The following is a 55,299-nucleotide window of genomic DNA, read 5'->3' as shown; positions in this document are numbered from 1 at the left end:
ATGCCTGCTTGGTCCAGGGCTTCACGGGTGGCTTCGACCAATTCCAGGGCGCCGGGGGTGTCGCTGTGCAGGCAGATGGAATCGAATTCGATAAACAGGTCTTCGCCTTCTACGGTGCGTACAAGACCCGTCTGACAAGCCCGTAGGACCCGCGCCGCGACGGTGGCAGGGTCGAGGGCGCGCACCGTGCGGGTGAACACGATGGAGCCGCTCAGGTCGTACTCGCGGTCGGCGTAGAACTCACGCACCACCGGCTGCCCCAGTTCCTTGGCTATGCGCCAGATCACCGAGTTCGGCATGCAGTACAGCAACAGTGTCGGCTCAATCAGTTGCAGGTTTTGCACCAACAATCGCGCGGCGTCTTCATCGCGGGCCAGGTGCATGTAGAGCGCGCCGTGGGGCTTGATGTGTTGCACGGGCACACCCTGGGCGCGTGCGATTTCACGCAGGGCGCCGAGCTGGTAGAGCATGTCGTCCACCAGTTCCTGGGCCGGCGCGTTGATATGGCGGCGACCGAAGCCCACCAGGTCGCGAAAGCCCGGATGGGCGCCGATGGCGACCCCCAGTTGCTTGGCGCGTGCGACGGTGCGGCGCATGGTGCCGGGGTCGCCGGCGTGGAAGCCGGTGGCGATATTGGCCGAGCTGATGTAGGCCATCAGCTCGGCATCGACGCCATCGCCGATCGTCCAGGGGCCGAAGCCTTCGCCCATGTCTGAATTGAAATCCACTGCCTGCATGAAAAGTCGCTCCGCCAAAGGTGATGCTGAAAAGTAGGCTGCGGCTTGACCCCTTGGGAAGATCTATTATCAGATGGCCTATCTTCTGAAAAACAGATATCGCCATGTCGCTGACCTTGCGCCAAATCCGCTACTTCGTCGCCACCGCCGAGATCGGTCAGATTTCCCAGGCGGCGATTCACCTGAACATCTCCCAATCGGCCGTGACCACGGCGATCAAGGAACTGGAGGCGATGCTCGGCGTGCAATTGTTTGTGCGTTCGGCCCAGGGCATGAACCTGACCGACGCCGGGCGGCATTTTCTCAACCGCGCCTATGTGATCGTGCGCAGTGTCGACGACGCGCTGAACAGCCCATTGCCCGACTACCGCGCCAGCGGCGTGCTAAGGGTCGCCGCCAGTTACACGGTGCTCGGTTACTTCCTGCCGCACCATCTGCAGCGCATGGAACACTGGCACCCGGACGTGACCATCGAGGTGTTCGAGCAGGAGCGCCAGGCCATCGAACACGGCCTGCTCGACGGCCAGTTCGACATGGCCGTGGTGCTCACCGCCAACCTCACCCACGCGGATATCGTGTCGGAAATCCTCTTCAACTCCGAACGCCGCCTGTGGCTGCCCAGCCATCACCCATTATGCGAACGCGGCGCCGTCAGCCTGGCGGACGTGGCCCGCGAGCCCTACATCCTGCTGACTGTCGACGAAGCCGAACACAGTGCCATGCGCTATTGGGAACAGGCCGGGCAAACGCCCAAGGTGCGGCTGCGCACCAGTTCGGTGGAAGCGGTGCGCAGCATGGTCGCCAATGGCAGCGGCGTGGCGATCCTGTCGGACCTGGTGCATCGGCCCTGGTCCCTGGAAGGCAAGCGCATCGAAACCCTGACCGTGACCGACCCGGTGACGCCCATGAGCGTCGGCCTGGCCTGGCACCGCGAGCGCGCATTTACCCCGGCGATGCAGGCGTTCCGGGACTACTTCCACGACGCCTTCCTGGCCCCGCAGCAGTTGTCGGCGCGGCGTTAGAGTTGGGCTTGCAGCGTCGCGGCCAACCAGTCCATGAACACCCGCACCCGCAGCGGTAAATGCCGCTGCCCGGCATAGAGCAGGGACACGTCCAACGGCGGCGCCGGGTATTCCGGCAAAACCGCCACCAGTTCGCCACTGGCCAACTGATCGCCGATGCCCAGGGCCGGCACCTGGATAATCCCGAAGCCGCCCAGGCAAGCCGACTTGTAGGCATCGGTGCTGTTGACCGTGACCCGCCCGGCCATGGGCAGGCGCTGCACCTTGTTGCCCAGCAGGTATTCGAACCCCGCCGAGCGCGAACCCAGCGGGCGCACGTAATGCACCAAGTGGTGGTCGGCCAGGTCGGCCAGCGTCCGCGGCACGCCATAGCGTTGCAGGTAGCCCGCGCTCACGCAGTTGATCATCGGCATGCTGCACAACAACCGGGCGACCACCGACTGGTCCGGCTGCGCACCGACGCGCAGCACGCAATCGAACCCCTCGGCCAGCAGGTCGACCTGACGGTCAGTGGCGCTGATTTCCAGCTCGATCAACGGGTGCGCGTCCATGAAATGCGGCAGGCGCGGCAGGATCAAATCCCGCGCCATCATGGTCGGCAGGTCCACCCGAATGCGTCCGGTCAGTTGTGTTTCGTCCTGGCGAAACAAGCCCTCCAGTTCCTCCATGTGCGCAAGCAAGTCCTTGCTGCGTTCATACAGCACGCGGCCGTCCTGGGTCGCCTGCACCTTGCGCGTGGTGCGCTGCAGCAGGCGCGCGCCGAGCAGTTCTTCCAGTGCCTGCACATGCTCGGACACCGTCGAACGCGGCAGGCCCAGGCTCTCGCCGGCGCCGGTGAAACTCGACAGTTCGGTGACGCGCACGAAGGTGCGCAGCAACTCCAGTTTGTTCATGGGATTGTTCGCTTTTTCCGGCCAGTGATTTCGCTTTACCGCTGTTTATCACGTTACAGGCGGACAAATACACTCATTCCCACGATCACCTCAGAGGACTGCACCATGACCCGCAAAATCGCACTGATCACCGGCGCCAGCCGCGGCTTGGGTAGAAGCGCTGCGTTGCGCCTGGCCGCACAAGGCGTGGATATCATCGGCACTTACCACAGCCAGGCGGATGAAGCCCAGGCAGTGGTCGAGCAGATCGAACAATGGGGCGGCCGCGCCGCCATGCTGAAACTGGATGTGAGCCAGAGCGCCACCTTCGACGCGTTCGTCGAAGCCGTCGGCGGCGTGCTCAAGCGTGTTTTCGCACGGGATGATTTCGACTTTCTGATCAACAACGCCGGTATCGGCATCCACGCCAGCTTTGCCGAGACCAGCGAAGCGCAGTTCGACCAACTGGTCGCGATTCAATTCAAAGGCCCGTTTTTCCTGACCCAGAAACTGCTGCCGCTGATCCGTGACGGTGGCCGCATCCTCAATATCTCCAGCGGCCTCGCCCGTTTCAGCCTGCCCGGCTATGCCGCGTATGCGGCGATGAAAGGCGCCATGGAAGTGCTGACCCGCTACCAGGCCAAAGAGCTCGGCGCGCGCGGTATCAGCGTCAATATCCTCGCGCCGGGCGCCATCGAAACCGACTTCGGCGGCGGTGCCGTGCGCGACAACGCCAACCTCAACGCGATGGTCGCCAATAACACCGCCCTGGGCCGCGCCGGGTTACCGGATGATATCGGCGGGGCCATTGCCAGCCTGCTGGCGGACGGTAGCCACTGGATCACCGGCCAGCGGATCGAGGCTTCGGGCGGCATGTTTCTGTAAGAGCTTTTCGCGCATCACGTCGTAGCCCCAGTGGTACACGTAGGTGTACGGCAGGAAAAACAGCAACACGCCGATATCGAGGATAAACGCCTGCAGCAGGCTGATGTTCAGCCACACGGCAATCAACGGCACGCACATCAGGACCAGCCCGCCTTCAAACAACAAGGCGTGCAACACCCGGGTCCAGCCGTTGTTGGCCAGTTGCAGGCGTGCCTTGAGGCGGTCGAACAGGCCGTTGAAAATCACGTTCCAGGTCAGCGCCATCAGGCTGATTGCCAGGGTAACCATGCCCATTTCCACGGCGGGTTTGTCCATGATCCACGCCAGCAACGGCGTGCAGATCAACAACGCCAGGGCCTCGAAACCGATGGCCTGGCACACACGTTCAGTAATCGACTTGGTAGGGTTCATGCCCCGGCTCCGTGAGTGACTGTGTTGCCATCATTGCGTTTTGTATCGATACTTCATAACCAATAACCATCGATAAAGGCGATAGTCATGGCCTCCCATGAAGTGCTCCAGGCCTTTGTTCAGGCCGCGACCCAAGGCTCGTTTTCTGCGGCGGCACGCAAGCTGGGCAAGAGCCAGTCCACCGTCAGCGCGGCGGTGGCGAGCCTGGAGATTGACCTCGATGTGCTGCTGTTCGACCGCAGCAGCCGCAAGCCGACGCTGACCGCCGCTGGCCATGTGCTGCTGCAACGCGCCGAGCAGGTGCTGGAGGCGAGCAGTCGGCTGGCGCTGGCGGCAACTCAGCTATCCCAGGGGTTGGAGGCGAAAGTGACGATTGCGATGTCTGACACCTACCAGTCGGAGCGCTTCGAACTCGCGCTCAAGGCCTTTGAGCAACGCTACCCCGACCTGGAACTGGAATGGCTGATCGCCGAGTGCGAAGACCTGATAGCCCTGGTGCAAAGTGGCCGGGCCCAGATTGCCCTGGTCGAGGCCCAGGAGGTTTACCCACCCGACCTGAGCCGTTCGCCAGTGGAAGAGCGCACGGAAATTGCCCTGTTCGTCGCGCCCACGCACCCTTTGGCCAGCCTGGAAAGCGTCAACCAACAGGTGTTGCAGCAACACCGTGAGCTGCGCCTGGCGAGCATCATCAACCCGAATGAAACCCGCCCCATGGGCCGCGTCTGGTCGGCGCCGAGTTTTCTGATGCTGATGGAAATGGCCCAGCTCGGTTTTGGCTGGGCCGCACTGCCGCGCTGGTTGGTGGAACGCTTTGGCAATGCCGGGCTGATTGAACTGAGCGTGCGCAGTTGGCCGCGCTCGGTGGCGGTGGATGCGCTGTGGTCGCGGCAATATCCGCCGGGGCCTGCGGGGAGTTGGTTGTTGGGGCAGATGCTCGATTGAGTTCGTCCAGAGCAGGCAGGGCTTGGTGGTCCCACTGTGGAAATGCGTTGGGCGCTAGATCGGGGTCAGGCTGGCCAGGCGGCGTGCGAGGAAGTGCTTTTCCGGGGTTTGCCGGGTCAGAGACAGGGCTTTTTCATACGCCAGCCGCGCCTCGTCCAGCCGCCCCAATTGTCGGCAGAATTCGCCACGCGCCGAATACGCCAGGTGATAGTCCAGCAATTCGCCCCGCGCCAGAATCGCCTCCACCTGTTGCAACCCGGCCAACGGCCCATCGCGCATGGCCAGCGCCACTGCGCGGTTCAGTTCGATCACGGGCGACGGCACGTCGCGGAGCAACACATCGTATAGCCCGACAATCTGCGGCCAGTCGGTGTGCTCGGCACTCGGCGCTTCGGCATGTACCGCCGCAATCGCCGCCTGCAAGCCATAGGGCCCAAAGCGCCGGGTCGTCAGCGCTTGCTCCACCAGTGCGCAGCCTTCGGCAATCAGGGATGCATCCCACAATGCTCGGTCCTGTTCGTCCAGGAGCACCAACTCGCCGCTGGCCGAGGTCCGCGCCGGGCGGCGCGACTCGTGCAGCAGCATCAACGCCAGCAAGCCCATGACTTCCGGCTCCGGCAGCAACTCCAGCAACAAACGGCCGAGGCGGATGGCTTCACGGGTCAGATCGTCGCGTGTGAGATCCGCGCCCATCGACGCCGAGTAGCCTTCGTTGAACACCAGGTAAATCACACGCAGCACGCTGTCGAGGCGCTCGGGCAATTCGACCAGCGACGGCACCTGATAGGGAATCTTCGCCTCGCGGATCTTGCCCTTGGCCCGCACGATCCGCTGGGCGATGGTGGCCGGCGGGACCAGAAAGGCGCGGGCGATTTCTTCGGTGGTCAGGTCGCAGATTTCACGCAGGGTCAACGGCACTTGGGCGTCAGCCGCCAGCGCCGGGTGGCAGCAGGTGAAGATCAGGCGCAGGCGGTCGTCTTCCACGTCTTCGTCGTCCCAATCGGCCGCTGCCAGCGCATCGGCCTGCGCCTGCAATAACGGGGTGAAACGGGCCTGGCGGCGCAGGCGATCGATGGCCTTGAAGCGCCCGGTCGAGACCAGCCACGCCCGTGGATTGCTCGGCACGCCGTCGTGCTCCCAGCGCTGCATGGCGACCAGGAACGCCTCGTGCAGCGCTTCCTCGGCCAGGTCGAAATCGCCGAGCAGGCGAATCAGCGTCGCCAGCACGCGCCGTGATTCGCGGCGGTAAATCGTCTCGATCGGAGGGGTCAATCGGGCAGATCCCGGGTCACCGGGCGATTGGGCGCGCCGCCCCCAGGTTTAATGGACCTTTCACATTCGGCAGGTTGAGTGTTCATGGGTAAACCTCCTGTTTATGGGTGTTTTGTGTTCAGAGATTCAATTGGCGCACGGGGCGTACTTCCACACTGCCGACCCGGGCCGCCGGAATGCCGCCGGCGACCTGGAGCGCTTCGTTCAAGTCCCGGGCTTCGATCAGGTAAAACCCCGCGAGCTGCTCCTTGGTTTCGGCAAACGGCCCGTCGGTGATCGACAGCTTGCCATTGCGCATACGCACAGTGGTGGCGGTGCTCACCGACTCCAGCGGCTCGGCGGCGAGCATGCGCCCGCTCTTTTGGACGGACTGCGCGTAGGCGAAACACTCCGGGTCGGCCGGGCTGTCCGGCGCGGTGTGCAACACCTGTTCGTTGCTGTAGATCAGGCACAGGTATTTCATGGCGTTCTCCGTTTTCGGACTACTGACTATAGTTCGCGGGGCTCAAGGTTTCAGGTCGAACAGCGCGACGCCGGTGGCCATGTCGAAGGGGGCCGACCAATGCTCATGCACCACCTTCCATTGGCCGTCGACACGCTGGTAACCGACGGTGACGCGCATCCAGCAGGTCTTGAGCACGCCGTCCGGGCCGGTGCCACCGCAGTGAGCCAGCCAATGGGCAAAGGCGCTGTTGTCGGCGGCGACGATATGCAACTCATGGAAGTCGAACACACCGGGGCCGGGGCAGACGTCCATGCACGCCTGCCAGTGCGCGCGGTAGGCCGCCTTGCCCTTGAACTGCAGGGCGCTAACCGCGTCGAACGCGATGATATCGTCGGCGTAAAAGCTGACAATCTTATCGATGTCCTTGGCGACGACGGCTTGTTTCCATTGTTTGATCAGGGTGTGGATTGCAGTGTTCATGGCGATACTCCTGGGGGGTGAAAATCTTCAGAGACACCCTTAGTCGAATGGCCCGCCGCCCGATCGACAGCGCGCTGAAAAAAAATCTCGCAGCGCGCAAACCCGATAGACTGCGCCCTTCTTTGCAGCCGTTCGGACGCCCCGATGCAAACCCGCCTTGTCGCCTACGAGGCGCTGAACGCTGTGCAAACACAGCAAGTCGGCGCGATCGAAGTTCACCCTGAGCAGTTGCCGTTTTGCGGCGACATGTATTGCGCACTCAACACCCTGCTGGTCAACCCCAGCCCCGGCATCAAAGGCTTTGCGCTGCTGGCCGACGATGTGCCCGTGGCCTTCCTCCTGCTCAAATGCCCGCCATGCCTGCCCCATTGGGCCGATGCCCACAGCGCCACGCTGCACGCGTTACAGGTGGATCGCAGCCAACAGGGCCGGGGATTTGGCAAAGCCTGCCTGCAGGCGCTACCCGCGGCGGCGCTTCAGGCCTGGCCGCAGATCAAGGCGCTGGAGTTGTCGGTGGACACGCTCAATGTCGCGGCGATGGGCTTGTACCTGGGGCTGGGCTGGGTGGATCGCGGGGAGGCATACAAGGGCCGGGGCGGGTATGAACGCCGTTTGAGTCGGGGCTTGGAGCCGCAGTAGATGTCACGTTGAGATGACAGCGACCAACGCTTGAGGGCACGCTGGATCATGAGCATTCCCGCGCAGGAAAAACGGCCGAAGAGTCGCCATCATCTTCGGCCGGCGCTTCAGGCCTTTGCTTCCACAGGCAGCCAGACCTCCACGGTGCCGAGGCCCTTTCTCACATCAAAATCCGCGCTGTACCGCTCAAAATCCACGCCGGCAACCTTGTACCCGGAATGCGGCAACCATTCGAACATGATCCGCTCGTAGGTCTGCGGCAACGCGTGTACCTCGCCGTAGTGCGCGAACACGGCATAGTGATGCGGCGGGATTTCGATGAACTCGAAATTGCTCGGCACATCACCCTTGGCGGGGACTTCAACCCCTGCGATGTAGTCGAACTCATCGTGTCTGGGGTTATGACAAACCCCGTAGGTAAAACCGCCCAAACGCTTTTTGATGTATTTGACGCTCTCGTCAAACACGCCCCACAACTTGGGAATATCCCCGGTGGTGGCCTTCGAATAATGCCCTTGCACCCCGGCGATCACCAGGGCCTTGCCCTCTTCCATGCGCGGCTCTAACGGTTGTTGCGTCTGCTGATCCATCTGAACAGTCTCCTTCTTATGAGAGAACAAACCCGTATTGAGTATAGGGGTATATCCGGATTGCACTGCATGTAGAAATTGTTCCTACGCATCTGGACAACTGGCCATCATCAACCGTATTGTCTGCCCCGCAGGCCACCGCAGTGGCCGACGTCGCTCGGACGGTTCCGGGCGCTTACGTACTTTCGAGGCAACAATGGCCGACCAAGGTTTGCCGCGCCGCTTTGCGCGCATAGATCGACTCCCCCCCTACGTTTTCAATATCACTGCCGAGCTGAAGATGGCTGCGCGTCGGCGCGGCGAAGACATCATCGACTTGAGCATGGGCAACCCTGACGGCCCGACCCCACCACATATCGTGGAAAAAATGGTCACCGTCGCCCAGCGTGAAGACACCCACGGTTACTCCACCTCCAAAGGCATTCCGCGCCTGCGCCGGGCGATTTCGCGCTGGTACAAGGACCGTTATGAAGTGGATATCGACCCCGAGTCGGAAGCCATCGTCACCATCGGTTCCAAGGAAGGCCTGGCGCACTTGATGCTGGCCACCCTGGACCAGGGCGACACCGTACTGGTGCCCAACCCGAGCTACCCGATTCATATCTACGGTGCCGTGATTGCCGGCGCCCAGGTGCGTTCGGTGCCGTTGATTCCGGGCGTGGACTTTTTTGCCGAGCTGGAACGGGCGATTCGCGGTTCGATTCCCAAGCCGAAGATGATGATCCTGGGGTTCCCGTCCAACCCGACCGCGCAGTGCGTGGAGCTGGATTTCTTCGAGCGGGTGATCGCCCTGGCCAAGCAGTACGACGTGCTGGTGGTGCATGACCTGGCCTACGCCGACATCGTCTACGACGGCTGGAAAGCCCCGTCGATCATGCAGGTGCCGGGCGCCAAGGACATTGCGGTGGAGTTTTTCACCCTGTCCAAGAGCTACAACATGGCCGGCTGGCGCATTGGTTTCATGGTGGGCAACGCAGAACTGGTCAACGCCCTGGCGCGGATCAAGAGCTACCACGACTACGGCACCTTCACCCCGCTGCAAGTGGCGGCGATTGCCGCGCTGGAAGGCGACCAACAGTGCGTGAAAGACATCGCCGAGCAGTACCGCCAGCGCCGCAATGTACTGGTCAAAGGCCTGCATGAGTTGGGCTGGATGGTGGAGAATCCCAAGGCGTCGATGTACGTCTGGGCGAAGATCCCCGAAGCGTATGCCGCCATGGGCTCGCTGGAGTTTGCCAAGAAGCTGCTGCTCGAAGCCAAGGTGTGCGTGTCGCCGGGGATTGGCTTTGGTGAATATGGCGACGACCATGTGCGCTTTGCACTGATCGAGAACCAGGACCGGATTCGCCAGGCGGTACGCGGGATTCGCGGGATGTTCCGCGCCGATGGCCTCTTACCAAAAACCGGCGTCTAACTCAGTCAAACATGTGGGAGGGGGCTTGCTCCCGATGGCAGGGTGTCAGTCACTGTATCGGGTGACTGAAACACCGCTATCGGGGGCAAGCCCCCTCCTACATTTGGATTGGGTTTGCACCCTTGCCTTACGGTGTGTCTGTCACACCACCAACGACAGCAACATGATGAAGATCAGCGCCACCACCGACAAGATGGTCTCCATCGCCGTCCAGGTCTTGAACGTCTCGGCCACGGTCATGTTGAAGTACTGCTTCACCAGCCAGAACCCCGCATCGTTGACGTGAGACAGGATCAACGAACCCGCCCCCGTCGCCAACACCAGTAGCTCGCGGTTAACCCCCGGAATCATGCCGACCACCGGCACCACGATGCCTGCGCCAGTGATGGTCGCGACTGTCGCCGAACCGGTCGCCACCCGAATCACCGCCGCCACCAGCCACGCCAGCAGGATCGGGTTGATCTGCGCGTTCACCGCCATATGGCCGATCACGTCGCCCACGCCGCTGGTCACCAGCATCTGTTTGAAACCACCACCGGCACCGATGATCAGGATGATCGCGGCGGTCGGCGCCAGGCTGGCGTCGAGCAACTTGAGGATCTGCTTGGAGTGGATGCCCTGGCGATGACCGAAGGTGTACAGCGACAGCAGCAACGCCAGCAGCAAGGCACTGATCGGGTGACCGATCATGTCCATCCAGTTGCGCACCACATGACCGTCGGCCAAGGCGATGTCGGCGAAGGTTTTCAGCAGCATCAGGAACACCGGCAGCAGCACGGTGATCAGGGTGATGCTGAAGCTCGGCAGCGTCTTGTGCTCCGACTCACGGGCCAGTTGGTCGACCAGTTCCTGGGACGGATTGCCCGGGATGTACTTGGCGATAAACGTACCGAAGATCGGGCCGGCGATGATGGCAGTCGGCAGCGCGACGATCAGGCCGTACAGAATGGTCTTGCCGATGTCCGCGCCAAACACGCCGATGGCCAGCAGCGGGCCCGGGTGCGGTGGCACCAGGCCATGGACCGCCGACAGGCCGGCGAGCAACGGGATGCCGATCTTGATCAGCGACACGCCGGTACGGCGCGCGACGATAAACACCAGCGGGATCAGCAACACAAAACCGATCTCGAAGAACAGCGGGATACCCACCAGGAACGCGGCGAACATCATCGCCCACTGGACCTTTTCCTTACCGAAGGCGCGGATCAGGGTCTGGGCGATCTGATCGGCACCGCCAGATTCGGCCATCATCTTGCCGAGCATCGTACCCAGCGCGAGGATAATGCCGACAAAGCCGAGCACCCCGCCGAAGCCGTCCTGGAAGGCCTTGATGATCTTGTCCACGGGCATGCCCGAGGTCAGGCCAAGGAAGCCGGCGGCGATGATCAACGCGATAAACGGGTGAACCTTGAACTTGGTGATCAAGAAGATCAGACCAATGATAGTGACCACTGCATCAAGCAGCAGGTAGGACTCGTGGGACATGCCAAACATGGGGGTCTCTCCTGTTTGTTGTTGTTATTAAAGCGGGTGTTGAATTTGTTGTCGGAGATAGCGCTATCTTTTCCGACACAAAAATTAATGAGCGGGTTCAAAACCGTGTTTGCACCACCACGCATGGGTTTGCTCGGCCAACGCCTCGACGCTGTCTTCACTGGCGTTGAGGGCCAGGGTCAGCGGCTCGCCGATGGGCGATTCAAGGGTGGCGAACTGGCTGTCGATCAGGCTTGCCGGCATGAAATGCCCGGGGCGATGGGACACGCGGTCGGCGGCGACTTCGCGGCTCAGTTCCAGAAACACAAAGCCCAGGCCCGGCGCGGCTTCGCGCAGGTGGTCGCGGTATTTCTTTTTCAATGCGGAACAGGTGAGGACCGGGTGTTCGCCGGCCTTGAGCGAACGGCGTAACTCATCGCACAGGATGTCGAGCCAGCCGGCGCGGTCGTTGTCGTCGAGGGGGTGGCCGGCGCTCATTTTTTCGATGTTCGCGGCGGGGTGAAAGCTGTCGCCTTCAATGGCGGTGGCACCGTTCAGGCGGCACACGGCCTCACTGACGCTGGTCTTGCCGCAGCCGGCGACACCCATGATGACCAGGGCGGTAACAGGTTGACTCATGAAACACCTCAGGACGCAGATAGCGCTACCTTTGCACGCTGTAAGGCTAGTGCAAAAACAGGCTTTTCCCGCGCCGTCTTGTCTTTTTTTATGGAGTGACGCGTGCATCCGCTCCAAGCATTTGAACTGGATCAGGCAACCCAGCATTCAAGCATTTGCAGCCGTTTGGAGACAGCGCTACCTTAGTGCCTCGATTTTTGTTTGGCAAGCCGCCTGATGACCTCCAAGAACGATAAAAATACACGCACCACGGGTCGCCCGACCCTCAATGAAGTCGCCCGCCTGGCCGGCGTCAGCCCGATTACCGCTTCCCGCGCCTTGCGTGGCATCAGCACCGTGGCCACCGAACTGGTGGAAAAAGTGCAACGGGCCGCCGCCGAGTTGAACTACGTGGTCAACCCCGCCGCCCGCGCCCTGGCCTCGGCCCAGAGCCATTCGGTGGTGGTGCTGGTGCCCTCGCTGTCCAACCTGTTGTTTATCGAAACCCTCGAAGCGATCCACCAGGTGCTGCGGCCCAAGGGCTTTGAAGTGCTGATCGGCAACTCCCACTATTCCCGCGACGAAGAAGAGACCTTGCTGCGCAACTACATGGCCTACCAGCCGCGGGGTTTGCTGCTGACCGGGTTCGATCGGACCGAAAGCGCGCGACGGATGGTCGAGGCCAGCAATGTGCCGTGCGTGTACATGATGGATCTGGACCCCAACGCTGGCGTGAACTGCGTGGGCTTTTCGCAGTTGGCGGCGGGTGAGACGGCAGCAGCACATTTGCTGTCCCGTGGGCGCAAGCGCCTGGCGTATATCGGCGCGCAACTGGACCAACGCACCTTGCTGCGCGGCGAAGGCTTCCGCCGTGCGTTGCAACAGGCCGGGCTGTACGACCCGGCGCTGGAACTGTTGACGCCACGCTCCTCCTCCGTGGGCCTGGGCGGCGAGTTGTTCTTGCAGTTGCTGGCGGCCCATCCGGATGTGGATGCGATCTTCTTCGGCAACGACGACCTGGCCCAGGGCGCGCTGCTCGAAGCCCTGCGTCACGGCATCAACGTCCCGGGGCGCGTAGCCGTGCTGGGTTTCAACGACCTGCCCGCCTCCTCCTTCATGGTGCCGCGCCTGAGCAGCATCAGCACGCCGCGCGAGGCCATCGGTCGGCGCGCGGCGGAGCATCTGCTGACGGTCATGGCGGGGAACAAGATCGCCAAGCCGGTGGTGGACATGGGGTTTGAGTTGCAGGTGCGGGAGAGCACGTAGGACGCGGCTGACATTGCGATGTTGCCCTGGCAATTCATCAGTTGAGGGAGCTGAGCGTATTGCCAGTGGGCAAAGCCATGGCCCCACACACATTTTTAACCGTGCCTGCTTGAAGGCATCGCCGTAATGTCCGACCCCTGCTAGATTGAGTGTTCTCCACTGCCAGAGAAGCACCATGGGACACTCACTGAAAATCTTGGGTCGCGCTTCGTCCATCAACGTGCGCAAAGTGCTCTGGACCTGCCAGGAACTGGGCATCGACTATGTGCGCGAAGACTGGGGCATCGGCTTCAAGCCGACCCAATCCGCCGAATTCCTTGCCCTGAACCCCAACGCCCAAGTGCCGGTGCTGATCGACGACCACGGTGTGCTGTGGGAGTCCAACACCATCTGTCGCTATCTGGTGAACCTCTACCAACGCCACGACCTGCTGCCTCTCGAGCCCGCCCCTCGCGCCCGGGTCGAGCAGTGGATGGACTGGCAAGCCACCGAACTCAACCCGTCCTGGGGTTATGCCTTCCAGGCCTTGGTGCGCAACAGCCCCGATCATCAGGACCCGCAACGCATCAAGGCAGGCGTGCAAGCCTGGCACGACAAGATGGGCCTGCTGGAACAACAATTGGCAAAAACCGGTGCCTACGTGGCCGGCGACGAATTCACCCTGGCTGACATCCTCATCGGCCTCTCGGTTCACCGCTGGCAGATGACGCCGATGGAGCGCCCGTCCTACCCGGCAGTTGCCGCGTATTACCAGCGCCTTGGCCAGCATGCCGGCTTTAAGACCTTCGCCCTCGACGGCCATGACTGATCACAAAGACAGCAGCGTGAAAGGACTCAACGCACAGCTCACAGGTGCCTGCGGCAGAATCGCAAGAGGTTTTTTCGAAACATCGAAAGACCGTCTGTCAGGAAAGTGCAGGGACCTGTCAGGTCTGACAGTAGCCCCGTTTCTCCTCTTCGCCTATTCATAAGCACACGCAATGTGCAACACATTGCCCCTTGAATATGGAGAAGCAATCATGGGTTCGGTACTGGGTAAAAACGATGCAATCTCTGGGGTAATAGCCGGATGGACGGTTCCCTTTAGCACAAACTTTGTAGCTCATTTGAATGGCGGGTCAGGCTTTAATTCAACAGTCGGGATCATGACCGATTTCGCCCTGCTTAAAATCAGCATTGACCAAAATATCAAGGAAGGCGAGACCTACGAGATTGGTGCAACGGCCAGTGAAGACCACAAGGTAAGGCTTGAATTTGACGACACGAGGTCAGGCGAACAGGGCACCTATTTGGCAACCAGCGGAAAATTCACCGTGTTGTACCTGCAAGGCCGCCTCCTGAAGGCGTCCTTTCACTTCAAGGCCAAAACGGCGGCACTTCACCATGCCCTGGAAATGGACTTCACGAGCGGGTCGTTCATCGTCGAGGACTTCAAACACGACTGAACGGCCCTGCCACCGGGAAGGTACTGCACAAGATGGCCTGTCGACGGCAACGTTTGGCCGGCGCCAGAACAATGTTTGCCGCTAGCGCCATGCCAGCCCCCCGTAAAACCGGGGCTGTGCACCCGGCACGCTATTTGCTCCAGCTGACGCATCGAACATTTGCATAGGTGCCCGATCATGCTGATTAACAACAACACTCAAGCCTTGTCGACCGTCGAAAAGCTCAAGCGCCCCGACATGGACCCCGCCAACGCCGCCGCCAGCACGCTGTACAGCGGTGCCCTGCAAACGGCGCAGCAAAGTGTGAGCGTACCCGCCGCGCAGACCCAACTGGACAAGGCCGCCGACCGCATCGACGAAGCCTTCGCCAAGACCCGCGTGCAGTTGCAGGCCTCAACGGCCGCCACCCCGGCGACCACGGATGTGCCCGCAGCCGGTTCTACCACGAGTGCCGCGCGCGCAGACTTCACCGATTACATGAGCAAAACCCCGGCCGAACGCATTCGCGAACAGTTGCTCAAGGAGCAGGGGTTGACCGAGGCGGAGGTGCAGACAATGCCGCAGGAAAAACAGGATGCAATCGCCAAGCAAGTGGCTGATCGTCTGAAGCAACAGCAAGAGCAGCAGGTAGCCGTGAAGACGGCAGAGCCACAAGCGCAATCGGTGAAAGAGACCTTGGCCGCGATCTAAGCGACCCGGCCAGCGGGGCCATTCGGTCGCGCAGTAACGCCGTGTGCCAGGACGTTGATTTCCCGGCACTGGGTGCCATCACGCTAGTTGGGCATCGACAGCTCAGAGCAGGTGTGTCCTGCTCTGTGCGGTAAGGCGGGAACATCTTGCAGATCGTAGGCTTCTACACGTTCAACTCAGTGACCGAACAGCCCTGTCTCGGATTTCTTGGCTTTCTTGTCAGCGCGTTTTTCATCGGCGGTCTTTGCCGGTTTCTTCTTCGCGGCTTTCTTTGAATCCATACCTTTGGCCATGATGCATGCTCCACTTACAGGGGATGTAACAATGGGTATACCACCTATTGCCGCACATTAGGCGCTTATAATCCCCGGCCCTGGATAACGCCTGCCTGAACACCATGCCCGAATTGCACATCGAACCGCTGGCAGAGCCCCTGTGGCCGCTGCTGAACAAGTTTTATCGCCACCACGATTCGCCGATGAAGGCACTCAAGGGCGGACGTCTGTGGGTGGCGCGGGACCGCGAGATAGTCGCCGGCTTATGCCTGACGCCGGTGGTGGGCGGGCAATGGCTGACCGGGGTGTTTGTCGACCCGGCCTATCGCGGTCAGGGGCTGGCGGCGCGCTTGATTCGTCAAGCGGTGGCCGATGGGGAGGGTACGGTCTGGCTGATGTGTCATCCGGACCTGGAAGGCTGGTATCAACGCATGGGGTTCACCCAGGATACCGTGCTGCCGCAGTCCCTCAGCGAACGGTTGGTGCGCTACAAGCGCAACAAGCCGATGATCGCGATGGGCATGGAACGCGCCTTGTAACCTCCCGTGGGAGCTGAGGTTGACGTTGCGTTGTGTCAGGAGGCTATTCGTCGGCCGTCGGGTCCATGTCGGGGAACATCACCTCGATGAACCCGAACTTGCTGAAATCGGTAATCCGCGACGGGTACAAGCGGCCGATCAGGTGATCGCACTCGTGCTGCACCACCCGCGCATGGAAGCCATCGGCAATGCGGATGATCGGTTCGCCCTTGGGGTCGAAACCTTCGTAGCGGATCTGCTGGTAACGGTCCACCGCGCCACGCAGGCCGGGCACGGACAGGCAGCCTTCGAAGCCCTCTTCCATGATCGGACTGAGCGGCGTGATCAGTGGGTTGATCAAAATCGTCTGTGGTACGGCCGGCGCATCCGGGTAGCGTTCGCTGCTCTCGAAACCAAAGATCACCAGTTGCAGGTCAACACCGATCTGCGGCGCGGCCAGGCCGACACCGCCGACGTGCTCCATGGTCTGGAACATGTCATCGATCAGTTGCCACAGTTCGGGGCTGTCGAACATTTCCGGTGGAACCGGCGGGGCGATACGCAGCAGGCGCTCATCGCCCATTTTCAGGATTTCACGGATCATCAATCAGACTTCATCGGGAGTGGGCTTGGAATGGTCTCGGCCAAGACCGGAGACGTGCTTTTTTTCACCGGCATGGGTGTTTTCATCGAATGTCTTTTCTCCCGGGTCCTTGCCTTCGGCCGACATGTGCTCGATCACGGCATTCATCTCCGCCCCCAGCAACAACACGGCGGCGGAAATATAGAAGTACAGGAGCAGAACAATGATCGCGCCGATGCTGCCATACATGGCGTTGTAGTCGGCGAAGGTTTTGACGTAGTAGCCAAAGCCCAGGGACGCGACGATCCACACCACCACCGCCAGCACCGAGCCTGGGGTGATGAAGCGGAATTTCTGCTGCACGTCAGGCATCACGTAATACATGAGGGCCACGGCGAACATCAGCAGGATCACAATCAGCGGCCAGCGCAGGATGGTCCACAGCGTGACCACGAATTCCTGCATGCCGATCTGCCCTGCCAGCCATTCCATGACCTGCGGGCCGAGCACCATCAGCGCGGCGGCGGCGAGCAACATGCCAGCGATGCCGACGGTGTAGAAAATCGACAGCGGGAAACGCTTCCAGATCGGCCGGCCTTCGATCACGTCGTAGGCGGCGTTCATCGCGCTCATCATCAGGCGCACGCCGGCCGACGCGGTCCACAGGGCAATCACGATACCCACCGAAAGCAGGCCGCCCTTGGACTGCTGCAACTGGTCGATCACCGGGTTGACCTGCTCGAGGGCCTGGGGCGGCAACACCAGTTCCGACTGCAGGCGCAGCCAGGTGAAGAAGTCCGGCAAATGCAGGAAACCGATCAACGCGATGAGAAACAGCAGGAACGGAAACAACGAAAACAGCATCTGGTAGGCCAGTGCCGAGGCGTAGGTGGACATCTCGTCGTTGACGAATTCCTTGACCGTGCGTACCAGCACCTGGTGCAGCTTGAGACCATCGAGTACCGGGAAAATCATAGCGTCTCCTTTCGCCGCAAAAAGTCAGGTTCGTGGGCGACTCAGGGGCCGTTTTCTACATCAAGGTAGCCTATTTGGCGACATTGAAACAATTTCGAAAGATTAACCGCTTCAGGTGACACAAAAACGGCCATCCGTGGATGGCCGTCGGGCTGGGTGAATCCAACCGGCGAATCAGGGTCACTTGATCGCTTTCTTCACCGCATCCTTGATATCACCCACGGCTTTCTGCACTTCGCCTTTCTTTTCCTGGACCACCCCTTCAGCGCGCAGCTTGTCGTTGCCGGTCACTTTGCCGACACCTTGCTTGATGTTGCCGACTGCTTCGTTGGCGACGCCTTTTACCTTATCCGATGTGCTGCTCATGGTATTTCTCCTGGAACAATCGAGGGGTTTTGGTCATTACCTAGAGATTGACCCAGGGCCGTTCGGCAGAGTTTCAATTATTTTTACGCGGGCATTTCATCGCCGACAGCAGGTTTGGCTTTATGTTTTGCGGCCAACCCACGAGAATGCCCGGCACATTCAGGCTACAACGCTGAATAACAGATCCCGTAGGAAGGTTATGAAACTCAATAAAGCACAGGCCATCGCCCGCAGAAACCAGGAACTGGGCGGTGCCGTACTCGGCGTCAACAACTGCCACTTCACCGACCTGGACCGCAAACGCAACATCTGGTGGTTCGACCTGCCGGTGGCGCGGATCGCGGTGGGCCAGTACGAGTGGATTCACTTGTTGCTGCACAACGCCGAGACTGACCAGTTGCTGCACCTGAAGGTGCCGACGGTGTTCCTGCGTGAAAAGCTCGAAGGCTTGGTAGTGCGCAATGCGGGCAAGCGCAAGCCAGAGATTACCCTGGAGCTGAGCGCGGACAAGGACTCGTTCCTCAAGGATGTACGCCCAGCCGGTGCAGGCGTCAGCTTCGCGCCATTCACCCTGTAGGAACGCCGTCAGAATGTGCGAGGGGGCTTGCTCCCGATGGCAGAGTGTCAGCCACTGCATCGAGTGACTGAACCACCGCTATCGGGAGCAAGCCCCCTCCCACATTTAGGCCTGGTTTACTTTTTCAGGCCCAGTTTCTTCAGTTCTTCATCACGCAATTCGCGACGCAGGATCTTGCCCACGTTGGTGGTCGGCAAGGCATCGCGGAATTCCACGGCCTTGGGCACCTTGTAGCCGGTGACGTTGGCACGCATATGCTCCATCACCTGGTCCTTGGTCAGGGTGGCGCCCGGCTTGACCACGATGAAGATCTTGATGTGCTCCCCGGACTTCTCGTCCGGCACACCAATGGCCGCGCACTGCAGCACGCCCGGCAGGGTCGCCAGCACGTCTTCGAGTTCGTTGGGATAGACGTTGAAACCGGAGACCAGAATCATGTCTTTTTTACGGTCGACAATCCGCATGTAGCCGTCCGGCTGGATGATCGCGATGTCACCGGTCTTCAACCAACCTTCGCTGTCGAGGATCTCGGCGGTGGCGTCTTCGCGCTGCCAGTAGCCCTTCATGACTTGCGGGCCTTTGACGCACAACTCGCCGACCTCGCCCAGGCCCAGCTCGACGCCGTCATCGGTGATGACTTTGCACAAGGTCGACGGCACCGGAATGCCGATAGTGCCGATCTGGATCTTCTGGATCGGGTTGACCGTCGCCACCGGGCTGGTCTCGGTCATGCCGTAGCCTTCGCAGATGTCGCAGCCGGTCACGGCCTTCCAGCGCTCAGCCGCGGCCAGTTGCAGGGCCATGCCGCCAGACAGGGTGACTTTCAGCGCAGAGAAGTCCAGCTTGCGGAAGCCTTCGTTGTTGCACAGCGCCACGAACAGCGTGTTCAGGCCGACAAAGCCGCTGAACTTCCACTTCGACAGCTCCTTGACCATCGCCGGCAGGTCGCGCGGGTTGCTGATCAGGATGTTGTGGTTGCCGATCAACATCATCGCCATGCAATGAAAGGTGAACGCATAGATGTGGTACAGCGGCAGCGGAGTGATCAGGATCTCGCAGCCTTCATTGAGGTTGGAGCCCATCAGCGCCTTGCACTGCAGCATGTTCGCCACCAGGTTGCGGTGGGTCAGCATCGCGCCCTTGGCCACGCCGGTGGTGCCGCCGGTGTATTGCAGCACCGCCACGTCGCTGCTGGCCGGGCTGACATCATTGACCGGTTGGCCGTGCCCCTTGGCCAGCACGTCGTTGAACTTGATCGCCTTGGGCAAGTGATAGGCCGGGACCATTTTCTTCACGTACTTGATGACGCTGTTGATCAGCAGGCGCTTGAGCGGCGGCAGCAGGTCGGCGACTTCGGTGACGATCACGTGTTTGACGGCAGTCTTGGGCACGACTTTTTCAGCCAAGTGCGCCATGTTGGCCAGACAGACCAGGGCCTTGGCCCCGGAGTCGTTGAATTGGTGTTCCATTTCCCGCGCGGTGTACAGCGGGTTGGTGTTGACCACGATCAGGCCGGCACGGATGGCACCGAACACGGCGACTGGGTATTGCAGGACGTTGGGCAGTTGCACGGCGATTCGATCGCCAGGCTTCAAATCGGTATGCTGTTGCAGGTACGCGGCGAAAGCGCCGGACAATTCGTACAACTCACCGTAGGTGATTGTCTTGCCCAGGTTGCTGAAAGCCGGTTTGTTGGCGAAGCGCTGGCAGGACTGTTTCAGTACCGCCTGAATATTTGGATACTCGTCTGGATTGATGTCTGCAGCAATCCCGGCGGGGTACTTATCCTTCCAAAAGTCTACGTTCATGGAAGCCCACTCCTCAGCGACGCGAATTCATCATCGCATTTGATGCGATTATTATTGGTGTATGTTTTTTAGGTGAGTCTGGCGCGTTTAAGCAGGCCGAGAGGTCACAAAGCGCGCCGAGAGTAGCAGCTTTGCCAAGGGCCGACTAGAGCCAAAAGAGGGCCCTACAGTCATAAACATGACTCATGAATAACTAATAGTCATTTTTAGAGCAAAAATTCTATACGCTTGAAAATGGCTCTAGAACAGGGCTTAACGGGATAAACACAGACAAATGTGGGAGGGGGCTTGCCCCCGATAGCAGTGAATCAGCCAACACATTTGGTGACTGATCCACTGCCATCGGGGCAAGCCCCCTCCCCCATCATCGACTGCATTTCACATCAGGCGATGTCGCGCAACTCGCGCCGCAGGATCTTGCCCACCGGCGTCATCGGCAACGACTCACGCAACACGATGTGCTTGGGCACCTTGTACCCCGTGAAGTTGGTCTTGCAGTAGTTCTTCAACTCCTCAAGGCTCACACCTTCGGCACGCGCCACCACAAACAGCTTCACCGCCTCCCCCGTGCGCTCGTCCGGTACGCCGATCACCGCGCAGTTGGCCACCGCCGGGTGAGCCATCACTACGTCTTCGATCTCGTTGGGGTAAACGTTGAAACCCGAGACGATGATCAAATCCTTCTTGCGATCCACGATGCGTACAAATCCATCTTCGTCGATCACGGCAATATCGCCGGTCTTGAGCCACCCCTCGGCGTCCAGCGCCTCGGCGGTGGCGGCCGGCTGCTGCCAGTAGCCCTTCATCACCTGCGGGCCCTTGATGCACAGCTCGCCGCGTTCGCCCAGGGGCTGCTCGGCGCCTTCATCATCGATCACCTTCATCGCCGTCCCCGGCACCGGGATGCCTACGGTGCCCAGGCGTGACTGACTGCCATACGGATTGGTGCTGGCCACCGGCGACGTTTCCGTCAGGCCATACCCTTCGCCGATCGCACAACCGGTGAGTTGCTCCCAACGTTCGGCGGTGGCCTTGATCAGCGCCGTGCCACCGGAGTTGGTGAGTTTAAGGCTGGAGAAGTCCAGGCTCTTGAAGTCGGGATGGTCCATCAACGCCACAAACAGCGTGTTGAGCCCGAGCAAGCCGGTGAAGCGCCAGTTTTTCAGCTCCTTGATAAAGCCCGCGATGTCACGCGGGTTGGTGATCAACACGTTGTGGTTGCCGGAAACCATCATGCACATGCAGTTCGCGGTGAACGCATAGATGTGGTACAGCGGCAGCGGCGCGATCATCACCTCCTGGCCTTCCTTGATCAGCGGGTGGCCATCCTCGCCGGTCTGCGACATGCAGGCGCGCACCTGCTGCATGTTCGCCACCAGGTTGCCATGGGTGAGCATTGCGCCCTTGGCCAGGCCGGTGGTGCCGCCGGTGTATTGCAGCACCGCGACGTCATCGAGGCTCACCGGGTGGCGCGTCACGCCCAGCCCTGCGCCCATGCGCAAGGCGCGCTTGAACGACACCGCGCGCGGCAAGTGATAGGCCGGGACCATTTTCTTCACTTTGTCGACGAGGGTGTTGACCAGCCAGCCCTTGGCCGCTGGCATGAAGTCACCCATCCTGGCTTCGATCAGGTAGTCGATCTCGGTGTCGGTGCAGACGTCCTGCACCCGCGAACCAAACAGGTTGAGGTAGATCAGGCCGCGCACGCCGGCGTCCTTGAACTGATGACGCATCTCGCGCGGGGTGTACAGCGGGTTGGTGTTGACCACGATCAACCCGGCGCGCAGCGCACCGAACACCGCCACCGGGTAATGCAGCACGTTGGGCATCTGCACCGCGATGCGATCGCCCGGCTTGAGGTCGGTGTGCTGCTGCAGGTAGCCGGCGAACGCCGCACTCTGGCGCTCAAGCTCGGCGTAGGTCAGGGTGACGCCCATGTTGCTGAACGCCGGGCGGTCGGCAAAGGCCTTGCAGGAACGCTCGAAGACTTCAATCACCGACTTGTAGGCGGTCAGATCGATCTCGTTGGGAACGCCCGCCGCGCGTTTGTCATTCCAGAAATCAGGTTGCATTATTCTTGTCCTCTTACCTGAATGTGCCTGGCCGCTTTTCTGCTGCTATAAAAAGCGGAGCTTCGGGGACGTTAGCAGCTATGGCCAAACAGGCAAATACGGGCAATAGCGTCATTGATAGCGTGAATCTTCCTACAAGGGTCTGTACTGATCAGCCGCTTGGCCGAGGATGGGCTATACACTGCAATGACCCCGAGCAAAGGAAGCGCCATGAACCACACCACCTTCTGGCTGACCGCGAATGACCACAGCCGCCTGTACGTCAATCAATGGCTGCCGGACACGCCGCCGAAGGCGTTGATCATGGTGTCCCACGGCATGGCCGAGCATGGCGGTCGCTATGCGCGCCTGGCCGAAGCGTTATGTGGGGCGGGCTACGGGGTGTTTGCCCTGGACCAGCGCGGCCATGGTCGCACCGCCGACGAGGGCACGCTGGGCCTGTTCGCCGAGCGGGACGGCTGGAACAAGGTGGTGGGCGACCTGGCCAGCCTCAACCAGCACATCGGCCAGCAGTTGCCGGGAGTGCCGATCATTTTGCTGGGCCACAGCATGGGCAGCTATATCGCCCAGGCTTACCTGCTGCACCACAGCGCCAGCCTGCATGGGGCGATTCTCAGTGGTTCGAATTTCCAGCCGGTGGCGCTGTACCGCGCCGCGCGGCTGATCGCCCGTGCCGAACGCCTGCGCCAGGGCTTGCGCGGCCGCAGTGCGCTGATCGAGTTCCTGTCGTTCGGCTCGTTCAACAAAGCGTTCAAGCCCAACCGCACGGCTTTCGACTGGCTCAGCCGTGACCCGGACGAAGTCGACCGCTACCGCCACGACCCGCTTTGTGGGTTCCGCTGCACCAACCAACTGTGGATCGACCTGCTGGGCGGCTTGCAGCAAATCAGCAAAGCGTCCAATCTCGCGCAGATCGATCCGGGCTTGCCGATCCTGGTGATCGGCGGCGAATGTGATCCGGTGAGTGAAGGCAAGCGTCTGAAAAGACTGGCCCATGCCCTGCGTGAGGCCGGCTGCCAGAACCTGCAACTGAATATCTACCCGCAGGCGCGTCACGAACTATTCAACGAAACCAACCGCGACGAAGTCACTGCGGATGTGCTGACGTGGCTCGACCAGGCCCTGACCTCGCGCAGGCCGACTCGCTGCGAATAATTTTTCGTTTAAAATCAGCCAATTAAATTATCGATTAGCCACAGGATGCACCTTTAGATGACCCAGGTAACCAACACCCCATACGAAGCCCTCGAAGTCGGCCAGACCGCCAGCTACAGCAAGACCGTCGAAGAGCGTGACATCCAACTGTTCGCCGCGATGTCCGGCGACCACAACCCGGTACACCTGGATGCGGAATTTGCCAAGGCGACCATGTTCAAGGAGCGAATCGCCCACGGCATGTTCAGCGGCGCCCTGATCAGCGCGGCGGTTGCCTGTGAGCTGCCTGGGCCGGGCACGATCTATATCGGCCAACAGATGAGCTTCCAGAAACCGGTGAAAATCGGCGATACCCTGACCGTGCGTCTGGAAATCCTCGAAAAGCTGCCGAAGTTCCGCGTGCGTATCGCCACCCGCGTATTCAACCAGCGCGATGAGCTGGTGGTGGATGGCGAAGCGGAAATCCTCGCGCCACGCAAGCAACAGGTCGTGACATTGACCGAACTGCCAGCCATCACCATCGGCTGATCAATTCCCATAAAAAATCCCCGCATCGGCGGGGATTTTTTATTCAGCGACGGCTCACGACTGAGCGCGAGCCTGGTTACGCAAGGCTTTCACCTGATCGTGGTTGCGTTGTACGCCGTGGTACTGGCGCTCAACCAAGTCACGAATGCCCATTAGGTTGTGCTGGGTGATCTTCTCGATCGCTGCTTTGTAAGCCTTGAGGGCGTGGTCTTCACCGCGCTCGGCTTCGTTCAACACAGCCTCTTCGTCTTTGCCGGTGACCATCGACTTCACATCGACCCAGCCACGGTGCAGGGCGCCAGCAACGCTGCCGGACTGTTCCGGGTCGCCCCCCAGGGCACGCACGGCGGTTTTCAGCTCGGCGGCGGCAGTGGCGCAGTCTGCGGAGCGCTTGGCAAACAGCGCTTTGAGTTCGGGATGCTTGATGTCGTCAGCGCACTCTTTAAAACCTTTTTGACCGTCGATGCTGGTTTCGATCAGGTCGTTCAATACGGAGATGGACTCTTTATTGATATCAGTCATTTTTCAATTCCTTATGTGGGTTGAGAAAGGTTGCATTAATGATTGCAGCGCTCGTGCCAGGTTTTAAAAAATAACTTTTTCTTTAAATTTCAATAAGTTAAAAATAATTGAACGATCTGTATGTGCGTTATTTGCATGATCTGTCATTTGGCCTTCATGCAGAATGCCTGTATTTTCCAAGACCTCGATGCAAACGCCTGAGCCGTCATGAACCCCGAAAAACTCGAACTGCTGATCACCCGCGAAATGCCCTTCGGCAAGTACAAGGGACGGATCATCGCCGACCTGCCCGGCCCCTACCTGAACTGGTTCGCCCGCGAAGGTTTCCCCCACGGCGAGCTGGGCGGGTTGCTGGCCTTGATGCAGGAAATCGACCACAACGGCCTGTCCGAACTGCTGGAGCCACTGCGCGCCAAACACGGCAAACCCGCGCCTCGTCACTAGGAACCCGCACCATGCCATGCAATGCAGCCAACGAAGCGCACTGGCAGGCCATCGCCGACCGCTATGCACTGGAGCCAGGCCCGATCAACCTGGAAAACGGCTACTTCGGGCGCATGAGCCGCGCGGTGCAAGCGCAGTACCTCGAGCACGTCGCGTTTATCAACCGCAGTAACGCGGTGCATGTGCGCCAGCGTTTCGAGCAGGGCGAAAACGTCGAGATCCGCCGCCAACTGGCCGAACTGATCGACGCCGACCCCGAATCGGTCGCCTTCACCCGCAACGCCACCGAAGCCTTGCAGTCGCTGATCCGCAACTACAACCGCCTGCAACCGGGCGACCAAGTACTGATCAGCGACCTGGAATACGACACGGTCAAGGCCGCCATGCGCTGGTTGGCCGGCTACCGAGGGGTGGAAGTGATCGAAATTTCCCACGCCCACCCGGCCAGTTTCGATAGCTTGCTGCAGAGCTATCGCGATGCCTTCGTCCAATACCCTCGCCTGAAACTGATGGCGTTGACCTACGTGACCCACCGCACCGGCTTGGTCATGCCGGTCGAAGCCATTGCCAGAGCGGCTCGCGAACACGCTGTCGACGTGATCCTCGACGGCGCCCACGCCCTTGGCCAGATCGAGTTCAACCTCGCTGAACTGGGTATCGCGTTCGCCGGCTTCAACCTGCACAAATGGATTGGCGCACCGCTGACCCTGGGTTTTCTATATATAGCCACCGAGCGCCTGGCCGACATCGACCCGGACATGGGTGAGTTCCATTACCCCATCACCGACGTGCGCGCCCGCACGCCCTACAGCACGCCGAACTTCCCGGCGCTGATGACCTTGCCGCTGGTGTTCGAAGAACACCGCGCATTGGGGGGCGCCGCGGCCAAAGGCGCACGGATGAATTACCTGCGGGATCTGTGGGTACGCCAGGTGCGGCCATTACCGGGGATTGAAGTGCTGACCTCGGATGACCCGCGACTGTATTGCGGGATCACGGCGTTCAAGTTCATCGGGCGGGATCAGCCGGTAATGGCGGACCGCCTGCTCAGGGACTACAACCTGTTTACCACTACCCGCAGTGGAGCGGCGTTCGGCACCTGTATCCGGGTGACACCGGGGTTGGCGACATCAACCGCAGACATCCATGCACTGATCAACGCCATCACCGCACTCAGCGCGGACTGAAAAATGTGGGAGGGGGCTTGCTCCCGATTGCAGAGTGTCAGTCAGCGAAAATATCGGCTGATACACCGTTATCGGGAGCAAGCTCCCTCCCACATTTGAAGATGTGTGGGTCTCAAGGTTTTGCGCAGGCAAAAAAAGCGGTCCGCCGACCAAGCGCACCGCAAAAATGCCGTTAAGCACAGCAACAACGATTCGATGAATCAGCTCAGTCCAGCAGCGCCAGTGCCTCGGCGGTGACTTCCTGGATACGCGCCCAGTCGCCGTTCTTGACCCATTCCGGGTCGAGCATCCAGCTACCGCCCACGCACATCACGTTTTTCAACGCCATGTAGCTCTTGATATTGGCCGGGCCGACGCCGCCGGTCGGGCAGAATTTCACTTCGCCAAACGGGCCGCCCAGGGCTTTGATGGCTGCGACGCCGCCGCTGACTTCGGCCGGGAACAGTTTGAAGCGGCGATAACCCAGGCTATAGCCTTCCATGATTCCGGAGGCATTGCTGATGCCCGGCAGCAGTGGGATCGGGCTGTGGACCGAAGCTTCAAGCAGGTCGCGGGTAATGCCGGGGGTGACGATAAATTGCGAGCCAGCAACCTCCGCGGCTTCGAGCATATGCCGATCGAGCACGGTACCGGCGCCGGTACACAACTCCGGGCGTTGCTCGCGCAGGACCTGAATGGCCTTGAGGCCGAACTCGGAACGCAGGGTCACTTCCAATGCGGTCAAACCACCGGCTGCCAGGGCGTCGGCCAGTGGCAGGATGTCTTGTTCACGGGCGATGGTGATCACCGGCAGGATCCGCGCCTTGGCGCAGAGGCTGTCGATCAGGGCAACTTTATCCGCCATGGACACGGTCGATTGAGGGCTTTTCATAGCGGCTGATCCTTGGCTCATGGGCACCAGTAAATCTCTAATGTAGGTTGCAAAAACGCGCGAATCGGCATGGCAGCAACGTCGTTGCTGGCCAGCGCGGCGCTCAACGTGGTCAATTTCGAACTGCCGGAAATCGACAGTACGGTGTAGTTCGCCGTAGCCAGCAGCGCGCGACTCATGGTCAGGCGCTGGCGTGGCACGGTCGGCGCGAGCATCGGCCAGCAACGGCGGGTACCGTCGGCCTGCAGGGCTTCGCTCAGGTTCGGACTGTTGGGGAACAACGACGCGGTGTGGCCGTCGTCGCCCATGCCCAGTACCAGCACATCAATGGCTGGCAGTTCGGCCAGCAGGCGATCGGCCTGCTCGGCGGCATCTTCAAGATTGGCGGCGGCGCTGTACAGGCTGAGGAACTTGGCCTTGGCTGCCGGGCCTTGCAACAGGTACTTCTTCAACAGGCCGGCATTGCTGTCGACGTGCTCCACCGGCACCCAGCGCTCATCGGCCAGGCTGACGGTGACCTTGGACCAGTCCAGACCCTGCTTGGCCAGGTTCTGGAAAAACGCCACGGGGCTGCGGCCGCCGGACACCACCAGGGTCGCTTCGCCACGGGCACTGATGGCCGCGCGCAGTTGTTCGGCCACGTCGTTGGCCAGGCCATCGGCCAGCAACGCCGGCGAACGGTACTCATGGGCAGTGACGCCCTGAGGCAGTTTCAATTCAGATATCGCCATACCACGACCTCCCATCCCGCGTGATCAGTGCAATCGAGCTCATCGGCCCCCAGGAACCCGCCGCATACGGCTTGGGCGCATCACCGGATTTTTTCCACCCGGCGATCAACTGGTCACACCACTTCCACGCGGCTTCGATTTCATCTTTGCGAACAAACAGATTCTGATTGCCGCGCATTACTTCCAGCAACAACCGCTCGTAGGCATCGGGAATCCGCGCGCTGCGATAGGTGTCGGAAAAATTCAGTTGCAGCGGACCGCTGCGCAGTTGCATGCCCTTGTCCAGGCCCTGCTCCTTGGTCATCACGCGCAAGGAAATACCTTCGTCCGGTTGCAGGCGGATGATCAGTTTGTTGCTGATCTGCAAGCGCTGCTCGGGGGCGAAGATGTAGTGGGACGGTTCCTTGAAGTGGATGACGATCTGCGACAGCTTTTGCGGCATGCGCTTGCCGGTGCGCAGGTAGAACGGCACCCCGGCCCAGCGCCAGTTGCGGATATCGGCGCGCAGGGCGACGAAGGTTTCGGTATCGCTCTGGGTGTTGGAATTCTCTTCTTCCAGGTAACCCGGCACCGGCTTGCCGGCGCTGTAGCCGGCGATGTACTGGCCGCGTACCACTTGGGTGGTCAGGCCGTCCGGACTGATCGGCGCCAGGGCCTTGAGCACCTTGACCTTCTCGTCACGGATGCTGTCGGCGGACAGGTCGGCCGGCGGGTCCATGGCAATCAGGCACAGCAGCTGCAGCAGGTGATTCTGGATCATGTCCCGCAGCTGCCCGGCCTTGTCGAAGTAACCCCAGCGGCCTTCGATGCCGACCTGCTCGGCCACGGTGATTTCCACGTGGGAAATGTAGTTCTGGTTCCACTGGGTCTCGAACAGGCTGTTGGCGAAACGCAGGGCGATCAGGTTCTGAACGGTTTCTTTGCCCAGGTAATGGTCGATGCGGTACGTGCGGTTTTCCGGGAAAAACTGTGCGACAGCGTCGTTGACCTTGCGCGAAGATTCCAGGTCCGAGCCGATGGGTTTTTCCAGCACCACGCGGGTATTGTCCGCCAGGCCGACCTTGGACAGGTTTTCGCAGATCGCCCCGTACACCGCCGCAGGCGTGGCGAAGTAGGCGATCAGGCGCTGCCCGGTGCCGGCTTTTTCAGCCAGGACCACGTAGTCGTCGGCGTTCATGAAATCGACGTGAACATACGTCAGGCGCGCCAGGAAACGCTGGGCGATGGCTTCGTCCAGTTCCTTGCCGACGTATTTGCGCAGTTCTGTTTCAATATGCGCCAGGTGCTGTTGCTCGGAACCGGCTTCGCGGGCCAGGGCCAGGATGCGCGTGTCGTCGTGCAAGAGCCCGGCACCATCGAGTTGATAGAGGGCAGGAAATAACTTGCGCAGCGCCAGATCACCCAACGCGCCAAACAGGGCAAAGGTGCAGGGTTCTACCGTTATCGAAGGCATGATGTTTGTTCTTTTATCAAGTTAAGCTACAAATACCTTTTTTCAAGGCATCACTCAAGGAAAAATGTAGTAATAACCACAACATTTTCCCGAAATACGCATTCCGAGTGGTGGTGTTCAGCTACCCTAAGTAGGATAGGCCACCGCAAAGGGCCACTCGTCGATTGGTGACCACCCTTTATTTGCATCGTCGCCCCAAGGAAACACTGTATGGACCGCGTGCGAAATCTTCTGGAACAGATCCGGAACCGCCTCGAAGAATTGAACAAGGCCGAGAAAAAAGTCGCCGAGGTCATCCTGCTCAACCCACAGCAGGCGACCCGCTTCTCGATCGCAGCCCTCGCCCAAGCCGCCTCGGTCAGTGAACCGACGGTCAACCGTTTCTGCCGTTCGTTCGGCGTCAGCGGTTACCCTGAACTCAAATTGCAACTGGCGCAAAGCCTGGCCAGCGGCGCGGCGTATGTCAGCCGTGCGGTGGAGGCCGATGATGACCCCGAGGCCTACACCCAGAAGATCTTTGGCAGCGCCATTGCCTCTCTGGACAGCGCCTGCCAGGCCCTCGACCCGAACCTGATCAGCAAGGCCGTGGACCTGTTGATCCAGGCGCGCCAGATCCACTTCTTCGGCCTCGGCGCGTCCGCCCCGGTGGCCATGGATGCGTTGCACAAGTTTTTCCGCTTCAACCTGTCGGTGACCGCCCATGCCGACGTGCTGATGCAGCGCATGATTGCTTCGGTGGCGCACACCGGTGAGCTGTTCGTGATCATCTCCTACACCGGGCGTACCCGCGAGCTGGTGGAAGTGGCGCGTATTGCCCGGGAAAACGGCGCATCGGTGCTGGGTGTGACCGCCGAGAACTCGCCGCTGGCCAAGGTCAGCACCGTGAGCCTGAACATTCCGCTGCCGGAAGACACTGACATCTATATGCCAATGACCTCGCGGATCATCCAACTGACGGTGCTGGATGTACTGGCAACCGGCATGACCTTGCGCCGTGGCGTGGACTTCCAGCCGCACCTGCGCAAGATCAAAGAGAGCTTGAATGACAGCCGGTATCCGGTTGGCGACGAGTTCAACTGAGGCAGACAATGCCTCCAGCAGTCCCGGCCTCTTCGCGAGCCAGCCCGCTCCCACATTTTGACGAGTCCGATCTTGGAATACGCTTCAAATGTGGGAGCGAGCTTGCTCGCGAAGACGGTATCAGCAACAGCGCTAAACCCCAGCCCTGGCCTGCAAACTCAGATGCGCCCGCTCCCCCGGCGCCAGGCTGGCCCCGGCCATCGCCGACTCCACGCATACAAACCCCGACGCCTCATTAAAACTGACGCCCAACAGCGGCCGGCTGCCCGGGTGCCACACCACGGTGTCGGCGCTGTCGCCGGTGTCGATGCACAATTCGCGCTGCCAGGCGTGGTCCTTGAGGTGTAGCTCGCCCTCATGCTGGAACACGCGCTGACACCCGCCTTCCACGCGCAACTCGCCTTCCTGCTGGCAAGCCTGGCGATTGAGCTGGTCATAACCTTGCGCCCCGTCGAGCCCAGACAGCGCTATCTCACCGACATTGCCAATCCGCCAGTAAGCGTGCAACGCATGGCTCAGTTGGCACGGCAGCTCATCCTGATGCTCGGTACACAAGCGCAACTCCAGGGTTTCGCCCAGGTGCGCGTGCAAGTCCACCTGCCAGTCGCACAACTGCAACTGCCAGTGCAGGCGCACGCCGTCGTCGTCGGTGTTGCTGTCGAGCAGTTTCCAATCGATCAGCCGCGCCCAGCCATGGGACGGCCACGCATTTTCGCTGGGATGCCGGCCATACCACGGCCAGCACACCGGCACGCCGCCGCGAATGGCACCGACTTGTGGCCACTTGGCTGCACACCACAACCAGGGTTTCTGCCCACGGGGCTGAAAATGCAGCAATTGCGCGCCCTGGCGGCTGAATACCGCCTGGCACAACGGATGGTCGATCACCAACACATCGCGCGTCTGGAAGCGCTCCCAGGCGAACACCGGACGCTCGCGCAGGGATTTGAAAAAGCGTTGCAGCGGATGCTCATGCATGTGCCACGGTCCTGAATATCTTCACAGTGCAATCCAAAAAAAAGCGGATAGCCATGGCTACCCGCAAATGCGCACAGAGAGAAGGAGCTTATCGCAACAGCGTTAGAACACCGACTGAATTTTCAGACCGGCCACCAGCGCGTTGTCGACTTTATCCACGCCGCCCGGGTGGACGACGTATTGCAGGTTGGGACGCACGGTCAGCCAGTTGGTGACGTGGAAACCGTAGTTGATTTCGTAGTTGTACTCGGTGCTGCGCAGCGGCGCGTACAGTGGGTTGTCGTAGTCGCTCACGCCATTGGCAACGTTGAGCAGCTCGGCGTTTTTCTTCACGTCATCGTTAACGTGCAGACGAGCAGCGCCAATCCCCACGTCGTCTTTTGGACGCGCGTCGAAAGGCCCTTTGTACACCAACATGATCGACTGGTAGTTATCGACGGTGTTGGTGTCCTTGTCGTGGAACGTAGCGTTGGCCGCAATGTTCAGACCACGGGACGCGTCGCCGTTATGGGTAGTGAGTTGCTGTTGCGCAACGAACCAATAGCCTTTTTTGCTGCTGTGGGTACGGTAGGCCGCGCCGGTGGTGGCAGCATCGTTGCCGTTAACGTCTTCACGGACGTCGCTGGCATCGGCGGCGCTCTTGTAGTAACCCACACGGTATTCGCCCGGCAGGTTATTGACCTTCGGCGACCAGACCAATTCCACCGGGATCACGGTGCCCTTGGTGCCACTGCCGCTGAGTTTGAAGCCGTTGCCGTGCTCCAACTGCGACGGGTTCTGGTTGTACGCACCGATCTGCGCATACAGCTCAGGCGTGATGTGGTACTTCACGCGGATCGCGGCCTGGGCGACCGGCCAGTTGTACCAGGTGCTGACGTAGTTGCCGACCTGGGAGCCGCAGAACGACAGGTTCTGGAAGTCGCACGGGAAGGTGTTGAAGTCTTCGCCTTCACCGAAGTAACCGAGCTTCACGTCCAGCTTGTTGTCGAACATCTGGTGCTGAATCCAGAACTGGGTCAGACGCACCATGTGGCCACGGCCGTACACTTCTTGAGACGAGCTCAAGGTGCCGGCACGCGGATCACCGATACGGTCGTTGGAGATGTTCTGGCCGTTACGGTTGGTCAGCTGGATCTTGGCCTGGGTGTTATCCCAGCCCCACAACTTTTGCAGATCCAATGCCACGCCCAGACCGAACTGGTCAGCGTAACGCGCCGTTTTGTCGTTGTTGTAGCCACCGCTCAGGTTGCCACCGACTTCGCCGACGTAGTCAGCCTTGATATCGATACCTTGCTCGATCAGCTTGGTCCGCTCGCCGCCCCAATCGCCGGTCATCCATTTGGAATCGGCGCTGAACGCGTCGTCCGCCATCGCATTGGCGGACAGGACCAGGGCTGCCACTGCTGACAATTGGCAGATCAGCCGGGTGTTGTTGTGTTGCTTTTTCATCCCTACATCCTCGTCTTTATTGTTATTAAACTGTTTTTATCTAACGCGGGTTACATTTTTTTTAATAAAAACAACAACTTACCTAATTCAGCGACCCTTGAACTGGGCCACGTTGTCGGCACGATCCTGTGCCGGCAGCGACGCAGCGGTGCCCAGGCGCTCGCCGGTCTTGGCATCGAACAGCAACACTTTGGCCGGATCGAATTGCAGGGTCAGGGTCTCGCCCACCTGCGGCGCCACATCGGGCGCTAGGCGGCAGCAGACCTTGGTGTCATTGAGCTGCACGAACACCAGGGTGTCCGGGCCGGTCGGCTCGGTGACCTGGACTTCGGCACGAATACTCGACGAACCGTTGCCCTCCCCCGTCGCCAGCACGATTTGCTCCGGGCGCAGGCCGAGGATCACGTCACGGTCTTCCAGGCCGGCGTTGCTCATGCTCAGCGGCAGCTCGCAACGCGCCTGGCCGCTGTCGAGCAGCGCTACCAGGCCGCCGTCCTTGCGCTGCAGGCGCAGAGGAATGAAGTTCATCGGTGGCGAACCGATAAAGCTCGCCACGAACAGGTTGGCCGGATCGTTGTAGATCTCTTTCGGCGTGCCGAACTGCTGGATGATGCCGTCCTTCATCACCGCCACTTTGTCGCCCAGGGTCATCGCTTCGATCTGGTCGTGGGTGACGTAGACGGTGGTAGTTTTCAGACGCTGGTGCATCAGCTTCATTTCGGTACGCATCTCGACGCGCAGCTTGGCGTCGAGGTTGGACAGCGGTTCGTCGAACAGGTAGATCTTCGGCCGACGCGCCAGGGCCCGGCCCATGGCCACGCGCTGTTGCTGGCCGCCGGAGAGTTGGCCCGGCTTGCGGTTGAGCAGGTGTTCGATCTGCAGCAGCTTGGCCACCCGCGCCACTTCGGCGTCGATATCGGCCTGGGGCATCTTGCGAATCTTCAGGCCGAACTCGATGTTTTCACGCACGCTCATGGTCGGGTACAGCGCGTAGGACTGGAACACCATGGCGATGTCGCGATCCTTGGGGCTCATGCCGCTGACGTCCTGGTCGCCGATCATGATCGCGCCGCCGGTGATGGTCTCAAGGCCCGCGATGCAGTTCATCAGCGTGGACTTGCCGCACCCCGACGGGCCGACCAGGATCAGGAACTCGCCTTCCTTGATCGACAGTTCGATGTTCTTCAAGGTGTCGGGCAGGCCGGCGCCATAGGTCTTGTTTACATTGCGAAGTTCAAGCGTAGCCATGATTACCCCTTGACCGCGCCGGCCGTGAGGCCGCGCACGAAATACTTGCCTGCGATCACATAGACCAGCAGGGTCGGCAGCCCGGCGATCATCGCCGCCGCCATATCCACGTTATATTCCTTGGCCCCGGTGCTGGTGTTGACCAGGTTGTTCAGCGCCACCGTGATGGGCTGCGAGTCGCCGCTGGAGAACACCACGCCGAACAGGAAGTCGTTCCAGATCTGGGTGAACTGCCAGATCAGGCAGACCATGATGATCGGGGTCGACATCGGCAGGATGATCAGACGGAAGATGGTGAAGAAACCTGCGCCGTCCAGGCGCGCCGCCTTGATCAACGCATCCGGAATGCTCACGTAGTAGTTACGGAAAAACAGCGTAGTGAACGCCAGGCCGTAGACCACATGGATAAACACCAGGCCGGTGGTGGTGCTGGCCAGGCCCATCTTGCCGAGGGTGAACGACGCGGGCAGCAGCACGGTCTGGAACGGCAGGAAGCAGCCGAACAGCAACAGGCCGAAGAACAACTGCGAACCACGGAAGCGCCAGAACGACAGCACATAGCCGTTCAACGCACCGATGGCGGTGGAAATCAGCACAGCCGGCACGGTGATCTTGATCGAGTTCCAGAAGTAGCCTTCCACCGTGGCCCAGGCCTTGACCCAGCCGATGCCGGTGACCACGGTCGGCCAGCTCAACAGGTTGCCGGTGCTGATGTCTTCCGGGGTCTTGAAGCTGGTGAGCAACATCACCACCAGCGGCACCAGGTACAGCAGCACCGCGAAGATCAGCACCGCGTAGATCGCGATGCGGCTCAGGCTGATGGCAGGTTTTGCGGCAAGACTAGTCATTACGCTTGGTCCTCAGCTCGGAGTACAGGTACGGCACGATGATCGCGAGGATCGCACCGAGCATCAGGATTGCACTGGCCGAACCCATGCCCATCTGGCCGCGACTGAAGGTGAACGAGTACATGAACATCGCCGGCAGGTCGGACGAGTAGCCCGGTCCGCCAGCGGTCATCGCCGCCACCAGGTCGAAGCTCTTGATCGCGATGTGCGCCAGGATCATCACCGCACTGAAGAACACCGGACGCAGGCTCGGCAGCACCACGCTCCAGTAGATGCGCGGCAGGCTTGCGCCGTCGATCTGCGCGGCACGGATGATCGATTGATCGACGCCACGCAGGCCGGCCAGGAACATCGCCATGATGAAACCGGAGGCTTGCCACACGGCAGCGATCACCAGGCAGTAGACCACGCGGTCCGGGTCGATCAGCCAGTCGAGACGGAAGCCTTGCCAGCCCCAGTCCCGCAGAAGTTTGTCCAGGCCCATGCCCGGGTTGAGCAGCCATTTCCAGGCCGTACCGGTGACGATCATCGAGAGCGCCATCGGGTACAGGTAAATGGTGCGGATAAAGCCTTCACGACGGATTTTCTGGTCGAGGAAAATCGCCAGCGTCACACCGATCACCAGGGTGATACCGATGAACATTCCGCCGAACAGCGCCAGGTTCTTGCTCGCGACCCACCAGCGATCGTTGTCGAACAACCGCTCGTACTGTGCAAGGCCCGCCCATTTGTAGCTCGGCAGGAACGTCGACGTGGTGAACGACAGCACAAACGTCCACAGGATGTAACCGTAGAAGCCCACCAACACGATGAACATGCTTGGCGCCAGCACCAGTTTGGGTAGCCAGCGCTGCAGGGCATCGAACGGCGAGGCTTTGCTGAACACAGCAACAGAGCTCATGGGAAAATCCAATACAGAGGAAAAGGACTACAGGAACGTGCCGGATGGGGGCCAGGGCTCCCCCATCCGGTCAACCGTTACTTGGCCGACTTGATCGCAGCGCCGAGTTTCTTGGCGGTGTCGGCCGGATCGGCTTTCGGGTCGTTGATGTAGTTGGTCACGACGTCAAAGAACGCACCTTGCACGGCCAGCGTGGTGGCCATGTTGTGCGCCATGCTTGGCTGCAGGCCGCCGCTCTTGGCGTCAGCCAGGAAGTCTTTGGCTGCGGTCTGGGCGCAGGAGTCGAAACCGTAGGATTCCATTTTGTTCAGCATGTCGTTGCGCACAGGGATCGAACCCTTGTTGATGCTGAACACTTTCTGGAAGTTTTCACCCAGCACGACTCTGGCGATGTCCTGCTGACCGGCTGCAGTGCCTTTGTCTTTCTGCTTGAACACCGCCAGGGAGTCGATGTTGTAGGTAAAGGCTTTGTCGGTGCCCGGGAAGGCTACGCACTCGTAGTCTTTGCCGGCGACTTTCTTCGCGGCGGTCCACTCGGACTTGGCCCAGTCACCCATGATCTGCATACCGGCCTTGCCGTTGATGACTTTGCCGGCTTCGAGGTTCCAGTCCTGGCCTTTGCCGTCGACGTCCATGTAGGTCGCGACTTTCTTCAGCTCGGTCAGCGCCTTGACCATTTGCGGGCCAGTCAGCGCGCCGTTGTCCAGGTCAACCAGGGCTTTCTTGTAGCCATCGGCGCCCATCACCGACAGAACGACCGCTTCGAACACGGTGCTGTCCTGCCAAGGCTGGCCACCATGGGCGAGCGCGATGAAGCCAGCGGCCTTGAGCTTGTCGCCGGCGGCGTAGAATTCTTCGAGGGTGGTCGGGTTCTTGGTGATACCGGCTTTCTTGAAGACTTCCGGGTTGATCCACAGCCAGTTCACGCGGTGGATATTCACCGGAACGGCAACGTAGTCACCGTCGTACTTCACGGTATCGGAGACTTTCTTGTCGAGCAGCGAGTCCCATTTTTCTTCTTTGGCCACGTCTTTGAGGACGTCGGTGTCGAGCAAGCCGGTGGATGCCCATTCCTGGATGTCCGGGCCTTTGATCTGGGCTACGCCGGGTGGGTTGCCGGCGACCGCGCGGCTTTTCAGCACGGTCATGGCCGTGGCGCCACCGCCACCTGCGACAGCACCGTCTTTCCAGGTGAAGCCGTCTTTTTCAACTTGGGCCTTCAGGACATCTACAGCCGCTTTTTCACCGCCCGAGGTCCACCAATGCACAACTTCAACCGTCCCTTTCGAGTCGGCGGCAAATGCACTGAGGGGAAACAACGAGGCAATGGAAATAGCGACGGCGAGGCGATTAATCGCGTTCATCTGAGTACCTTTTCTTGTTGTTATGCATGCAAGTCTGGAGCTTGCGCTGCACGGAGTTTAAACAGGGAATTTTTAAGCGCAGGTAACAAAGGGATGCACAAATGTCACCACTTGGTGACATAGCACCCGGAACCCAACGCACTGGCCATGCTCGGCGCCAACGGCAGCGCCGGCAGCAGGACCGCTTGCCAGGCATGGTACAGGTCCGGTTTGCCGCCCCAGATCTTGCTGCTGGGCTGATTGTGCGGGCTGAGTTCGTGGTGCCAGCTGCCGTGGGTACGGTCGATGAAATGGCTGTCGCAAAACTCCCAGAAGCGCCGGTACCAGGTTTCGTAATGCGGCTCGAAGGTGCGTTTGAGCAAGGCCTGCGCGGCGGCGCTGGCTTCGGCGTGGGTCCAGTGCAGGCGTTCGCGCACTACCGGGCGCTGGTTCCAGTCCAGGGTGTAGACGATGCCGGGGGCGCCATCCACGGCCCAGGCGCTGTCGCAGGCGCTGGCGAACAGGCCTTTGGCGTCGGTCACCAGCCAGTCCGGTGTGGCCAGCCCGGCCCGCAGGCGCGCAGCCTCCAGGTGCAATAGCAGCCGCGCCCACTCGAAGCCGTGGCCGGGGGTCACGCCATAGGGGCGGAAGCCGTCGGCGGGGTTGTCTTCGTTGTAACCGCGCAAGGGTGTCCACTGGGCGTCGAAGTGCTCGATCACCATGAACCGGTTGCCGGCGGCATGGGTGTGGATCACGCGCTCGACGATGCGCAGCGCGCGGTCCAGCCAGCGTGTGTCGGCGGTGACGTCGGCCAGGGTGAGGAACGCTTCCGTCGCGTGCATGTTGCTGTTGGCGCCGCGATAGGCTTCGACGCCGCTCCAGTCCTGGGCAAAGGATTCGAGCATGACGCCCTCCTCCTCGCTCCAGAAAAACTGCTCGATGATCTGGATCGCGTCGTTCAACAGGGCTTGTGCGCCGGGTGCGCCCGCGACCAGCGCAGAACTGGCGGCCAGGGCGACAAAAGCGTGCAGGTAGGCAGCCTTGCCGGTATTGCCATCCACAGCGTGGGGCGCGGCGAACCAGCCACCGTGCGCGTTATCGCGCAGCGCGCCGCTGAGGGCGGCCACCCCATGCTCGACCAGCCCGGCATAACCGGGCAACCCCATCGCGTGAGCCATGGCGAAGCTATGGGTCATGCGCGCGGTGTTCATGGTCTCGGCAACGGCATCGGCCGGCAACTGGCCTTTATCGTCCAGGTTGCCGAACCCATCGGGCAGGCGCGAAGCCTTGGCGAATGACAGCAGGCGCTGGCCTTCGCTGGCGAGCCAGGCGTGGTGGGCAGGTGCGTTCAGCCAACTGCTGGCAGGCAGTGGTTGGGTGGTCATGGGGAGCCCTTATTATTGTTTGTGGGATGACCGGAGTCTAAACAAGGGCGAGGTGAGCACATGTAACGAAGGACCAGGGAAATGTCACCAGATGGTGACATTTGCCCAAACCCTTTACTGACCGATCGGCGTGACCGCGGCCGGCGCATTGAGGCGCTGGTTCAGGTTCTGCATCTGGCTCTGCAAGGTGGTGATATTGCGGGTGGTCTGGATGCGGAACACATCGAACTCTTTATTGGTCGGTGCGTCGCTATTGCCCGGCTGGTTGTCCTGCGCGCTCTTTAGCACCACCAGGTCTTGTTCAAGACGGGCGATGGCTGCACTCGGGTTGCCCTGTTTCTTCAGGGCCGCCACGTCGGCGACCAGTTCCCTGATCTCGGCATCGCGCTTGGCGGCCTCACCTTGTGCGGCCTTGAGGCTGGCCACGGCGTCGGTCAACGCCTGCACCTGGCCTTGCAGCTTGGCGTTGGCGTTGGACAGGTCGGTGGTGCTGGCGGTCATCTGGGCCAGGCGCTTATCCAGTTCGGTGGCCTGGCCGGCCACGCCGACTTGCTGCTTGCCCTGCTCCAGCAACTGGGTTTCCAGTTGCTTGATCTGCAGTTTCAGCGCTTCGCTGCCGTTGTTCACGCTGGCCTCACTGGCCACGAACTTGCCGGAAATATCCTGCAGGCGCCCCGCCGCTTCTTCGCTGATGCGTGCAAAACTTTCCTGGGTGGCAACCAGTTGCTGGCCCATCAGGGAGATCTGCTGGAAGCTCCACCAGGCCAGGCCGGCAAAGGCGATCAGCAGCGCGCCGACCAAGGCCCACAGCGGCCCGGTACTGGCGCTCTTGACCTTGACCACAGGGGTATTGCGCGAACGCACGGAGGTGGCGGCGGTCGGTACGAAATCATCATCGTCCAAGGAGTCGGCCCGCAGGCTGGGAACATTGTCGAAATCGTCGTTGGCATCGTTACGCATGAATCAACCCTGAATCGGTGAGATAGCTATCTGAAAAGCCGAGCGGCGGCAGTATAAACCGCTGTCCTACCGCACTGATCGACCTGGAACCCTGAATTCGGTTCCCGATGTGTTGCTGCTTGTGAGCTTACTTCAGCCCCGGTTCCTGGGCCTTCCACCAGTTGCAGAACTCGTCGAGCGCGGTCCACAGGCTGACCTTGGGGTCATAGTCGAGATAATGCCTTGCGCGGCTGATGTCGAGGGTGAAATCTTTGTTCATCACCTGCATGCCCAGGCGCGACAACGCCGGCTCCGGGCGCCCGGGCCACAGCGCGCAGAATGCCTCGTTCAACGCGGCGATACTGTAGGACAAACCGTAGGACCGATACCGCGTCACCTGGGGCAAGTCCATCTGGCGCATCACGTAGTTCACCACATCCCACACCGGCACCGGGGTGCCGTTACTGATGTTGTAGGCTTTGCCCAGCGCCGAGCCGGTGGCGAGCAGACTGCTGAGCAGCGCTTCGTTGAGGTTGTGGACGCTGGTGAAGTCGACCTTGTTCAGGCCGTCGCCGACGATGGCCAGGCGGTTCTTGCGCTGCATTTTCAGCAGACGCGGGAAGATGCTCATGTCGCCGGCGCCGGTGACAAAACGCGGGCGCAGGGCCAGGACTTCGAGGCCGAATTCCTGGGCACCGAACACCTTTTGCTCGGCCAGGTACTTGGTGGCGGCATAAGGATGCTTGAAGCGCTTGGGCACTTGGTCCTCGGTCAGCCCCAGGTGGTCGCGGCCGTCGAAATAGATCGACGGCGACGACAAGTGAACCAGGCGCCCGACCCGTTGCTTGAGGCAGGCTTCGACAACGTTCTCGGTCACCAGCACATTGCCTCGATGGAAATCCTGAGCGCGCGCCCACAGCCCGACAGCGCCGGCGCAATGCACCACGGCTTCGACATCGCGGCACAGTTCGCGCACCAGGTCGGCATCATTCAAATCACCCTGGATAAACTCGGCACCGCGCCGTACCAGGTGTTCCACACCTTCGGCGCGCCGCCCGTTGACCCGCACGTCCAGGCCCTGCTCCAGGGCGAAACGCGCAAAGCGCCCGCCGATGAAGCCGCTTGCGCCGGTGACCAGAATCTTCATGTATTACTCCGTGTTCTTTCGTTTTTCATCGCTGTTGCCTTGACGCCCGCCATCAGTCCAACGGCACCAACCATTGACCACAGGCCTGGGCCAGATGGTCGGTCAACAAACCCAACAGTTGCCCGCCACTGCGCCAATGATGCCAGTACAGCGGCACATCGATGGGCTTATCTGGCAATAACTCGACCAATACGCCTCTTTGCAGCTGGTCGCCGACCTGCAGTTCGGGCACCAGGCCCCAACCGAGCCCGGCTTCCGCCAAGCGGATAAACCCTTCGGACGACGGGCACAAATGGTGCTCGAAACCGCCGTCCACCCCGAGCGCGGCCAGGTAGCGGTGTTGCAGGAAATCGTCCGGGCCGAATACCAAGGCCGGCGTGCGCGCCAGTTGATCGGCGCGCACGCCGTTGGGGAAGTGCCGTGCGATAAACGCCGGACTCGCCAGCGCCCGATAGCGCATGGCGCCCAGCAACAGGCTGCGCGCCCCGGCCACCGGGCGTTCACTGGCGCAGATACAGGCCGCCACTTCACCGGCGCGCATGCGCTTGAGGCCGACGGTCTGGTCTTCCACCACCAGGTCCAGCAGCAAATGCTGCTCGGCGCAAAAGTCGCTGACGGCCTCGGCCCACCAGGTGGCGAGGCTGTCGGCATTCAACGCGATGCGCAGGCGTTCGGGCATGCCTTCTTCATCCAGCGCCGGCACCTGGCTTTGCAAGTCGCGCTCCAGCAGCCGTACCTGTTGCACATGGTTGAGCAGGCGCCGGCCGATATCGGTCGGCGTCGGCGGTGTGGCCCGCACCAGCACCGGCTGGCCGATCCGTGCCTCCAGCAGCTTGATACGCTGGGAGATCGCCGATTGCGACAACCCCAGCACCTGGGCGCCGCGCTCGAAGCCGGCTTGTTCCACCACCGCCGCCAGGGCGGAGAGCAATTTATAGTCGAACATCAGTTTCTCTAATGAGCGATCAGCAATATTGGTTTTTCTTATACAGCTATGCCAGGGAAGATAGCCAGCATCGTTTCGGCTTGAGCAAGGATCTTCAACTATGTGGCAAAGCTATATGAACGGCCTGCTGGTCGCGTTGGGGCTGATCATGGCCATCGGCAGCCAGAACGCCTTTGTGCTCGCGCAAAGCCTGCGTCGTGAACACCACCTGCCGGTGGCGGCCCTGTGCGTGGTCTGCGATGCGCTGCTGGTGGCCGCCGGGGTATTCGGCCTGGCGACGATACTGGCGCAAAGCCCGATCCTGCTGGGGATTGCCCGCTGGGGCGGTGCCGCGTTCCTGCTGTGGTACGGCGCCTGCGCGCTGCGGCGGGCCTGTTCGAAACAGAGCCTCGACCAAGGCGACGCCCTCAAGATGCGCTCATTGCGCGCCGTGTTGCTCAGCGCGTTGGCGGTGACGTTGCTCAACCCCCACGTTTACTTGGACACCGTGCTGCTGATTGGCTCGCTGGGCGCCCAGCAGACCGAACCCGGCGCCTATGTGGCCGGCGCGGCCAGCGCTTCGTTCCTGTGGTTCGCCACGCTGGCGCTCGGCGCCGCCTGGTTGGCCCCGTGGCTAGCACGTCCGGCGACGTGGCGTCTGCTCGACCTTCTGGTGGCGGGGATGATGTTCAGCGTGGCCTATCAATTGATCAGTGCATGATGAATATTCCAAAACGCTCTGGAACCTCTATCCCACACAGTTGTTGCGTGGTTTTGCCACACCCCGAGTGCTATGATCCGGACCCGGCGCCGCAAAGAGTACAAACTCCCCGGCGCTTGTTTGGCCGCCCGTGATCGGCCTTGCGCTCACCGCAACTGACCTGATTAGGAGAATCATCATGGCTTTCGAATTGCCGCCGCTGCCCTACGCACACGATGCCCTGCAGCCGCACATTTCCAAGGAAACCTTGGAATACCACCACGACAAGCACCACAACACCTATGTCGTGAACCTGAACAACCTGGTGCCTGGCACCGAGTTCGAAGGCAAGACCCTGGAAGAAATCGTCAAGTCTTCTTCGGGCGGCATCTTCAACAACGCCGCTCAGGTCTGGAACCACACCTTCTACTGGAACTGCCTGGCGCCAAACGCCGGCGGTCAACCGACCGGCGCACTGGCTGAGGCCATCAACGCTGCGTTCGGTTCGTTCGACAAGTTCAAAGAAGAATTCACCAAGACCTCCGTCGGCACCTTCGGTTCCGGTTGGGGCTGGCTGGTGAAAAAGGCTGACGGTTCCCTGGCCCTGGCCAGCACCATCGGCGCCGGCAACCCGCTGACCAGCGGCGACACCCCGCTGCTGACCTGCGACGTCTGGGAACACGCTTACTACATCGACTACCGCAACGCCCGTCCAAAATATGTGGAAGCGTTCTGGAACCTGGTCAACTGGAAGTTCGTGGCTGAGCAGTTCGAAGGCAAGGCCTTCACTGCCTAAGCACCCCTTGCAGTAAAAAGAGCCCGGCGATTGCCGGGCTTTTTTTGTGCGTTCGACGGCGGCGCCAGCCGGGCATGACGGAACCAACTGCGCGGAAATTGCCACCCAGGCAGTGAGAGGAATGTCCCTTTCATTCAACGTCGGAGAATTAACTTATGATCGCAGGCGCAGCAGGATTAGGAGCAGCAGCCTCCGCAGCCGCAGCACTCGCCCCCGTGCTAATGCCGTTGGCTGAACAAGCCGCCGGTATGGCCATGAATGTCGCAAAAGACCTTCTGAAAAACGCAACGAGTGCTGCCGGCAGCGCAACGAATCAACAGCAGCAAATCAAATTCTGATTGGGAAAGCGTGAACGGTGGCGGAGCAAAATCAGTCCGCCATCACTTGAATTCCCCCCTCGCATGACGACCCCGCCCGCAACAGACCGGCCCACCATGGCGTCATGGAGCATCGCGCCGCAATGTTCCTTTGACTGCCATCACCAGATTGCCAATACTCATGGCATATTGAAGGCCACCCGCATGAGACAAGGAATGCCCCTTTGAAGCTGGAACTCAAAAACAGCTTGTCGGTGAAGTTGCTACGGGTTGTGCTGCTGTCGGCATTGATCGTGGGCGTGGCGCTGAGCGTGGCGCAGATCGTTTTCGATGCCTACAAGACGCGCCAGGCCGTGGCCGATGATGCCCAGCGCATCCTCGACATGTTTCGCGACCCCTCGACCCAGGCCGTCTACAGCCTGGACCGCGAGATGGGCATGCAGGTGATCGAAGGTCTGTTTCAGGACGACGCGGTCCGCATGGCCTCCATCGGCCATCCCAACGAAACCATGCTCGCGGAAAAAAACCGCGCCTTGCAGCAATCCTCCAGCCGCTGGTTGACCGACCTGATTCTCGGCCAGGAGCGCACGTTCACCACCGCCCTGGTCGGCAAAGGCCCCTATAGCGAGTATTACGGCGACCTGAGCATCACGCTCGACACGGCCACCTACGGCAAGGGTTTCATTGTCAGCTCGGTGATCATTTTTATTTCCGGGGTGCTGCGCGCACTGGCCATGGGCCTGGTGCTGTACCTGGTGTATCACTGGCTGCTGACCAAGCCGCTGTCGCGGATTATCGAGCACCTGACCTCGATCAACCCCGACCGCCCCAGCGAACACAAGATCCCCCAGCTCAAGGGCCACGAACGCAATGAACTGGGGCTGTGGATCAATACGGCCAACCAGTTGCTCGAATCCATCGAACGCAACACCCACCTGCGCCATGAAGCGGAATCCAGCCTGCTGCGCATGGCCCAGTACGACTTTCTCACCGGCCTGCCGAACCGCCAGAAACTGCAGGAGCAACTGGACAAGATCCTGATCGACGCCGGCCGTCGGCAGCGCCGCGTCGCCGTGTTGTGCGTGGGCCTGGATGACTTCAAAAGCGTCAACGAGCAGTTCACCTACCAGGCCGGCGACAAACTGCTGCTGGCCCTGGCCGATCGCCTGCGCGCCCACAGCGGCCGCCTCGGCGCCCTCGCCCGCCTCGGCGGCGACCAGTTCGCCCTGGTGCAGGCCGATATCGATCAGCCCTACGAAGCCGCCGAACTGGCGCAAAGCATCCTCGATGACCTGGAAGCGGAGTTTGCCCTCGACAGCGAGCAGATTCGCCTGCGCGCCACCATCGGCATCACCTTGTTCCCGGAAGACGGCGACAGCACCGAGAAACTGCTGCAAAAAGCCGAACAGACCATGACCCTGGCCAAGAGCCGTTCGCGCAACCGCTATCAGTTCTATATCGCCAGTGTCGACAGTGAAATGCGCCGACGCCGCGAACTGGAGAAAGACCTGCGCGACGCCTTGAGCCGCAACCAGTTTTACCTGGTGTACCAACCGCAGATCAGCTACCGCGACCACCGTGTGGTCGGCGTCGAAGCGTTGATCCGTTGGCAGCACCCGGAACACGGCCTGGTGCCGCCAGACTTGTTCATCCCCCTGGCGGAACAGAACGGCACGATTATCGCGATCGGTGAATGGGTGCTCGACCAGGCCTGTCGACAATTGCGCGAATGGCACGACCAGGGCTTCACCGAGCTGCGCATGGCGGTCAACCTGTCCACCGTGCAACTGCACCACACCGAATTGCCACGGGTGGTGAATAACCTGATGCAGATCTATCGCTTGCCACCGCGCAGCCTGGAACTGGAAGTGACCGAGACCGGCCTGATGGAAGACATCAGCACCGCCGCCCAGCACCTGCTGAGCCTGCGCCGCTCCGGTGCGCTGATCGCCATCGATGACTTCGGCACCGGCTATTCATCCTTGAGCTATCTGAAAAGCCTGCCGCTGGACAAGATCAAGATCGACAAGAGCTTCGTGCAGGACCTGCTCGACGATGACGACGACGCCACCATCGTGCGCGCGATTATCCAATTGGGTAAAAGCCTGGGCATGCAGGTGATCGCCGAAGGCGTGGAAACCGCGGAACAGGAGGCTTACATCATCTCCGAGGGCTGCCATGAAGGTCAGGGCTACCACTACAGCAAACCGTTGCCGGCACGGGAATTGGCGGCGTATTTGAAGCAGGCCGAACGCAATAACGCGGCCATTCTCTGACACGACCAAACGATAGTTGAGATTTCCCTCGTATAACCCTTTACAGAAAATGCAAATCTTTCGCATTATGTTGCAGTTTTGCGCGGCCCCCGCGCGCCCTATCAACGACCGATGCAGGATGTTCGCCATGATTCGTATGCCCCTGGCCACCGCCAGTCTGTTGGCCATTGCCATTTCGCTCGCCGGTTGCGGCGAAGGTAAAGACAAGGCCGCCGCGCCCCAGGCGCCGACCCCGGCCGCCAGCACTGCCGCTCCGGCGGCTGCCACCCCTGCCGGCCAGGTCGACGAAACCGCCGCCAAGGCCGTGGTCGCGCATTACGCTGACATGGTGTTCGCGGTGTACAGCGATGCCGAGTCCACCGCGAAAACCCTGCAAACCGCGATCGACACCTTCCTCGCCAACCCGAACGACGAGACCCTCAAAGCCGCCCGTACCGCCTGGGTCGCCGCGCGCGTGCCGTACCTGCAGAGCGAAGTGTTCCGCTTCGGCAACACCATCATCGACGACTGGGAAGGCCAAGTGAACGCCTGGCCCCTGGACGAAGGCCTGATCGACTACACCGACAAATCCTACGAGCACGCGCTGGGCAACCCTGGCGCCACGGCCAACATCATCGCCAACACCGAGATCCAGGTCGGCGAAGACAAGGTCGACGTCAAGGACATCACCCCGGAAAAACTCGCCAGCCTCAATGAGCTGGGCGGTTCCGAAGCCAACGTCGCCACCGGCTACCACGCCATCGAATTCCTGCTGTGGGGCCAGGACCTGAACGGCACCGGCCCGGGCGCCGGCAACCGGCCTGCGTCGGACTACATGACCGGCGACGGTGCAACCGGTGGCCACAACGAGCGCCGCCGCACGTACCTGCGCGCCGTGACGCAGTTGCTGGTCAGCGACCTGGAAGAAATGGTCGGCAACTGGAAACCCAACGTCGAAGACAACTACCGCGCCACCCTGGAGGCCGAACCGGCCACCGACGGCCTGCGCAAAATGCTGTTCGGCATGGGCAGCCTGTCGCTCGGCGAACTCGCCGGTGAGCGCATGAAGGTGTCCCTGGAAGCCAACTCGCCGGAAGACGAGCAGGACTGTTTCAGCGACAACACCCACAACTCGCACTTCTACGACGCCAAGGGCATCCGCAACGTCTACCTGGGCGAGTACACCCGCACTGACGGCAGCAAAATGACCGGCGCCAGCCTGTCATCCCTGGTGGCCAAGGCCGACCCGGCCGCCGACGCCGCGTTGAAAGCGGACCTGGCGGCGACCGAAGCGAAGATCCAAGTCATGGTTGACCACGCCAACAAGGGTGAGCACTACGACCAGTTGATCGCTGCGGGTAACGACGCGGGCAACCAGGTCGTGCGGGACGCCATCGCCGCACTGGTCAAGCAGACCGGCTCGATCGAAGCGGCTGCCGGCAAGCTGGGGATCAGCGACCTGAACCCGGATAGCGCTGATCACGAGTTCTGATCACTGCCGACGCCTAAGTGCCATAAAGAATGCCCCGACTCGCTCGGGGCATTTTTTTTACGCCCGCAGTCGAAGGCATTACACCCGAATGATAAAAATCTGCGGCGACGCGATGGGCGTCGTCAGTTGGATGCCGCCGATCAGCGGTACCAGGTTATGACTGGCCTCAGCCTGGGCGACCAGGGTTCGCGTCGGCTCATCCATCAAGCTGCGGTAGGGCGCAACCTGGGCGTCGGCGGCAATCCGCTCACCGACCACACGCCGCGTTCTCAACCAATACAGCCTGACATCCCCCGCACGCCGGAACAGCAGCTCGCCGGCAACGTCATAGCCGCCAAGCACGCCGTAGCGACAGCGGCTCACCACCTCGCTCATCAAGCTCCGCAACCGGCCGGCCGAGCCGGGCGGGAGCGCGTTGAACAGCGGCACCGCGACGGGCTCCGGACGAAAGTCCAGGCGGCGGTAATGCCCGGGCGCGGTCGGTAACAGCCAACTGCCGTCGCTGAGCGTGTGGGTGGGCGGCAGCAACGAAAACGGATCGGCCAACCGCCCCTGCGCCGTGGGCAGCCAGAACTGCCAGTCCCGCAGGGTGCGTATCAGCGAGCGTAGGCCCAGTTGGGTCAAGCCCCCCGGGTTGGCCCGATTGAACAGGATCTGGGCGAGTTCGACTTGGCTGCGGGTGGTCAACAGCGCAAACGCCTCGCGCACATAGGCGGTGACCAGTTTTTTCAAGGCCACGCCACTGGCGACGACCCACAGCCCGTCACCGGTGGCAAACTTCACCTGTCGGGGCTGATTGTAAATGCCGGAGAGCAGCAGGTTTTCCAGATCCAGGAAATGCATGGCCGGCCGCCTCGGGTCACGAATCAATACGTCGTTGGGCGCGCTGGGGTCGCGGGGCAAAATCGCGAAATAGCGCTGGTCCATCTTGATGTATTCCTGCCCCAGCCACTGCGGATCACCGGCAACCCGCCGATAGATGCCCCGTGTCGCATCCACCACCTCGAGTTCGGCCACGTCGAGGGTTCTGCCCCACTCGATGAATTGTTCGTTTGCAGGACGCACCACCGTGGCCTCGGGCGCCGCGACACGGGTACTGGCGCGTGGTGGCGTCGGTAGGCTCGGTGGCAGCTCGGCGGGTGGCGGATGGCGGGTCGCCACCACCGGCAGGTCTGGCAGATCAATCCCGTCCAGACGCCACTGAAACCGCAGAAGCGGTACGTTCAGATAGGTCTCGAAGGCCGCCGTGGAGAGCCTCAGCCGCAGGTTTTCGACCAGGGCCAGCCGATATTCGATTTCGCGCCCCGCCGGGAAGTTGAACGACTCAAACACGCGTCTGGCCTGCACCTCATCCAGCCGAGGGTAAAGGTCCCTGAGGGCACGCTCCGGCGCGTTGCCGCCCTTGAGTCCGGCTAGCGGATGGGAACCTATTTCCCACTGCCCCGACGCATTCCGCCGAATCGACGCGTAGTGATATTGCGTCAGCTTGCGTGCGTCCCTGAGCCGCCAGGCGGCTTTGTCGCCGTCATCGAGGATCGAGTACCAACGCCCACCGTCATTGAGGAAGTAGTGCTGGGCACCCGCGGCGTTCGAGGGCGCGTGATACACGCCCTGGCCTTCCCATCCGGCCAACGGCGCCACGCCGTCGGGCTTTTTCCCCAGCGCCATCTCCGCCGGCAACGCCCTTGGCCGGGAGCCCGCCACCGGTGCGCGGGCGCCGACCGCGCCGTCCACCAGCGCACCGACCAGCTCGCCCAGCGAGCGCACGAAAGACTGTGCGGCACCGGCGCGGTCGCCCAGGTCCAGCGCCTCGACGGCGTTGAACACCGAAAACAGGCTGCGCGCCAAACCGATCGGCAACATGATCCTGACCGGCAGCACCATGGACAGCACGTCGAAGGCCACGGTGGCGACGTTCAGGCCGGTTTCGATGTCGACTTGCCGGGTGCTCTTCGCTTGCGCGGCGGCGTCGTTGATCACGCAGTTCGCTTCAGCCTCATAAGCCTCCTCGAAGAAGTCGTCGGCAATTCGGCTCAGGCTCACCATCGACACGTCGCCGCGGCCCCTGAGCACGGCGCGGACGTGAGGCTCGAAGGCCCGCTCCACGCGCCCCAGCAGGTAGGCGCGCCAGCTGCTGTTGATGATGAAGTCGCTCATCAGGCGGTCTTTGGCGTACTCGTGGAACACGCGACCGTCGGGCGCCTGCGGGGTGTACACAACGATCGAGCCGACCCCGGCGGCGGCCGTGCCGAACAGCAGTACCCCGCGCACGCGCTGACCGCGCAGTTTCAAGTGCTGCACGAGAATCCGATGCCCGTCGACGCGCTCGCGCCGATCACTGTCGACGGGGGCATCGAGCACCGCCCGCACCCAATTGAAGCCACGGGCCAGGCGGTCCGGGAGGAAGTCGCCGTGGATCTTGGCCTCGATGGCGTCGAGACGCAGTTGCCGCCGCATGACTTGGCCATAGGTGTGTTTTTGCGCGAGCGCAGCCGGCGAGGTGATAAGGCGGTCCTTCAGAAAGGTGTCGTAGCCTTGTCCGACATTGACCGCGCGCACCAGATCCTTGACCTGTTGCAGGGTCAGCCCGTCATAGGCCGGGGCCGCCTCCAGATCTTCGGGGAGCAGTGCTTCATCAGGCTTTTTGCGCGTGTTTTCACTGAGCCTGGAAAAGTGCGTGAAGTTGAAATCCAGCCCGCCGAGATTCTCCAGGGCCAGTTCGGTCAGCGTGCGGCTTCGCTGCCGGAACAACGCTGTACCGGGCTCGCGCGGCGCCGGAGCAGGCGCGCCCGGAACCACGACAGTCGCCGGCACGAACGGTTCTTTGGTGTGTACGCGGACAGTGTCGGGGTCGATGTCCAGTGCATAGTCAGCCTTGAGGCGAATGCGCAGCTGTTGGTTGGCGTATGCCAGCAGCGTCGGTTTATCACTGAATTGCGCCAGCGACGGCAAGCCCTCGGCGTCCGGCAGGCGCGACAGCAGCTCGTAATAATCGGCCATCGCGGCGCGCCACGCCTGTTTATCGGCGGGGGATGCGTCATGCAGAAAGGTTCGGAGCTGCGCCTGCCCGCGCTTGATTTCGCGGCCCCACAACACCCCGCCAGCACTGAAAAGGCGACCGGGGTCCGTGACCCGGTCCAGCACCTGCGGCAGCTCAGCCACTTCGATGGGGTCGACCGGTGACGGGTAGCGCGACAGGGTTGAGGTGAAGTTGTCGAGCATCAACCGGCATTGCGCCTCGACACTCTCAACGAACGGCGACTCAAGCTGTTCGTGGTAGACCACCTGCCCCGTGGTCTTGAGCTGACGATGCAGGGCCAAGCCTTGCGCCTGATCCGCCACCGCCAGGCCAGCGAGCACCGCGGCGAATTCGACGGGGTGGTTCAAACGCCGATGCAGCTCCCGATCCAGGCTGGCCAGGGAGTCAAACGCTTCAAGCCCGGAGTCCGGCAGAAACAGCAGCAGCGTGCCGACGTTCATGCTTGGGTCCACGGGGCGCACCCGGGCCGGCTCGACCGCCTCCTGCGCCCTCACCACGGCTTGTTCCGGGCCTCTGGAGGTCAGCACAAAGGCGCCGCGCAAGGTCAGGTCCGCAGCGCCGGATGCCCCCTTGAGGGCAACCGCGTAGACACACGGCCGGTCAGCGCGCAGCGCCTGTCGTGCCTGGGCGTGCGGGTGACGCAGCACCAGGGCGAACAGGTCCTGGTCGGCGGGACTGAGCAGGCGGTCGGCAGCCAGTAGCGCCACTTCGGTTTTCAGCAGTTCGATACGGGTTTGCACCAACCATTGTTTCTGCGTGCGCGCATCGGTCAGGCTGCGTGCGCGCGTCCAGAAGGCTTGCACGAAAGCGCTGTAAGAAGCGCTCAGACCGGCGGCCAGGCGGTCGAGGAATTTATCCAGCCCGGCCGGAGTGATACCGCTCAAGGGCAGCAGCGCTTCGCCCGTCGCCGGCAGCCGATGCAGGGTCGCCATGCGCCCCGCATAACTCGCTGGCTGGCCAGCGGTGATACGTTGCACCACCGCATCGAACAGCGTGGGCAGCAACTCGGCCTCGGTGGGCGGTTGCGCCTCTGACGTCGCTGGCGGGATGGACGTCTCCGGCAGTCGGATGAAGGCGTGGCGCACATCGAGGCTGGGCGTCAAGGTCGGGAATGCTTGCTCGAACGCATGCTGCACAAATGAATGGAACGTCGGTGGCGACTGAAACTGCTCGGCGATCTGGCGGTCGAGCGCCATTAACTGTTCGCGCAACGCAACCTGTTGCGGGGCGTCCTTGACAGTTGGCGGTGCAGATAACAATAAATCAGACGGCATGGTGGCCTCTCGAATAGGAAACATACCGACCCATCGTGCCTAAGCCCCCCCTGAACCATGCGCTACATAGCTACGCGCCGCCGATCGGCGGCCAAGGTTTACATGCCCTGCACCCCAGGTAGAATGGCGCCCTTCCCCTGTCACCCGAGCAGACTTCATGGCGTTGCCGACCCTTCGCATCATTGGCTTCATCATCGGCATCTTCCTGATCACCCTCGCGATCGCCATGGTCGTTCCGATGGTCATCCTGGTGATCTTCGAACGCACCAGCGACCTGCCGTCGTTCCTGTGGGCCAGCCTGATTACCTTTATCGCCGGCCTGGCCCTGGTGATTCCCGGTCGCCCGGAACATATCCACCTGCGTCCCCGGGACATGTACCTGCTGACGGTGAGCAGTTGGGTGGTGGTGTGCATCTTCGCCGCGCTGCCGTTTTTCCTGACGCAGAACATCAGCTACACCGACTCGTTTTTTGAAAGCATGTCCGGCATCACCGCCACCGGTTCCACGGTGTTGAGCGGGCTGGACACCATGTCGCCCGGCATTTTGATGTGGCGTTCGCTGCTGCACTGGCTCGGCGGGATCGGCTTTATCGGCATGGCGGTGGCGATCCTGCCGCTGCTGCGCATTGGTGGCATGCGCCTGTTCCAGACCGAGTCCTCGGACCGCTCGGAAAAGGTCATGCCGCGTTCGCACATGGTGGCGCGGCTGATCGTGGCGGCGTATGTGGGCATCACCATCCTCGGCAGCCTGGCGTTCTGGTGGGCCGGGATGGGCTTGTTCGATGCGATCAACCATGCGATGTCGGCGATTTCCACCGGCGGGTTTTCCACCTCCGATGAGTCCCTGGCGCACTGGAAACAACCGGCGGTGCATTGGGTAGCGGTGGTGGTGATGATCCTCGGCAGCCTGCCGTTCACCCTGTACGTCGCCACGTTGCGCGGCAACCGCCGGGCGTTGATCAAGGATCAGCAGGTGCAGGGTTTGCTCGCCTTGCTGTTGATGACCTGGCTGGTGCTCGGCACCTGGTACTGGTGGACCACCAACCTGCACTGGCTGGATGCGCTGCGCCATGTGGCCCTGAACGTGACGTCGGTGGTGACGACGACCGGTTTTGCACTGGGGGACTACAGCCTGTGGGGCAATTTCTCACTGATGCTGTTTTTCTACCTGGGTTTTATCGGCGGTTGCTCGGGGTCAACGGCGGGTGGGATCAAGATCTTCCGCTTCCAGGTCGCCTATATCCTGCTCAAGGCCAACTTGAACCAGTTGATTCACCCGCGCGCGGTGATCAAGCAGAAGTACAACGGCCACCGCCTCGACGAAGAGATCGTGCGTTCGATCCTGACCTTCTCGTTTTTCTTCGCCATCACCATTTGCATGATCGCCCTGGCCTTGTCGCTGCTCGGCCTGGACTGGATGACCGCGCTGACCGGCGCCGCCAGCACGGTGTCCGGGGTCGGCCCGGGCCTGGGCGAAACCATCGGCCCGGCCGGCAACTTCGCCAGCCTGCCGGACGCGGCCAAGTGGATCCTGGCGCTGGGCATGCTGCTCGGCCGGCTGGAAATCATTACAGTCTTTGTTCTGTGCATCCCGGCGTTCTGGCGTCACTGACCGTCGACGTATCCAGCAACCGCGCGCGGTACTCGCCGGGCGTGGCGTCGAACCAGCGGCGGAAGGCGCGGAAGAAGTTGCTCGGGTCGGCAAAGCCCAGCAGGTAGGCGATCTCCAGCAGGGTCATGCTCGGCTGCGCCAGGTATTGCTCGGCCAGTTCGCGGCGGGTGTCGTCCAGCAGGGTCTGGAAACTGGTGCCCTCTTCCTGCAGACGCCGCTGCAACGTGCGTTGGGACAGGTGCAGGGTCTGGGCCACCACTTCGCGCTTGGGTTCGCCCTGGGGCAACAGGCGGCACAGCACCTGCCGCGCCTTGTGGGTCACGCGGCTTTCGGAGAAGCGCGCCAGGTATTCACCGGCAAACCGGTCGTGCAGCAGCGCCATTGCCTCATTGGCGGTGGGCAGCGGCGCCTCCATGTCGGCGCGCTCGAAAATCAGCGCGTCATAGGCCGCGTTGAACTCCAGGGGCGCATGGAACGCCTGTTTGTAGGGCGCGAGGTCGGCGGGTTGCTCACCTTGCAGCAGCACCTTGCGCGGTTGCAGGGTACGCCCGGTCAACCAACCGCACAGCGCCAGCGCACAGGCCAGCGAGGCTTCGGCGCTTTGCCGGGTGGGCGGCAGGTGATCGCCATGTACTGTCAGAATCAGCGCATAGCCTTCGGGTAATAATTGGAAACTCAGGTCAGCGCTTTCGGCGATGATCCGCTGGTAGCGCACCAGGCGCATAAAGCCTTCCGCCAATGTGTTGCTGGACATCAGCGCGTAACCGGTCACGTGAAACGACGCCGGGCGCACCACTTTGCCCATGTTCAGGCCAATCGCGGGGTTGCCCGACAATTCCACGGCACGCTGCCACAGCCGCGTCATGGAGTCTTGCGGAAAGCGCGCATCGGGGTCGTTGAGGGCGGCATAGTCCAGGCCCAATTGTTTGAACAACACCTGGCAATCCAGGCCGTCCATTTCCAGTGCCTTGACTATCCCCATCGCCCAGCTTGCAGAAGTTGTTCGTTCGCTCATGGCGTCTTCTTAATAAAGCAGGCTGAAACCGCAGCCAGGAAGGCAAGGATACTAAAGTGGCATCTAATGTCACTGGCTGTTACCACTGATCACTCTAGACTCAAATAAGCTCCCCGCCGAACAACTGTTCGACGGCATAACAATCAGAGGGCCGACCACCGTGGGAAATACCAAGCAATTCAATAGCTTCGCCGAGTTTTACCCGTATTACCTGAAAGAACACGGCAACAGCACCTGCCGGCGCCTGCACTTTATCGGCACCACGCTGGTGATTGGGCTTCTGGCGTATGTGCTGGGCAAAGGCGCCCTCGGCCTGCTGATTGCGGTGCCCATCGCCGGCTACGGCTTCGCCTGGGTGGGCCACTTCTTCTTCGAAAAGAACCGCCCGGCGACCTTCCAGCATCCGTTCTACAGCCTGCTCGGGGATTTCGTGATGTACCGCGACATGATCCTGGGCAAAGTGCCGTTCTAGCCGTGCGACGTCTGGTCACTTGTGCTTTAACGATGACGCTTTGTCCGTCCGTCGATATAAAAGTCTTTTTGTCATTTACAGTGCTGTATCCTGCCAAGGCTTTTTGAGAGCGCGGAATCACCTGCGATTGAAAAAACAGACTTTGCGAGGAGCGACGACGATGCACGAGATACCTAATCTCCCCTTCCCAAGCCTGCACCCAACAGAGCAGCCAACACCGCAGCAGGCCGGCGACAAGCAGCCTGAGGCCAAAGAAGCAAAACCAGTCGACCGCGAAAGCCAGGACTGACGCCGTACCAGACCGTGTGGAAAGCGCACCTTTGAGCGCTTTCCACACTGCCTGAAATTCCCGAGATACCCGCCATGACCGACAACCACTCCGATAGCCCCAACGCCGCCATACTCGACACTGCCCTGCAGATGGTCGACGTATGGAACCGTCTCAACGCGGACAAACAGGCCCTGCTGCTCAAGCGCTTCGGCACCCAGGAAAACGCCTTGGCCGCCCTGGTCACCACGCAATTGCTCGCCCCTGCCCGGTCCTGACGCGGTTTAGACCGACGTTTTGGCTTTTTACTGCCCTGCGCGGGCCAAAGCATCGGTATCATTAGCAGCCTATCTTTACCTGCTGCGACAGTGGACCCTTCCCATGCCAGATACCCAGCGCCCCATGGCGGTCACGCTGCAAGTTGTTTCCATCGTGTTGTTCACCTTTATCGGCTACCTGAATATCGGCATTCCCCTGGCCGTGTTGCCGGGCTATGTCCACAGTGAGCTGGGCTTTGGCGCGGTGATCGCCGGGCTGGTGATCAGTGTG

The 55,299-nt window shown here is 61.2% G+C and carries 56 protein-coding genes (2 of these 56 running past the window's edge); 26 read left to right on the top strand and 30 right to left on the bottom strand.

All coding sequences use genetic code 11. The features are described 5' to 3' along the window. On the bottom strand, positions 1-737 hold the 5' portion of the coding sequence (locus tag C5F70_RS01085) for a 5-oxoprolinase subunit PxpA (protein WP_017847220.1). The gene continues 22 nt to the left of window position 1, outside the view; 737 of the gene's 759 nt are visible here — the first part of the coding sequence; its start codon is at positions 735-737; its stop codon lies off the left edge, out of view. A gap of 104 nt (positions 738-841) precedes the next feature. On the opposite strand from C5F70_RS01085, the gene C5F70_RS01080 reads away from it, so the two are divergent. Next, a complete protein-coding gene (locus tag C5F70_RS01080; RefSeq protein WP_017847219.1) occupies positions 842-1,759 on the top strand; it encodes a LysR family transcriptional regulator in 918 nt (305 codons plus the stop codon). Here C5F70_RS01080 and C5F70_RS01075 read toward each other — a convergent pair. Further along, the gene (locus tag C5F70_RS01075; protein WP_104902591.1) at positions 1,756-2,652 is read right to left on the bottom strand and encodes a LysR family transcriptional regulator; all 897 of its coding nucleotides are present in this window, start codon (positions 2,650-2,652) and stop codon (positions 1,756-1,758) included. The two genes, C5F70_RS01080 and C5F70_RS01075, sit on opposite strands and share 4 nt — an antisense overlap. Positions 2,653-2,757: 105 nt before the next feature. On the opposite strand from C5F70_RS01075, the gene C5F70_RS01070 reads away from it, so the two are divergent. Further along, positions 2,758-3,516: an SDR family NAD(P)-dependent oxidoreductase gene (locus C5F70_RS01070; protein ID WP_046382305.1), complete on the top strand. Its 759-nt coding sequence runs from the start codon at positions 2,758-2,760 to the stop codon at positions 3,514-3,516. Here C5F70_RS01070 and C5F70_RS01065 read toward each other — a convergent pair. Continuing rightward, entirely contained in the window at positions 3,415-3,927 is a 513-nt protein-coding gene (locus tag C5F70_RS01065; protein ID WP_104902590.1) for a multidrug/biocide efflux PACE transporter, read from the bottom strand. The two genes, C5F70_RS01070 and C5F70_RS01065, sit on opposite strands and share 102 nt — an antisense overlap. A gap of 87 nt (positions 3,928-4,014) precedes the next feature. Between C5F70_RS01065 and C5F70_RS01060 the strand changes: the two genes are divergently transcribed. Then, entirely contained in the window at positions 4,015-4,869 is an 855-nt protein-coding gene (locus C5F70_RS01060; RefSeq protein ID WP_046489875.1) for a LysR family transcriptional regulator, read from the top strand. Between the two features lie 54 nt (positions 4,870-4,923). Here the strand turns inward: C5F70_RS01060 and C5F70_RS01055 are convergent, their stop codons facing one another. The 3 genes from C5F70_RS01055 to C5F70_RS01045 form a co-directional block, all read right to left on the bottom strand. Continuing rightward, positions 4,924-6,141, bottom strand: a complete 1,218-nt coding sequence (locus tag C5F70_RS01055) for an RNA polymerase sigma factor (RefSeq protein WP_104902589.1) — start codon at positions 6,139-6,141, stop codon at positions 4,924-4,926. Between the two features lie 118 nt (positions 6,142-6,259). Further along, positions 6,260-6,604, bottom strand: a complete 345-nt coding sequence (locus C5F70_RS01050; RefSeq protein ID WP_017847213.1) for a YciI family protein — start codon at positions 6,602-6,604, stop codon at positions 6,260-6,262. A 42-nt stretch (positions 6,605-6,646) separates the two neighbouring features. Further along, positions 6,647-7,066: a nuclear transport factor 2 family protein gene (locus tag C5F70_RS01045; protein WP_104902588.1), complete on the bottom strand. Its 420-nt coding sequence runs from the start codon at positions 7,064-7,066 to the stop codon at positions 6,647-6,649. Positions 7,067-7,210: 144 nt separating this feature from the next. Here C5F70_RS01045 and C5F70_RS01040 point away from each other — a divergent pair, with 144 nt between their 5' ends. Continuing rightward, on the top strand, positions 7,211-7,705 hold the full coding sequence (locus C5F70_RS01040; protein ID WP_046489879.1) for a GNAT family N-acetyltransferase: 495 nt from the start codon (positions 7,211-7,213) through the stop codon (positions 7,703-7,705). Positions 7,706-7,812: 107 nt separating this feature from the next. On the opposite strand, the gene C5F70_RS01035 is transcribed toward C5F70_RS01040, so the two are convergent. Further along, a complete protein-coding gene (locus C5F70_RS01035; protein WP_017847210.1) occupies positions 7,813-8,295 on the bottom strand; it encodes a GyrI-like domain-containing protein in 483 nt (160 codons plus the stop codon). Between the two features lie 196 nt (positions 8,296-8,491). Between C5F70_RS01035 and alaC the strand changes: the two genes are divergently transcribed. After that, positions 8,492-9,709 (top strand): alanine transaminase, encoded by a 1,218-nt coding sequence (gene alaC / locus C5F70_RS01030; RefSeq protein WP_017847209.1) that lies wholly within the window; start codon positions 8,492-8,494, stop codon positions 9,707-9,709. Between the two features lie 141 nt (positions 9,710-9,850). Here alaC and C5F70_RS01025 read toward each other — a convergent pair whose 3' ends face one another. Both C5F70_RS01025 and C5F70_RS01020 read right to left on the bottom strand, forming a co-directional pair. Continuing rightward, the gene (locus tag C5F70_RS01025; protein ID WP_017847208.1) at positions 9,851-11,203 is read right to left on the bottom strand and encodes a GntP family permease; all 1,353 of its coding nucleotides are present in this window, start codon (positions 11,201-11,203) and stop codon (positions 9,851-9,853) included. 84 nt (positions 11,204-11,287) lie between these two features. Then, on the bottom strand, positions 11,288-11,821 hold the full coding sequence (locus C5F70_RS01020; RefSeq protein ID WP_017847207.1) for a gluconokinase: 534 nt from the start codon (positions 11,819-11,821) through the stop codon (positions 11,288-11,290). A 213-nt stretch (positions 11,822-12,034) separates the two neighbouring features. Here C5F70_RS01020 and C5F70_RS01015 point away from each other — a divergent pair, with 213 nt between their 5' ends. The 5 genes from C5F70_RS01015 (at position 12,035) to C5F70_RS00990 (ending at position 16,015) form a co-directional block, all read left to right on the top strand. Further along, positions 12,035-13,066: a LacI family DNA-binding transcriptional regulator gene (locus C5F70_RS01015; RefSeq protein ID WP_177410571.1), complete on the top strand. Its 1,032-nt coding sequence runs from the start codon at positions 12,035-12,037 to the stop codon at positions 13,064-13,066. Positions 13,067-13,241: 175 nt separating this feature from the next. Then, a complete protein-coding gene (locus C5F70_RS01010; RefSeq protein WP_017847205.1) occupies positions 13,242-13,874 on the top strand; it encodes a glutathione S-transferase family protein in 633 nt (210 codons plus the stop codon). Between the two features lie 211 nt (positions 13,875-14,085). After that, positions 14,086-14,511 carry a hypothetical protein gene (locus C5F70_RS01000; RefSeq protein WP_104902587.1) on the top strand — a complete coding sequence of 142 codons (426 nt, stop codon included), beginning with the start codon at positions 14,086-14,088 and terminating at the stop codon, positions 14,509-14,511. A gap of 177 nt (positions 14,512-14,688) precedes the next feature. After that, the gene (locus tag C5F70_RS00995) at positions 14,689-15,201 is read left to right on the top strand and encodes a hypothetical protein (protein WP_057004505.1); all 513 of its coding nucleotides are present in this window, start codon (positions 14,689-14,691) and stop codon (positions 15,199-15,201) included. A 397-nt stretch (positions 15,202-15,598) separates the two neighbouring features. Beyond that, positions 15,599-16,015: a GNAT family N-acetyltransferase gene (locus C5F70_RS00990; protein WP_046382292.1), complete on the top strand. Its 417-nt coding sequence runs from the start codon at positions 15,599-15,601 to the stop codon at positions 16,013-16,015. 43 nt (positions 16,016-16,058) lie between these two features. Here the strand turns inward: C5F70_RS00990 and def are convergent, their stop codons facing one another. From def to C5F70_RS00975, 3 genes are all read right to left on the bottom strand, one after another. After that, positions 16,059-16,598 carry a peptide deformylase gene (def, locus tag C5F70_RS00985; RefSeq protein WP_104904519.1) on the bottom strand — a complete coding sequence of 180 codons (540 nt, stop codon included), beginning with the start codon at positions 16,596-16,598 and terminating at the stop codon, positions 16,059-16,061. A 3-nt stretch (positions 16,599-16,601) separates the two neighbouring features. After that, on the bottom strand, positions 16,602-17,552 hold the full coding sequence (locus C5F70_RS00980; RefSeq protein WP_017847200.1) for a YihY/virulence factor BrkB family protein: 951 nt from the start codon (positions 17,550-17,552) through the stop codon (positions 16,602-16,604). A gap of 180 nt (positions 17,553-17,732) precedes the next feature. After that, on the bottom strand, positions 17,733-17,918 hold the full coding sequence (locus C5F70_RS00975) for a CsbD family protein (protein WP_046382290.1): 186 nt from the start codon (positions 17,916-17,918) through the stop codon (positions 17,733-17,735). Positions 17,919-18,117: 199 nt separating this feature from the next. Between C5F70_RS00975 and C5F70_RS00970 the strand changes: the two genes are divergently transcribed. Further along, positions 18,118-18,495, top strand: coding sequence for a hypothetical protein (locus C5F70_RS00970; RefSeq protein ID WP_017847198.1), 378 nt, complete (start codon positions 18,118-18,120; stop codon positions 18,493-18,495). Between the two features lie 116 nt (positions 18,496-18,611). On the opposite strand, the gene fadD1 is transcribed toward C5F70_RS00970, so the two are convergent. Together fadD1 and fadD2 are read right to left on the bottom strand one after the other, a co-directional pair. Next, entirely contained in the window at positions 18,612-20,303 is a 1,692-nt protein-coding gene (fadD1, locus tag C5F70_RS00965) for a long-chain-fatty-acid--CoA ligase FadD1 (RefSeq protein WP_017847197.1), read from the bottom strand. Positions 20,304-20,686: 383 nt separating this feature from the next. Beyond that, positions 20,687-22,375 carry a long-chain-fatty-acid--CoA ligase FadD2 gene (fadD2, locus tag C5F70_RS00960; RefSeq protein WP_104902586.1) on the bottom strand — a complete coding sequence of 563 codons (1,689 nt, stop codon included), beginning with the start codon at positions 22,373-22,375 and terminating at the stop codon, positions 20,687-20,689. Between the two features lie 210 nt (positions 22,376-22,585). Here fadD2 and C5F70_RS00955 point away from each other — a divergent pair, with 210 nt between their 5' ends. Together C5F70_RS00955 and C5F70_RS00950 are read left to right on the top strand one after the other, a co-directional pair. Then, positions 22,586-23,530, top strand: coding sequence for an alpha/beta hydrolase (locus C5F70_RS00955; protein ID WP_104902585.1), 945 nt, complete (start codon positions 22,586-22,588; stop codon positions 23,528-23,530). A gap of 57 nt (positions 23,531-23,587) precedes the next feature. Further along, positions 23,588-24,058, top strand: a complete 471-nt coding sequence (locus C5F70_RS00950; protein ID WP_017847194.1) for a MaoC family dehydratase — start codon at positions 23,588-23,590, stop codon at positions 24,056-24,058. Between the two features lie 54 nt (positions 24,059-24,112). Here the strand turns inward: C5F70_RS00950 and C5F70_RS00945 are convergent, their stop codons facing one another. Continuing rightward, positions 24,113-24,580 (bottom strand): PA2169 family four-helix-bundle protein, encoded by a 468-nt coding sequence (locus C5F70_RS00945; protein WP_104902584.1) that lies wholly within the window; start codon positions 24,578-24,580, stop codon positions 24,113-24,115. A 207-nt stretch (positions 24,581-24,787) separates the two neighbouring features. Here C5F70_RS00945 and C5F70_RS00940 point away from each other — a divergent pair, with 207 nt between their 5' ends. Continuing rightward, on the top strand, positions 24,788-25,024 hold the full coding sequence (locus tag C5F70_RS00940; RefSeq protein ID WP_003213031.1) for a DUF3820 family protein: 237 nt from the start codon (positions 24,788-24,790) through the stop codon (positions 25,022-25,024). Positions 25,025-25,035: 11 nt separating this feature from the next. Next, a complete protein-coding gene (locus C5F70_RS00935; RefSeq protein WP_104902583.1) occupies positions 25,036-26,211 on the top strand; it encodes an aminotransferase class V-fold PLP-dependent enzyme in 1,176 nt (391 codons plus the stop codon). A 205-nt stretch (positions 26,212-26,416) separates the two neighbouring features. Here the strand turns inward: C5F70_RS00935 and C5F70_RS00930 are convergent, their stop codons facing one another. Genes C5F70_RS00930 through zwf form a run of 3 tightly spaced genes read right to left on the bottom strand, consistent with a single transcriptional unit; the run spans position 26,417 to position 29,266 of the window. Beyond that, a complete protein-coding gene (locus C5F70_RS00930; RefSeq protein WP_017847191.1) occupies positions 26,417-27,082 on the bottom strand; it encodes a bifunctional 4-hydroxy-2-oxoglutarate aldolase/2-dehydro-3-deoxy-phosphogluconate aldolase in 666 nt (221 codons plus the stop codon). A gap of 17 nt (positions 27,083-27,099) precedes the next feature. Further along, positions 27,100-27,813 carry a 6-phosphogluconolactonase gene (pgl, locus tag C5F70_RS00925; protein WP_046382287.1) on the bottom strand — a complete coding sequence of 238 codons (714 nt, stop codon included), beginning with the start codon at positions 27,811-27,813 and terminating at the stop codon, positions 27,100-27,102. Then, on the bottom strand, positions 27,800-29,266 hold the full coding sequence (gene zwf, locus C5F70_RS00920) for a glucose-6-phosphate dehydrogenase (RefSeq protein ID WP_017847189.1): 1,467 nt from the start codon (positions 29,264-29,266) through the stop codon (positions 27,800-27,802). Before zwf ends, pgl begins: the two co-directional genes overlap by 14 nt. Positions 29,267-29,485: 219 nt before the next feature. Here zwf and C5F70_RS00915 point away from each other — a divergent pair, with 219 nt between their 5' ends. Then, entirely contained in the window at positions 29,486-30,346 is an 861-nt protein-coding gene (locus tag C5F70_RS00915) for a MurR/RpiR family transcriptional regulator (RefSeq protein WP_169850571.1), read from the top strand. A 132-nt stretch (positions 30,347-30,478) separates the two neighbouring features. On the opposite strand, the gene C5F70_RS00910 is transcribed toward C5F70_RS00915, so the two are convergent. The 10 genes from C5F70_RS00910 to C5F70_RS00865 all read right to left on the bottom strand — a co-directional run bounded on the left by C5F70_RS00910 (position 30,479) and on the right by C5F70_RS00865 (position 41,530). Beyond that, positions 30,479-31,324, bottom strand: coding sequence for a D-hexose-6-phosphate mutarotase (locus tag C5F70_RS00910; RefSeq protein WP_017847187.1), 846 nt, complete (start codon positions 31,322-31,324; stop codon positions 30,479-30,481). 102 nt (positions 31,325-31,426) lie between these two features. After that, the gene (locus C5F70_RS00905) at positions 31,427-32,773 is read right to left on the bottom strand and encodes a carbohydrate porin (RefSeq protein ID WP_017847186.1); all 1,347 of its coding nucleotides are present in this window, start codon (positions 32,771-32,773) and stop codon (positions 31,427-31,429) included. An 87-nt stretch (positions 32,774-32,860) separates the two neighbouring features. Beyond that, on the bottom strand, positions 32,861-34,021 hold the full coding sequence (locus C5F70_RS00900; RefSeq protein ID WP_017847185.1) for an ABC transporter ATP-binding protein: 1,161 nt from the start codon (positions 34,019-34,021) through the stop codon (positions 32,861-32,863). 2 nt (positions 34,022-34,023) lie between these two features. Further along, on the bottom strand, positions 34,024-34,869 hold the full coding sequence (locus C5F70_RS00895; RefSeq protein ID WP_104902582.1) for a carbohydrate ABC transporter permease: 846 nt from the start codon (positions 34,867-34,869) through the stop codon (positions 34,024-34,026). Next, on the bottom strand, positions 34,862-35,770 hold the full coding sequence (locus C5F70_RS00890; RefSeq protein ID WP_026140056.1) for a carbohydrate ABC transporter permease: 909 nt from the start codon (positions 35,768-35,770) through the stop codon (positions 34,862-34,864). Before C5F70_RS00890 ends, C5F70_RS00895 begins: the two co-directional genes overlap by 8 nt. 77 nt (positions 35,771-35,847) lie before the next feature. Further along, on the bottom strand, positions 35,848-37,134 hold the full coding sequence (locus C5F70_RS00885; RefSeq protein ID WP_017847182.1) for an ABC transporter substrate-binding protein: 1,287 nt from the start codon (positions 37,132-37,134) through the stop codon (positions 35,848-35,850). A 104-nt stretch (positions 37,135-37,238) separates the two neighbouring features. Continuing rightward, on the bottom strand, positions 37,239-38,498 hold the full coding sequence (locus C5F70_RS00880; protein WP_104902581.1) for an AGE family epimerase/isomerase: 1,260 nt from the start codon (positions 38,496-38,498) through the stop codon (positions 37,239-37,241). A gap of 114 nt (positions 38,499-38,612) precedes the next feature. Then, positions 38,613-39,458: a hypothetical protein gene (locus tag C5F70_RS00875; RefSeq protein ID WP_017847180.1), complete on the bottom strand. Its 846-nt coding sequence runs from the start codon at positions 39,456-39,458 to the stop codon at positions 38,613-38,615. 127 nt (positions 39,459-39,585) lie between these two features. Beyond that, positions 39,586-40,584 (bottom strand): NAD(P)-dependent oxidoreductase, encoded by a 999-nt coding sequence (locus C5F70_RS00870; RefSeq protein ID WP_104902580.1) that lies wholly within the window; start codon positions 40,582-40,584, stop codon positions 39,586-39,588. A 52-nt stretch (positions 40,585-40,636) separates the two neighbouring features. Further along, positions 40,637-41,530 (bottom strand): LysR family transcriptional regulator ArgP, encoded by an 894-nt coding sequence (locus tag C5F70_RS00865; protein WP_017847178.1) that lies wholly within the window; start codon positions 41,528-41,530, stop codon positions 40,637-40,639. Positions 41,531-41,630: 100 nt separating this feature from the next. On the opposite strand from C5F70_RS00865, the gene C5F70_RS00860 reads away from it, so the two are divergent. The 5 genes from C5F70_RS00860 to C5F70_RS00840 all read left to right on the top strand — a co-directional run bounded on the left by C5F70_RS00860 (position 41,631) and on the right by C5F70_RS00840 (position 47,069). Beyond that, positions 41,631-42,230 carry a LysE/ArgO family amino acid transporter gene (locus tag C5F70_RS00860; protein ID WP_104902579.1) on the top strand — a complete coding sequence of 200 codons (600 nt, stop codon included), beginning with the start codon at positions 41,631-41,633 and terminating at the stop codon, positions 42,228-42,230. Positions 42,231-42,408: 178 nt separating this feature from the next. Further along, positions 42,409-43,005 carry a superoxide dismutase gene (locus C5F70_RS00855; RefSeq protein ID WP_017847176.1) on the top strand — a complete coding sequence of 199 codons (597 nt, stop codon included), beginning with the start codon at positions 42,409-42,411 and terminating at the stop codon, positions 43,003-43,005. Between the two features lie 155 nt (positions 43,006-43,160). Next, positions 43,161-43,343 carry a hypothetical protein gene (locus tag C5F70_RS00850; RefSeq protein ID WP_017847175.1) on the top strand — a complete coding sequence of 61 codons (183 nt, stop codon included), beginning with the start codon at positions 43,161-43,163 and terminating at the stop codon, positions 43,341-43,343. A 203-nt stretch (positions 43,344-43,546) separates the two neighbouring features. Next, positions 43,547-45,598: a bifunctional diguanylate cyclase/phosphodiesterase gene (locus C5F70_RS00845; RefSeq protein ID WP_017847174.1), complete on the top strand. Its 2,052-nt coding sequence runs from the start codon at positions 43,547-43,549 to the stop codon at positions 45,596-45,598. Between the two features lie 127 nt (positions 45,599-45,725). Beyond that, complete coding sequence (locus tag C5F70_RS00840; RefSeq protein WP_079444574.1) at positions 45,726-47,069, top strand: imelysin family protein; 1,344 nt, start codon at positions 45,726-45,728, stop codon at positions 47,067-47,069. Positions 47,070-47,147: 78 nt separating this feature from the next. On the opposite strand, the gene C5F70_RS00835 is transcribed toward C5F70_RS00840, so the two are convergent. After that, the gene (locus C5F70_RS00835) at positions 47,148-51,383 is read right to left on the bottom strand and encodes a dermonecrotic toxin domain-containing protein (protein WP_177410544.1); all 4,236 of its coding nucleotides are present in this window, start codon (positions 51,381-51,383) and stop codon (positions 47,148-47,150) included. A gap of 157 nt (positions 51,384-51,540) precedes the next feature. On the opposite strand from C5F70_RS00835, the gene C5F70_RS00830 reads away from it, so the two are divergent. Continuing rightward, positions 51,541-52,995: a TrkH family potassium uptake protein gene (locus tag C5F70_RS00830; protein WP_017847171.1), complete on the top strand. Its 1,455-nt coding sequence runs from the start codon at positions 51,541-51,543 to the stop codon at positions 52,993-52,995. On the opposite strand, the gene C5F70_RS00825 is transcribed toward C5F70_RS00830, so the two are convergent. Next, positions 52,952-54,010 carry an AraC family transcriptional regulator gene (locus C5F70_RS00825; RefSeq protein WP_102617886.1) on the bottom strand — a complete coding sequence of 353 codons (1,059 nt, stop codon included), beginning with the start codon at positions 54,008-54,010 and terminating at the stop codon, positions 52,952-52,954. The two genes, C5F70_RS00830 and C5F70_RS00825, sit on opposite strands and share 44 nt — an antisense overlap. A 160-nt stretch (positions 54,011-54,170) precedes the next feature. Between C5F70_RS00825 and C5F70_RS00820 the strand changes: the two genes are divergently transcribed. The 4 genes from C5F70_RS00820 to C5F70_RS00810 form a co-directional block, all read left to right on the top strand. Continuing rightward, positions 54,171-54,482: a DUF962 domain-containing protein gene (locus tag C5F70_RS00820; protein WP_017847169.1), complete on the top strand. Its 312-nt coding sequence runs from the start codon at positions 54,171-54,173 to the stop codon at positions 54,480-54,482. Positions 54,483-54,642: 160 nt separating this feature from the next. Next, positions 54,643-54,771, top strand: a complete 129-nt coding sequence (locus C5F70_RS30890; protein ID WP_017847168.1) for a hypothetical protein — start codon at positions 54,643-54,645, stop codon at positions 54,769-54,771. 74 nt (positions 54,772-54,845) lie between these two features. Next, positions 54,846-55,028: a hypothetical protein gene (locus C5F70_RS00815; protein WP_046382277.1), complete on the top strand. Its 183-nt coding sequence runs from the start codon at positions 54,846-54,848 to the stop codon at positions 55,026-55,028. A 103-nt stretch (positions 55,029-55,131) separates the two neighbouring features. Further along, positions 55,132-55,299, top strand: the start of a protein-coding gene (locus C5F70_RS00810) for an MFS transporter (RefSeq protein ID WP_104902577.1). 1,029 nt of this gene lie beyond the right edge of the window; the window shows 168 of its 1,197 coding nt (coding positions 1-168); the start codon lies at positions 55,132-55,134; the stop codon falls past the right edge of the window.

Origin of the sequence: Pseudomonas sp. LH1G9 (genome assembly GCF_002949975.1) — a bacterium.
GTDB classification, from domain to species: Bacteria; Pseudomonadota; Gammaproteobacteria; order Pseudomonadales; family Pseudomonadaceae; genus Aquipseudomonas; species Aquipseudomonas veronii.
Note: the sequence above shows the minus strand (reverse complement) of the source record. Positions and strands in the feature narration are given on the sequence as shown.

What these genes read in the sequence shown, in the direction of transcription:
- C5F70_RS01080 (WP_017847219.1), top strand. Translation starts at nt 842, where the DNA reads ATGTCGCTGACCTTGCGCCAAATCCGCTACTTCGTCGCCACCGCCGAG.
- C5F70_RS01075 (WP_104902591.1), bottom strand. Translation starts at nt 2,652, where the DNA reads ATGAACAAACTGGAGTTGCTGCGCACCTTCGTGCGCGTCACCGAACTG.
- C5F70_RS01070 (WP_046382305.1), top strand. Translation starts at nt 2,758, where the DNA reads ATGACCCGCAAAATCGCACTGATCACCGGCGCCAGCCGCGGCTTGGGT.
- C5F70_RS01065 (WP_104902590.1), bottom strand. Translation starts at nt 3,927, where the DNA reads ATGAACCCTACCAAGTCGATTACTGAACGTGTGTGCCAGGCCATCGGT.
- C5F70_RS01060 (WP_046489875.1), top strand. Translation starts at nt 4,015, where the DNA reads ATGGCCTCCCATGAAGTGCTCCAGGCCTTTGTTCAGGCCGCGACCCAA.
- C5F70_RS01050 (WP_017847213.1), bottom strand. Translation starts at nt 6,604, where the DNA reads ATGAAATACCTGTGCCTGATCTACAGCAACGAACAGGTGTTGCACACC.
- C5F70_RS01045 (WP_104902588.1), bottom strand. Translation starts at nt 7,066, where the DNA reads ATGAACACTGCAATCCACACCCTGATCAAACAATGGAAACAAGCCGTC.
- C5F70_RS01040 (WP_046489879.1), top strand. Translation starts at nt 7,211, where the DNA reads ATGCAAACCCGCCTTGTCGCCTACGAGGCGCTGAACGCTGTGCAAACA.
- C5F70_RS01035 (WP_017847210.1), bottom strand. Translation starts at nt 8,295, where the DNA reads ATGGATCAGCAGACGCAACAACCGTTAGAGCCGCGCATGGAAGAGGGC.
- alaC (WP_017847209.1), top strand. Translation starts at nt 8,492, where the DNA reads ATGGCCGACCAAGGTTTGCCGCGCCGCTTTGCGCGCATAGATCGACTC.
- C5F70_RS01025 (WP_017847208.1), bottom strand. Translation starts at nt 11,203, where the DNA reads ATGTTTGGCATGTCCCACGAGTCCTACCTGCTGCTTGATGCAGTGGTC.
- C5F70_RS01020 (WP_017847207.1), bottom strand. Translation starts at nt 11,821, where the DNA reads ATGAGTCAACCTGTTACCGCCCTGGTCATCATGGGTGTCGCCGGCTGC.
- C5F70_RS01010 (WP_017847205.1), top strand. Translation starts at nt 13,242, where the DNA reads ATGGGACACTCACTGAAAATCTTGGGTCGCGCTTCGTCCATCAACGTG.
- C5F70_RS01000 (WP_104902587.1), top strand. Translation starts at nt 14,086, where the DNA reads ATGGGTTCGGTACTGGGTAAAAACGATGCAATCTCTGGGGTAATAGCC.
- C5F70_RS00995 (WP_057004505.1), top strand. Translation starts at nt 14,689, where the DNA reads ATGCTGATTAACAACAACACTCAAGCCTTGTCGACCGTCGAAAAGCTC.
- C5F70_RS00990 (WP_046382292.1), top strand. Translation starts at nt 15,599, where the DNA reads ATGCCCGAATTGCACATCGAACCGCTGGCAGAGCCCCTGTGGCCGCTG.
- def (WP_104904519.1), bottom strand. Translation starts at nt 16,598, where the DNA reads ATGATCCGTGAAATCCTGAAAATGGGCGATGAGCGCCTGCTGCGTATC.
- C5F70_RS00980 (WP_017847200.1), bottom strand. Translation starts at nt 17,552, where the DNA reads ATGATTTTCCCGGTACTCGATGGTCTCAAGCTGCACCAGGTGCTGGTA.
- C5F70_RS00975 (WP_046382290.1), bottom strand. Translation starts at nt 17,918, where the DNA reads ATGAGCAGCACATCGGATAAGGTAAAAGGCGTCGCCAACGAAGCAGTC.
- C5F70_RS00970 (WP_017847198.1), top strand. Translation starts at nt 18,118, where the DNA reads ATGAAACTCAATAAAGCACAGGCCATCGCCCGCAGAAACCAGGAACTG.
- fadD1 (WP_017847197.1), bottom strand. Translation starts at nt 20,303, where the DNA reads ATGAACGTAGACTTTTGGAAGGATAAGTACCCCGCCGGGATTGCTGCA.
- fadD2 (WP_104902586.1), bottom strand. Translation starts at nt 22,375, where the DNA reads ATGCAACCTGATTTCTGGAATGACAAACGCGCGGCGGGCGTTCCCAAC.
- C5F70_RS00955 (WP_104902585.1), top strand. Translation starts at nt 22,586, where the DNA reads ATGAACCACACCACCTTCTGGCTGACCGCGAATGACCACAGCCGCCTG.
- C5F70_RS00950 (WP_017847194.1), top strand. Translation starts at nt 23,588, where the DNA reads ATGACCCAGGTAACCAACACCCCATACGAAGCCCTCGAAGTCGGCCAG.
- C5F70_RS00945 (WP_104902584.1), bottom strand. Translation starts at nt 24,580, where the DNA reads ATGACTGATATCAATAAAGAGTCCATCTCCGTATTGAACGACCTGATC.
- C5F70_RS00940 (WP_003213031.1), top strand. Translation starts at nt 24,788, where the DNA reads ATGAACCCCGAAAAACTCGAACTGCTGATCACCCGCGAAATGCCCTTC.
- C5F70_RS00935 (WP_104902583.1), top strand. Translation starts at nt 25,036, where the DNA reads ATGCCATGCAATGCAGCCAACGAAGCGCACTGGCAGGCCATCGCCGAC.
- C5F70_RS00930 (WP_017847191.1), bottom strand. Translation starts at nt 27,082, where the DNA reads ATGAAAAGCCCTCAATCGACCGTGTCCATGGCGGATAAAGTTGCCCTG.
- pgl (WP_046382287.1), bottom strand. Translation starts at nt 27,813, where the DNA reads ATGGCGATATCTGAATTGAAACTGCCTCAGGGCGTCACTGCCCATGAG.
- zwf (WP_017847189.1), bottom strand. Translation starts at nt 29,266, where the DNA reads ATGCCTTCGATAACGGTAGAACCCTGCACCTTTGCCCTGTTTGGCGCG.
- C5F70_RS00910 (WP_017847187.1), bottom strand. Translation starts at nt 31,324, where the DNA reads ATGCATGAGCATCCGCTGCAACGCTTTTTCAAATCCCTGCGCGAGCGT.
- C5F70_RS00905 (WP_017847186.1), bottom strand. Translation starts at nt 32,773, where the DNA reads ATGAAAAAGCAACACAACAACACCCGGCTGATCTGCCAATTGTCAGCA.
- C5F70_RS00900 (WP_017847185.1), bottom strand. Translation starts at nt 34,021, where the DNA reads ATGGCTACGCTTGAACTTCGCAATGTAAACAAGACCTATGGCGCCGGC.
- C5F70_RS00895 (WP_104902582.1), bottom strand. Translation starts at nt 34,869, where the DNA reads ATGACTAGTCTTGCCGCAAAACCTGCCATCAGCCTGAGCCGCATCGCG.
- C5F70_RS00890 (WP_026140056.1), bottom strand. Translation starts at nt 35,770, where the DNA reads ATGAGCTCTGTTGCTGTGTTCAGCAAAGCCTCGCCGTTCGATGCCCTG.
- C5F70_RS00885 (WP_017847182.1), bottom strand. Translation starts at nt 37,134, where the DNA reads ATGAACGCGATTAATCGCCTCGCCGTCGCTATTTCCATTGCCTCGTTG.
- C5F70_RS00880 (WP_104902581.1), bottom strand. Translation starts at nt 38,498, where the DNA reads ATGACCACCCAACCACTGCCTGCCAGCAGTTGGCTGAACGCACCTGCC.
- C5F70_RS00875 (WP_017847180.1), bottom strand. Translation starts at nt 39,458, where the DNA reads ATGCGTAACGATGCCAACGACGATTTCGACAATGTTCCCAGCCTGCGG.
- C5F70_RS00870 (WP_104902580.1), bottom strand. Translation starts at nt 40,584, where the DNA reads ATGAAGATTCTGGTCACCGGCGCAAGCGGCTTCATCGGCGGGCGCTTT.
- C5F70_RS00865 (WP_017847178.1), bottom strand. Translation starts at nt 41,530, where the DNA reads ATGTTCGACTATAAATTGCTCTCCGCCCTGGCGGCGGTGGTGGAACAA.
- C5F70_RS00860 (WP_104902579.1), top strand. Translation starts at nt 41,631, where the DNA reads ATGTGGCAAAGCTATATGAACGGCCTGCTGGTCGCGTTGGGGCTGATC.
- C5F70_RS00855 (WP_017847176.1), top strand. Translation starts at nt 42,409, where the DNA reads ATGGCTTTCGAATTGCCGCCGCTGCCCTACGCACACGATGCCCTGCAG.
- C5F70_RS00850 (WP_017847175.1), top strand. Translation starts at nt 43,161, where the DNA reads ATGATCGCAGGCGCAGCAGGATTAGGAGCAGCAGCCTCCGCAGCCGCA.
- C5F70_RS00840 (WP_079444574.1), top strand. Translation starts at nt 45,726, where the DNA reads ATGATTCGTATGCCCCTGGCCACCGCCAGTCTGTTGGCCATTGCCATT.
- C5F70_RS00835 (WP_177410544.1), bottom strand. Translation starts at nt 51,383, where the DNA reads ATGCCGTCTGATTTATTGTTATCTGCACCGCCAACTGTCAAGGACGCC.
- C5F70_RS00830 (WP_017847171.1), top strand. Translation starts at nt 51,541, where the DNA reads ATGGCGTTGCCGACCCTTCGCATCATTGGCTTCATCATCGGCATCTTC.
- C5F70_RS00825 (WP_102617886.1), bottom strand. Translation starts at nt 54,010, where the DNA reads ATGAGCGAACGAACAACTTCTGCAAGCTGGGCGATGGGGATAGTCAAG.
- C5F70_RS30890 (WP_017847168.1), top strand. Translation starts at nt 54,643, where the DNA reads ATGCACGAGATACCTAATCTCCCCTTCCCAAGCCTGCACCCAACAGAG.
- C5F70_RS00815 (WP_046382277.1), top strand. Translation starts at nt 54,846, where the DNA reads ATGACCGACAACCACTCCGATAGCCCCAACGCCGCCATACTCGACACT.